Origin of the sequence: Intestinibacter sp. (assembly GCF_034113885.1) — a bacterium.
GTDB lineage: Bacteria > Bacillota > Clostridia > Peptostreptococcales > Peptostreptococcaceae > Intestinibacter.
The window spans coordinates 1-47,223 of the sequence record NZ_JAXEWM010000012.1 but is presented as its reverse complement, the minus strand read 5'-3'; the positions used below and the strand labels follow the sequence as shown (position 1 = coordinate 47,223).

The 47,223-nt window shown below is 29.7% G+C and carries 48 protein-coding genes and 1 other annotated feature; of the genes, 8 read left to right on the top strand and 40 right to left on the bottom strand.

Annotated elements, in window-relative coordinates:
• Window positions 1-677, bottom strand: a 677-nt coding sequence (gene tyrS, locus SPD90_RS00905; protein ID WP_320924032.1) for a tyrosine--tRNA ligase, incomplete at its 3' end; no start/stop codon positions are given.
• A gap of 41 nt (window positions 678-718) precedes the next feature.
• Window positions 719-1,004 (bottom strand) — a binding site (T-box leader).
• A gap of 215 nt (window positions 1,005-1,219) precedes the next feature.
• Here tyrS and SPD90_RS00900 point away from each other — a divergent pair.
• A complete protein-coding gene (locus SPD90_RS00900; protein WP_320924031.1) occupies window positions 1,220-2,122 on the top strand; it encodes a LysR family transcriptional regulator in 903 nt (300 codons plus the stop codon).
• A 57-nt stretch (window positions 2,123-2,179) separates the two neighbouring features.
• Here SPD90_RS00900 and SPD90_RS00895 read toward each other — a convergent pair whose 3' ends face one another.
• Together SPD90_RS00895 and SPD90_RS00890 are read right to left on the bottom strand one after the other, a co-directional pair.
• Window positions 2,180-3,634, bottom strand: coding sequence for a UDP-N-acetylmuramoyl-L-alanyl-D-glutamate--2,6-diaminopimelate ligase (locus tag SPD90_RS00895; RefSeq protein WP_320924030.1), 1,455 nt, complete (start codon window positions 3,632-3,634; stop codon window positions 2,180-2,182).
• Window positions 3,635-3,669: 35 nt separating this feature from the next.
• Entirely contained in the window at window positions 3,670-4,134 is a 465-nt protein-coding gene (locus SPD90_RS00890) for a metal-dependent transcriptional regulator (protein WP_320624394.1), read from the bottom strand.
• A gap of 133 nt (window positions 4,135-4,267) precedes the next feature.
• Between SPD90_RS00890 and SPD90_RS00885 the strand changes: the two genes are divergently transcribed.
• Both SPD90_RS00885 and feoB read left to right on the top strand, forming a co-directional pair.
• Window positions 4,268-4,489 (top strand): FeoA family protein, encoded by a 222-nt coding sequence (locus SPD90_RS00885; protein WP_320624393.1) that lies wholly within the window; start codon window positions 4,268-4,270, stop codon window positions 4,487-4,489.
• 12 nt (window positions 4,490-4,501) lie between these two features.
• On the top strand, window positions 4,502-6,628 hold the full coding sequence (feoB, locus tag SPD90_RS00880; protein ID WP_320624392.1) for a ferrous iron transport protein B: 2,127 nt from the start codon (window positions 4,502-4,504) through the stop codon (window positions 6,626-6,628).
• Window positions 6,629-6,685: 57 nt separating this feature from the next.
• On the opposite strand, the gene SPD90_RS00875 is transcribed toward feoB, so the two are convergent.
• On the bottom strand, window positions 6,686-7,570 hold the full coding sequence (locus tag SPD90_RS00875; protein ID WP_320624391.1) for a sigma-70 family RNA polymerase sigma factor: 885 nt from the start codon (window positions 7,568-7,570) through the stop codon (window positions 6,686-6,688).
• A gap of 86 nt (window positions 7,571-7,656) precedes the next feature.
• A complete protein-coding gene (locus tag SPD90_RS00870; protein ID WP_320624390.1) occupies window positions 7,657-8,178 on the bottom strand; it encodes a hypothetical protein in 522 nt (173 codons plus the stop codon).
• A 427-nt stretch (window positions 8,179-8,605) separates the two neighbouring features.
• On the opposite strand from SPD90_RS00870, the gene SPD90_RS00865 reads away from it, so the two are divergent.
• Window positions 8,606-9,748, top strand: coding sequence for a DUF1002 domain-containing protein (locus tag SPD90_RS00865; protein WP_320624389.1), 1,143 nt, complete (start codon window positions 8,606-8,608; stop codon window positions 9,746-9,748).
• Between the two features lie 51 nt (window positions 9,749-9,799).
• Here SPD90_RS00865 and SPD90_RS00860 read toward each other — a convergent pair whose 3' ends face one another.
• Genes SPD90_RS00860 through proC form a run of 3 tightly spaced genes read right to left on the bottom strand, consistent with a single transcriptional unit; the run spans window position 9,800 to window position 13,015 of the window.
• Window positions 9,800-11,410 (bottom strand): hypothetical protein, encoded by a 1,611-nt coding sequence (locus SPD90_RS00860; RefSeq protein WP_320924029.1) that lies wholly within the window; start codon window positions 11,408-11,410, stop codon window positions 9,800-9,802.
• A 2-nt stretch (window positions 11,411-11,412) separates the two neighbouring features.
• The gene (locus SPD90_RS00855; protein WP_320924028.1) at window positions 11,413-12,192 is read right to left on the bottom strand and encodes an ABC transporter ATP-binding protein; all 780 of its coding nucleotides are present in this window, start codon (window positions 12,190-12,192) and stop codon (window positions 11,413-11,415) included.
• A 19-nt stretch (window positions 12,193-12,211) separates the two neighbouring features.
• Window positions 12,212-13,015: a pyrroline-5-carboxylate reductase gene (proC, locus tag SPD90_RS00850; RefSeq protein WP_320924027.1), complete on the bottom strand. Its 804-nt coding sequence runs from the start codon at window positions 13,013-13,015 to the stop codon at window positions 12,212-12,214.
• Window positions 13,016-13,211: 196 nt separating this feature from the next.
• Between proC and SPD90_RS00845 the strand changes: the two genes are divergently transcribed.
• Window positions 13,212-14,138 carry a Ppx/GppA phosphatase family protein gene (locus SPD90_RS00845; protein WP_320625831.1) on the top strand — a complete coding sequence of 309 codons (927 nt, stop codon included), beginning with the start codon at window positions 13,212-13,214 and terminating at the stop codon, window positions 14,136-14,138.
• A 46-nt stretch (window positions 14,139-14,184) separates the two neighbouring features.
• Here SPD90_RS00845 and SPD90_RS00840 read toward each other — a convergent pair whose 3' ends face one another.
• The 6 genes from SPD90_RS00840 to SPD90_RS00815 all read right to left on the bottom strand — a co-directional run bounded on the left by SPD90_RS00840 (window position 14,185) and on the right by SPD90_RS00815 (window position 20,714).
• Window positions 14,185-14,838 carry a hypothetical protein gene (locus tag SPD90_RS00840; RefSeq protein ID WP_320625832.1) on the bottom strand — a complete coding sequence of 218 codons (654 nt, stop codon included), beginning with the start codon at window positions 14,836-14,838 and terminating at the stop codon, window positions 14,185-14,187.
• A 152-nt stretch (window positions 14,839-14,990) separates the two neighbouring features.
• Complete coding sequence (locus tag SPD90_RS00835) at window positions 14,991-16,001, bottom strand: NrtA/SsuA/CpmA family ABC transporter substrate-binding protein (protein ID WP_320924026.1); 1,011 nt, start codon at window positions 15,999-16,001, stop codon at window positions 14,991-14,993.
• Window position 16,002: 1 nt separating this feature from the next.
• Complete coding sequence (locus tag SPD90_RS00830; protein ID WP_320626361.1) at window positions 16,003-16,728, bottom strand: ABC transporter ATP-binding protein; 726 nt, start codon at window positions 16,726-16,728, stop codon at window positions 16,003-16,005.
• Complete coding sequence (locus tag SPD90_RS00825; RefSeq protein ID WP_320626360.1) at window positions 16,721-17,491, bottom strand: ABC transporter permease; 771 nt, start codon at window positions 17,489-17,491, stop codon at window positions 16,721-16,723. The genes SPD90_RS00830 and SPD90_RS00825 overlap by 8 nt, the downstream gene beginning before the upstream one ends.
• A 501-nt stretch (window positions 17,492-17,992) precedes the next feature.
• On the bottom strand, window positions 17,993-19,591 hold the full coding sequence (locus tag SPD90_RS00820; RefSeq protein ID WP_334309405.1) for an ABC transporter permease/substrate-binding protein: 1,599 nt from the start codon (window positions 19,589-19,591) through the stop codon (window positions 17,993-17,995).
• Window positions 19,578-20,714 carry an ABC transporter ATP-binding protein gene (locus SPD90_RS00815; protein ID WP_320624814.1) on the bottom strand — a complete coding sequence of 379 codons (1,137 nt, stop codon included), beginning with the start codon at window positions 20,712-20,714 and terminating at the stop codon, window positions 19,578-19,580. Before SPD90_RS00815 ends, SPD90_RS00820 begins: the two co-directional genes overlap by 14 nt.
• Window positions 20,715-20,986: 272 nt before the next feature.
• Here SPD90_RS00815 and SPD90_RS00810 point away from each other — a divergent pair, with 272 nt between their 5' ends.
• On the top strand, window positions 20,987-21,937 hold the full coding sequence (locus tag SPD90_RS00810) for a threonine ammonia-lyase (protein WP_320924024.1): 951 nt from the start codon (window positions 20,987-20,989) through the stop codon (window positions 21,935-21,937).
• Between the two features lie 54 nt (window positions 21,938-21,991).
• Here the strand turns inward: SPD90_RS00810 and SPD90_RS00805 are convergent, their stop codons facing one another.
• The 22 genes from SPD90_RS00805 to SPD90_RS00700 all read right to left on the bottom strand — a co-directional run bounded on the left by SPD90_RS00805 (window position 21,992) and on the right by SPD90_RS00700 (window position 42,362).
• Window positions 21,992-22,657 (bottom strand): AIM24 family protein, encoded by a 666-nt coding sequence (locus SPD90_RS00805; RefSeq protein WP_320626329.1) that lies wholly within the window; start codon window positions 22,655-22,657, stop codon window positions 21,992-21,994.
• Between the two features lie 30 nt (window positions 22,658-22,687).
• Entirely contained in the window at window positions 22,688-23,755 is a 1,068-nt protein-coding gene (ispG, locus tag SPD90_RS00800; protein WP_320626328.1) for a flavodoxin-dependent (E)-4-hydroxy-3-methylbut-2-enyl-diphosphate synthase, read from the bottom strand.
• Window positions 23,756-23,790: 35 nt separating this feature from the next.
• Window positions 23,791-24,915 carry an RIP metalloprotease RseP gene (gene rseP, locus SPD90_RS00795; protein ID WP_320626327.1) on the bottom strand — a complete coding sequence of 375 codons (1,125 nt, stop codon included), beginning with the start codon at window positions 24,913-24,915 and terminating at the stop codon, window positions 23,791-23,793.
• Window positions 24,916-24,927: 12 nt separating this feature from the next.
• Window positions 24,928-26,079 carry a 1-deoxy-D-xylulose-5-phosphate reductoisomerase gene (locus tag SPD90_RS00790; RefSeq protein ID WP_320626326.1) on the bottom strand — a complete coding sequence of 384 codons (1,152 nt, stop codon included), beginning with the start codon at window positions 26,077-26,079 and terminating at the stop codon, window positions 24,928-24,930.
• Window positions 26,080-26,246: 167 nt separating this feature from the next.
• Window positions 26,247-27,026, bottom strand: coding sequence for a phosphatidate cytidylyltransferase (locus tag SPD90_RS00785; protein WP_320626331.1), 780 nt, complete (start codon window positions 27,024-27,026; stop codon window positions 26,247-26,249).
• Between the two features lie 11 nt (window positions 27,027-27,037).
• Window positions 27,038-27,769: an isoprenyl transferase gene (locus SPD90_RS00780; RefSeq protein ID WP_320924023.1), complete on the bottom strand. Its 732-nt coding sequence runs from the start codon at window positions 27,767-27,769 to the stop codon at window positions 27,038-27,040.
• A gap of 28 nt (window positions 27,770-27,797) precedes the next feature.
• Window positions 27,798-28,001: a hypothetical protein gene (locus SPD90_RS00775; protein ID WP_320924022.1), complete on the bottom strand. Its 204-nt coding sequence runs from the start codon at window positions 27,999-28,001 to the stop codon at window positions 27,798-27,800.
• 2 nt (window positions 28,002-28,003) lie between these two features.
• A complete protein-coding gene (gene frr, locus SPD90_RS00770; protein ID WP_320626708.1) occupies window positions 28,004-28,558 on the bottom strand; it encodes a ribosome recycling factor in 555 nt (184 codons plus the stop codon).
• 27 nt (window positions 28,559-28,585) lie between these two features.
• Window positions 28,586-29,290 carry a UMP kinase gene (gene pyrH, locus SPD90_RS00765; RefSeq protein WP_320626707.1) on the bottom strand — a complete coding sequence of 235 codons (705 nt, stop codon included), beginning with the start codon at window positions 29,288-29,290 and terminating at the stop codon, window positions 28,586-28,588.
• Between the two features lie 188 nt (window positions 29,291-29,478).
• Window positions 29,479-30,390, bottom strand: coding sequence for a translation elongation factor Ts (gene tsf, locus SPD90_RS00760; protein WP_320626706.1), 912 nt, complete (start codon window positions 30,388-30,390; stop codon window positions 29,479-29,481).
• 134 nt (window positions 30,391-30,524) lie between these two features.
• Complete coding sequence (gene rpsB / locus SPD90_RS00755) at window positions 30,525-31,253, bottom strand: 30S ribosomal protein S2 (RefSeq protein WP_320924021.1); 729 nt, start codon at window positions 31,251-31,253, stop codon at window positions 30,525-30,527.
• A gap of 254 nt (window positions 31,254-31,507) precedes the next feature.
• A complete protein-coding gene (locus SPD90_RS00750; protein ID WP_320924020.1) occupies window positions 31,508-32,704 on the bottom strand; it encodes a D-alanyl-D-alanine carboxypeptidase family protein in 1,197 nt (398 codons plus the stop codon).
• Window positions 32,705-32,774: 70 nt separating this feature from the next.
• Window positions 32,775-33,827 (bottom strand): potassium channel family protein, encoded by a 1,053-nt coding sequence (locus SPD90_RS00745; RefSeq protein WP_320924019.1) that lies wholly within the window; start codon window positions 33,825-33,827, stop codon window positions 32,775-32,777.
• Window positions 33,828-33,947: 120 nt separating this feature from the next.
• Complete coding sequence (locus SPD90_RS00740) at window positions 33,948-34,292, bottom strand: hypothetical protein (protein WP_320627357.1); 345 nt, start codon at window positions 34,290-34,292, stop codon at window positions 33,948-33,950.
• A gap of 22 nt (window positions 34,293-34,314) precedes the next feature.
• A complete protein-coding gene (locus SPD90_RS00735) occupies window positions 34,315-34,995 on the bottom strand; it encodes a hypothetical protein (RefSeq protein WP_320627358.1) in 681 nt (226 codons plus the stop codon).
• A gap of 1 nt (window position 34,996) precedes the next feature.
• Window positions 34,997-35,887 (bottom strand): hypothetical protein, encoded by an 891-nt coding sequence (locus SPD90_RS00730; RefSeq protein WP_320924018.1) that lies wholly within the window; start codon window positions 35,885-35,887, stop codon window positions 34,997-34,999.
• Window positions 35,888-35,902: 15 nt separating this feature from the next.
• The gene (locus SPD90_RS00725) at window positions 35,903-36,994 is read right to left on the bottom strand and encodes an AAA family ATPase (RefSeq protein WP_320924017.1); all 1,092 of its coding nucleotides are present in this window, start codon (window positions 36,992-36,994) and stop codon (window positions 35,903-35,905) included.
• Between the two features lie 135 nt (window positions 36,995-37,129).
• A complete protein-coding gene (locus SPD90_RS00720) occupies window positions 37,130-38,350 on the bottom strand; it encodes a vWA domain-containing protein (RefSeq protein ID WP_320626231.1) in 1,221 nt (406 codons plus the stop codon).
• Window positions 38,351-38,489: 139 nt separating this feature from the next.
• On the bottom strand, window positions 38,490-39,656 hold the full coding sequence (locus SPD90_RS00715; protein WP_320626232.1) for an AI-2E family transporter: 1,167 nt from the start codon (window positions 39,654-39,656) through the stop codon (window positions 38,490-38,492).
• A gap of 52 nt (window positions 39,657-39,708) precedes the next feature.
• Window positions 39,709-40,641 carry a protein kinase domain-containing protein gene (locus SPD90_RS00710; RefSeq protein WP_320626233.1) on the bottom strand — a complete coding sequence of 311 codons (933 nt, stop codon included), beginning with the start codon at window positions 40,639-40,641 and terminating at the stop codon, window positions 39,709-39,711.
• A gap of 92 nt (window positions 40,642-40,733) precedes the next feature.
• Window positions 40,734-41,993: a VanW family protein gene (locus SPD90_RS00705; protein WP_320924016.1), complete on the bottom strand. Its 1,260-nt coding sequence runs from the start codon at window positions 41,991-41,993 to the stop codon at window positions 40,734-40,736.
• Window positions 41,994-42,197: 204 nt separating this feature from the next.
• A complete protein-coding gene (locus SPD90_RS00700) occupies window positions 42,198-42,362 on the bottom strand; it encodes a hypothetical protein (RefSeq protein WP_320626235.1) in 165 nt (54 codons plus the stop codon).
• A gap of 267 nt (window positions 42,363-42,629) precedes the next feature.
• On the opposite strand from SPD90_RS00700, the gene SPD90_RS00695 reads away from it, so the two are divergent.
• Both SPD90_RS00695 and SPD90_RS00690 read left to right on the top strand, forming a co-directional pair.
• Entirely contained in the window at window positions 42,630-42,884 is a 255-nt protein-coding gene (locus tag SPD90_RS00695; protein ID WP_320626236.1) for a TM1266 family iron-only hydrogenase system putative regulator, read from the top strand.
• A 113-nt stretch (window positions 42,885-42,997) separates the two neighbouring features.
• The gene (locus SPD90_RS00690) at window positions 42,998-43,558 is read left to right on the top strand and encodes a hypothetical protein (RefSeq protein WP_320924015.1); all 561 of its coding nucleotides are present in this window, start codon (window positions 42,998-43,000) and stop codon (window positions 43,556-43,558) included.
• A gap of 61 nt (window positions 43,559-43,619) precedes the next feature.
• Here SPD90_RS00690 and SPD90_RS00685 read toward each other — a convergent pair whose 3' ends face one another.
• The 4 genes from SPD90_RS00685 to SPD90_RS00670 all read right to left on the bottom strand — a co-directional run bounded on the left by SPD90_RS00685 (window position 43,620) and on the right by SPD90_RS00670 (window position 47,139).
• A complete protein-coding gene (locus SPD90_RS00685; protein ID WP_320626272.1) occupies window positions 43,620-43,817 on the bottom strand; it encodes a hypothetical protein in 198 nt (65 codons plus the stop codon).
• Window positions 43,818-43,910: 93 nt separating this feature from the next.
• Window positions 43,911-44,837, bottom strand: coding sequence for a hypothetical protein (locus tag SPD90_RS00680; protein ID WP_320626271.1), 927 nt, complete (start codon window positions 44,835-44,837; stop codon window positions 43,911-43,913).
• A 172-nt stretch (window positions 44,838-45,009) separates the two neighbouring features.
• Complete coding sequence (locus SPD90_RS00675; protein ID WP_320924014.1) at window positions 45,010-45,798, bottom strand: SH3 domain-containing protein; 789 nt, start codon at window positions 45,796-45,798, stop codon at window positions 45,010-45,012.
• Window positions 45,799-46,092: 294 nt separating this feature from the next.
• Window positions 46,093-47,139 (bottom strand): XdhC family protein, encoded by a 1,047-nt coding sequence (locus tag SPD90_RS00670; RefSeq protein WP_320626269.1) that lies wholly within the window; start codon window positions 47,137-47,139, stop codon window positions 46,093-46,095.
• Window positions 47,140-47,223 lie beyond the last annotated feature (84 nt).

Genomic DNA, 47,223 nt, shown 5'->3' with positions numbered 1-47,223 from the left:
TCTAGACCTTCTATAAGAGGCATCATAATTACTACTTGAGGTTCTTTTCCGATTTCTTTTTGAAGATTTCTACCAGATAATAAATTAAATCTTTGGTCTGTTCCTCCAAATTCGATATCAGCATCGATAGCAGTAGAGTCGAAAGCCTGCATTAGAGGATAGAAAAATTCATTTAAGTATATAGGTCTTTGGTTTTCATATCTAAGTCTAAAATCTTCTCTTTCTAACATTCTAGCTACAGTTGTAGATGCTGTTAGCTTTAGAACCTGTTCAAATGTCAATTTAGACAGCCATTCACTGTTGAACTTTATAGTTGTCTTTTCTTCGTCTAGAATTTTAAATACTTGCTCCTCATAAGTTTTTGCATTTTGAAGAACCTCTTCATCAGTTAAAGCCTTTCTCATTCTAGATTTTCCTGTAGGGTCGCCTATTTTGCCTGTAAAATCACCTATTATTATAATTATCTCATGTCCTAAATCCTGAAGCTGTTTTAGCTTTCTCAAAACTACAGTATGTCCTAAATGTATATCAGGCGCACTAGGATCTAGCCCAAGCTTTATCTTTAACGGTCTATTTTCCGCTATTGATTTTTCTAATTTCTTTACTAGCTCTTCTTCGTTAATTATATCTAGTGTTCCTCTTTTTATTATTTTTAATTGTTCTTCTAAAGATTTCATATTCTGCCTTCCTTCCCCATAATACTTAAAAAGCCCTCATCCAAAAGGACGAGAGCATCTCACGCGTTACCACCTTAATTCGTCAATAAATATAAAAAGCCTTAAAAATTGATGCAGACTTATAATCATCGACCTCAACAAGTACCAAATAGTACCTTGCACTATAACGTATGCAATCCCGATAAACTCCTACTTATTAAAATTTAATTTAAAGTTCAAAGCTATTGCTCCAGGATGAATTCGACACGACCTCATTTAATCCTTCACACCAACCAGGACTTCTCTGAAAACTAAATCGTATTTACTATTTCCCTTCATAGCATATATATTTATCTTTAATTTAAATATATTAGTATTCTTATATTTTGTCAATAATTTTATTAATTTATACATACTTATATATATTTATATATCTATTTTATATATTAATCACTAAAATTTTAACAAAGTTATATAGTAATTTCCTTATTTATAATTATATCTGTTATAATATTTTCAAAGGGATTTTTTATTTATTATTTATTTTGAGGTGGAAAGGAAAAATGACATTTGAACAATTAAAATCTTTTTTAGCTGTTGTAAAACATAACCACTTTACATTGGCCTCACAAGAATTGTTTATTTCTCAATCATCAATATCAAAGCACATCAAAGCTTTAGAGAAGGAAATTGGTATTGAGCTATTTAAAAGAGAACATCGAACTATCGCTTTAACTCCTGCTGGGGAGGAGTTTTTAATTTTTGCTCAAAAAAGCATAGAGAGCTACGATAAAATGCAAAGAGATTTATGTAAATACAAAAGTGAAGAAAGTGAAGTAATTACAATTGGGGTTATAGATACTATGATTGAATATGGACTTGCTGCCCTTATAGGAGATTTCCACAAGGAGTATCCAAATATCCATATAGAACTCATAGAAAGAGGTAACAATTCTATATTAGAATATTTAAATGTTTCCAAATTCAATTTGGCATTTGTAAACGATTTAGGATCAAACAATAAAGCAATGGATTCATATGAGCTTTTTAGCGACAACTTAGTCATGGTTACATCTGAAAACCATAGATTTTTAGAAGATAGAACTATTGCTCTTGATAAAACATCTAAAGAAAAATACATTTCTTTAAGTGGAGATCCTACTCTGCACAATATATTTTTAAATGTTTGGGGAAATCTAAACTTCTTTCCAAGTATTTCCTATATAGATAGTCAAACGAAAACATTGCTGGCTTTAGTTTCTGAAGATATGGGAGTTACACTGCTTCCCGATACTATCGCCACATCTTATAAAAATAATATAAATAGTCATATAAAGGTCATCAATTTATTTGATGATTTTAATGCAAAAACTTATCTAGTAAATATAAAAAATAAAAAGTTATCTAAAAACGAGACCCTTTTTAAAAATTTTGCATTAAAATGGTTTGATAATCAAAGTTCTTAGAATTTATGTAAACCTCAAATTGAAAAGGGAGATTTTCTTGCATCTCCCTCAATACATTTATTTTTCTTTTAAAAATTTCTCGGCCACCTGTTTATCATCGAAAAAGTATTTTTTATCTCCTTTTATCTGGTAGTTTTCGTGACCTTTTCCAGCTATAATTATCAAATCGCCTTTTTCGTAAATTTCAATAGATTTTTTGATAGCATCCATTCTATTTTCTATTATTAAGTAATTATTTAAATTTTCATCGACTCCCTTTAAAATATCATTTATTATATCCTTTTCGCTTTCAAATCTTGGGTTATCAGATGTTATGATTGCAATATCACAATTTTTTTGTGCAATTTTTCCCATAAGAGGTCTTTTTTCCTTATCTCTATTTCCTCCACATCCAAAAACTAAAATTATTCTACCGCTAGTAAGCATTTTTGCACTCTCGATTAAATTTAAGAGTGCATCAGGTGTATGCGCGTAATCGACTATTATATCTACACCATTTTCATTTTTTACATAATCAAGTCTGCCTGCTACAGGTTTTATTTTTTCCACTCTCTTTATTACATCCTCGCATTTTATTCCAAGCAAAATACAAGTGCTTATAGCTGCCAGCGAATTATATACGTTAAAATATCCCAAAATAGGTATTGAAACGTGATATTTTCTATCCTTCACTATTAGAGTATACTCCGTTTTATCTCTAAAAAGCTTTACATCTACCGCCCTAAAATCAGCCTCCTTATCTACTGCATAGCTGTAGTTTTTTACATTTTTATTCGAGTTATTTTTAAAAAATTCCTCTCCAACCTTGTCGTCTATATTAAATAAATTTATCGATTTTGTCTTATAGAATAATTTTTCCTTGGCTCTTTTGTAATTTTCGATATTTTTATGAAAATCAAGGTGATCCTGGGTTAAATTTGTAAATACGCCTATTTGATAATCTACTCCCTCGACTCTTTCTAGGACTAGTGCATGAGATGAAACCTCCATAACGCAGTATTTGCAGTTATTTTCTATCATATTATTTAAATTTTTCTGTATATCCAAGCTCTCTGGAGTCGTGTTTTTAGATTCTACAGCTTTATCTCCATCGTAAATCTCTATAGTTCCAATACTCCCTACTTTATCCTCATACTCAATTATCTGCCTAATAAAGCTGACTGTACTAGTCTTACCGTTAGTTCCCGTCACTCCTATTAAATTTATCCTTTTAGATGGATTTTCGAAAAAATTTTTTGCTATTTGAGCCATAGCTTTTTTCGTATCAGATACCTTTATATAGGTTACATCTCTCTTGTACTCTACCTTTTGATCTATTAAAATTGCCTTTGCCCCTTTTTTTATGCCCTCGTCTATATAATCGTGGCCGTCTACTGTATTTCCTCTTATACATATAAACATAGATCCTTTCTTTATATTCCTAGAGTCATACGATATATCCTCAATAGAAATATCAACTGGACCATTTATGCTCAAAACCTCAACCCCTCTTAAGACCTTTAAAAGCTCCATAAATTCCTCCTCACTTTTCAAATATCTAATGGTATTTATGTATCAGAATGTCTCTCCTCTTGAAATTTTTTTAGCGAAATATACATATCCTCGTATTCTAAAAAAAATCTTATCAATACCTCCATTTTTTCTAATGTATCGTAGCTTATAGTGTGCTCTATTTTTTCTGTTTCCTCGTGAATATTGTGCTCTAAACCTAAAATCTCCAAAAATTTATAAACTGTATTATGCCTTTTCAGTAATGTCTCTCCTATTTTATATCCTGCATCAGTCAGCTTTATATGATTGTATTTTTTATACTCCAATATATTTTTATCATTTAGCTTTTGAACCATTTTCGTGACAGATGCAGGCTTTATATTCAATTCATTTGCAATATCCTTTACCTTAATATCCTTATTCTCTAGATGTATTCTGTAGATCATCTCTAAATAGTCCTCTTCACTAGGTGTTAATCTATTGCTCTTCATATATTCATTAAATGTAAAATATTTGCTCAAAAAAACACCTCCTATATATTTATTATTTTTTTTTATAAAATTTATTACTATTTTGCACAATTTAGATGATTTATTCATAAGTTAAAATTAAGATTGTTAGCTTAGGCTAAATTTTTTTAAGGGGGATTTTAAATTGAAAAGATTAACAGACATAAATATAAAAAACACAGCTCAGGTAGAAGAATTATTATCAGAGGGTAATTTAAGAGAGAGAATGTTAGCTCTTGGATTTACGAAGGGAGCTTTGATAGATGTTTTGAGAAGAGGACCTAAAAACAACCTAACTGTATACAAGGTTAGAGGTTGTAAAATTGCACTTAGAGAGGAAGAGAGCAATTTAATTTTAGTGAAATAGGAGGATAAATATATGGGGTTGACATATAAAAATTGTAAAATCAAATCTCTAAAGGATTCCTTTAATATAGAACGAAAAGAGGACTCCTACATCGTAGCACTTGCAGGAAATCCAAATACAGGAAAAAGCACAGTTTTCAATTATTTAACTGGATTAAAACAGCACACAGGAAATTGGCCTGGAAAAACAGTATCAACTGCTAGGGGAGAATTTAATTACAACAATATAAATTACGACCTTATCGATTTACCTGGAACGTATTCTCTATTTGCATTATCTCAAGAGGAAATTGTAGCACGCGATTTTATATGCTTTGGCGATGTAGATGCAGTTATCGTAGTATGCGATGCAACTTGCCTTGAGAGAAACTTAAATTTAGTTTTTCAGGTTTTAGAATTGACAGATAAGGTCGTATTGTGCATCAATCTAATAGACGAGGCCGAAAAAAAATCAATTAAAATTGATAGACAAAAGCTCGAAGATTTACTAGGTATTCCAGTAGTTTTAACTAGCGCCAAAAATAAAATCGGCATGGAGGAGCTTCAGGATAAATTACAGCAAATCGTCTTAAAAGAAACCTCCTCATATAAAAATCTAATAAAATACGACGACGATATAGAAAATCTAGTAGATAGCTTTAAAGAAGAATTAGAAAGCACATTTCCTCAAATCAATCCGAGATGGCTAGGCCTTCGATTACTAGATGGAGATGAGAGTTTATTTTCTTCTTTAAAGAAATACATCGAAGGAGACTTTTCATCGACACTAGAAGATATAAAATCAAAAATACCTCAAAATATAGACAAGAAAAAAATTAGAGATGATTTTTCAAAAATAAATTACGACTACGCCTCAAAGCTATTTGAAGCTTCAGTCTCCACAAAAAACAATAAAGAAGACTTTGATGATAAAATAGATTCAATAGTTACTTCAAAGCATTTTGCTATACCTATTATGCTAATTATGCTTTCTGTTATTTTATGGATAACTATCTGCGGCGCAAACTACCCGTCTGAACTTTTATCAAAGGCTTTATTTAGCATAGAACCAGGTATGTACAATTTTTTAATGAACTTAAACCTACCTATATGGATTTGCAACATGATAGTATTTGGACTTTATAAGACATTTGCATGGGTTGTATCTGTAATGCTTCCACCTATGGCTATCTTTTTTCCTTTATTTACATTTTTAGAAGATCTAGGTTATCTACCTAGAATCGCATTTAATCTAGACCATCTATTTAAAAAATGTAAAACCCATGGAAAGCAATGTCTTACTATGTGCATGGGGTTTGGATGCAATGCATGTGGTGTAATCGGATGTAGAATTATCGACTCTCCAAGAGAGAGATTAATAGCAATACTTACAAATACTTTTATGCCTTGTAATGGTAGATTCCCTACGTTAATTGCAATATCTACTATATTTTTTACATCTGCTATAAGTAACTCTGTTTTGTCAAATATATCTACTGCTATTTGTGTAACTTTAATTGTACTTATAGGAGTCATGATAACTCTATTAGTATCTTATCTACTGTCTAGGACAATTCTAAAAGGAGAGAGCTCTACTTTTACCCTAGAACTTTGTCCATACAGAGTTCCAAATATAGGAAGAATTATATACACCTCTATAATCGATAGAACTCTATTTGTGCTAAGCAGGGCTGTAGTTGTAGCTATACCAGCTGGCGTTTTGACTTGGATTTTAGCGAACACTTATATTGGAGATGCTACTATTTTAAATCATATAGCCTTATTTCTAGATCCATTAGGCAGATTTATAGGACTCGATGGATTTATACTATTGGCGTTTATATTAGGTATGCCGGCAAATGAAATCGTAATTCCAATTCTAATAATGTCGTATATGGCAACTGGCTCTATGACTGATTACACGAGCTTACAGGAATTAGGAGATTTGTTAGTATCACATGGTTGGACTTATTTGACAGCACTTAATTTAATGCTTTTTAGCCTACTTCACTGGCCGTGTACTACAACTCTACTTACTATAAAAAAAGAGACAAAAAGCACTAAATGGACTGCGCTTGGATTTATAATACCGACATCTATAGCTTTTTTAGTGTGTAGTGCTACTAGAATACTATACGATATATTTATTTTTATCATTTAAAAAAAGTGGGATAAACTCCCACTTTTTTAGTTCAAATATTATATTTACTTATAACTCCTAATAAAAATTCTTTAGTTGATTTAGTCGACTTGGGTGTCTTAATTTTCTTATAGCCTTAGCTTCAATTTGTCTTATTCTTTCTCTTGTAACTCCGAATACTTTTCCTATTTCTTCAAGAGTTTTAGGGTCATCATCATCAAGACCAAATCTCATTCTAATAACTCTTTGTTCTTGCTCACTAAGTCCAGTTAATAGCTCATCAATTTTTTCTCTCAAATTATGTTGCTCTACTTCGTGCATAACTACATCTGAAAAATTAGCATCTGAAGGAATGAATTCTACTAAACTACTATCTTCGTCTTCTTTTATTGGTGTGTCTAATGATACAATGTTTTTATCCCTTTTTAAAATATCTATAACTTTATCAACTTCCATATCACAAATATCAGCTAATTCCTCTAATGAAGGCTCTCTCTGTAATACATTTGCAAGTTCTTGTTTTTTTCTTTTTACAAAATTAATTCTTTGATGAAGGTGTACAGGTATTCTAATAGTGTTTTCACAGTCATCTATATATCTTGTAATACTTTGTTTAATCCACCAAGTAGCGTATGTACTAAATTTGTAACCTTTAGTATAATCATACTTCTCAACAGCTTTAATAAGACCTATATTACCCGCTTGTATTAAATCGAGCATATCTACATTTTCTTTTCTATATTTTTTGGCTATACTTACAACTAATCTATAATTAGCATTTATAAAGTCTTCCTTTGCCTCTGGTACGTCTTCGTTGACTTTTTTAGCCAATTCAACTTCTTCACCTGCAGATAACATCTTGTATTCCTCAATCTCTTTTAAATACATTTTCATAGCGTTTGATGATCCTGAAGAATCTGCATGGACATAATTTTCGTAAGTATTTTCTTTTTTAGCCCCCATAATATAACCCCTTCTTTTACACATAGTTTATTTAAGTATATATTTATTATATGTTTCCAAATAAAAAAAATGTAATACCATTTTCATTATTCATGATCGTGGCATCCGCAATCACAATCGTGATTATGATCATGATGATCGTGGTCGTGGCATCCACAATCGCAGTCATGGGCATGTAACATTTCTTCTTCTTGTATTCTCTTTTCCATTTCGAAAAATTCTTTTTCCATTTGTTCGTATGTAGGAAGAGATGCTTCTGTATCGTATTCTTCTCCAGTCCAATCTGCATACATCATTTCATTTCCATTTGTCAATATCATTCTGCCTGCTGTAGTTATATTATCTACATCTTCAAGGAAATCTATTTCTTTTTGTAATGCTTCGCCCTCCATTACAAAGTCTTCATCTACACATGTTACTATTAAAACTGGTACATAGTAATCTTCACCATTTTCTTTTACTACAACATTTACAACTATGTCTAAAATACCTTCTGCACCTTCTTCAAATTCACTTAAAGGTACGTTTGTGTCGATCATATCTTGAGGCACATATAAATCCTCCATAAGATATTTTAATACTCTTTCTTTAACAAATTCTTTTGACATTCTTTTCTCCTTTCTTTCTAAAATATACAAAATTATTTGTCTTTTTGTTGTAAAATATATTATATTTCTTTTCTATAATATAATAAATTCAATATTTTTTCAATCATATTCGTACTTATTTTTATATGATGTACAAAATTTTATTATATTTGTAAAGTTAAAACAAATAATTTATATATTACTTGCAATTATGCCCAAATTAAATACAATAAATACTATAAAAATTCTCTTTAATTTTTATGTCTTTTTCTTAAAAATTCCTTAAAATAGAGATATTTTAAATTATTTATTATATAATCAATGTTACAAGATTGTAATCGTATTTATTTTAAAAAAATTATATATTATTAATGTGAACAAATTTATAATTTTTAAAATTATATATTAAAAATTTAATAATACGAATTATGTATTGGGAGGCAATAAAATGAAAATCAAAAATAAAATAATATCTATGTTGATGGCTACATGCCTAGTATTTTCTTCATTTGGTATGAGTAAATCTTTCGCTGATAGCTCAAAGGTAGTTACTATAGGTGTAAACAATTCACCTGAGCAAAGACAAACTATATTAAACTACTTTGGAGTAAAAGAAGATGAAGTTCAAATTATAACTGTAAATAATCAAGAAGAAAGAGCTTATCTAGGAAATATAGCTACAGAAGAACAACTTGGTACTAAAACTTATTCTTGTGCTTATGTTGAACCTACAACTGAGGGAAGTGGTATAAACGTAAAAACAGCAAATATAACTTGGGTTACTTCTTCTATGGTCGCAAGTACTTTATCAACTGCTGGACTTACTGGCGCTAACTGTGTTATAGCTGCAGTATTTCCTGTAAGTGGGACAGGTGCTTTAACAGGTGTCATGAAGGCATTTGAAAATGCGACAGGAGAAAAGCTTGACGAAGATAAAAAAGAGCTTGCTTCTGAAGAGCTAATAACTACAGGAGATCTAGGTGATGAAATAGGTCAAGACAAGGCAACTGGTATAATAAACGACGTCAAAGCAGACATAATAAAAAACAACACACAAGATACGACTCAAATTGCAGAAACAATAAACAACATAACAAACAACTACAATGTAAAATTGACAGATGCTCAAATTGACAAGATAATAGCTTTAATGGAAAAAATAGCTGCTCAAAATTACGATTACAACGAAATGAAATCAACTTTAAACAACGTATCTAATGTTGTAAGCGATAACTTAAAGGAAGCCGGCGAAAATATAGATACTGGTGGAATAATGGATTTCTTCTCTGGAATAGGCGATTGGTTTAGCGGTTTATTTTCAGGCTCTGAAGACCTGGGTATATTAGGTGAAACTAACGATTCAATGTTAGATAAGCAAGCTATAATAGATGCTACTAATAAAGCTGCTGAAAATCTACCTTCAAAAGAAGAAGCACAAGGTTTCTTCGATAAAATAATAAATTGGTTCAGTAATTTATTTAATTCATCAGATGATGCTGATGATAATCAAAATACTGATTCTAGTTCATCAGGTGAAAATACATTAGACCCAGAGGTAGAAACTGATACTGAACACTTTGACAGCAAGTAAATATAATTTTTATACATTAAAAAAAGAGGCTCAAATCGAGCCCCTTTTTTATTATACATCAAAAACCTTATTCCAGCTTATAGCCATAACAAGAATCAATAAAATCAAATACACTAAACTAAATATGCTTCCTAAACTCGTTGCCACTACATAATGAATCGCTGTAAAAATTCCTACAAATACAGCTGATTTTATGACATTGATAAAATTAGCAGAATTAGCTGAAACTGTATAATCCTGTGAAAAAGGAAGTGGCTTTTCATTTATTCTAAATGTTCCCATAGAAATAAATATAGTCGACACAAATGCAATAAGCAGATGCTTGATAAACCCTACCTTAAACACAAACAAATAAGGAATACCTATAACTAAAAATACCGGTATAAATAACTTAACTATTATTACCTTAAACTCTGCACTGTATACATTTTTTCTTTTTTCAATAGGTAAGACATCGTATATAAACGAAGCTTCGTATCCCTTTGAGTATTTTAGCAATAAGATACAGTTTTGTATTACGATTATACCTATATAAATATACAAAAAGTTATTTGTACTTCTCAAAGAATTTATATATTCCATTATACCCATATTTTTGTCATAAGATGCAAATAACAATACAAATGGCATTAAAACTGCTGTTCCCAAAGTAGGATAAGCCCTTGTTTTAAAATCCCTATCTCTACTCAAGTTATTGTATATAAAATTGAAAAATGCTCTTTCCTCGTTATTTTTACATAAAACCTCGCTTAGCTTTAATCCAAAGCCTTTTTTAGCTTTACTCTTGCTATACGAAACTTGATCTAACTTTTCTAGATTTTTTTCAAAGGCTGGAGTCAATTTAATATAAAGTAAAATCATCAAAATAGGTACGACTACAGCTAGTAAAGACATCACCATATATAAAGCTTCTCTGTTTCCTTCAAAAACTACACTAAATAAAGAAGCAAACCACATAAAAGGCACAAATAAGCTGTATGCATGCGGTTTAAAATCAACTCCTGCAAAATCGCCACTAGTCATCATATAACACATAAGGAAAAACAATATCATCATAAGTACTTGAAACAAAGTAAGTACATCCTTTAATCTCTCACCCTTAAATATTTTTATCAATACATAGTACAAAACAGATGTTAGCATAATAAGTAAAAAATCCGTTAAAATAATACATACAACAAATAGCAATAAAAAGCCTACACCATATGTAAATAAACTTGCAATCAGTGAAAATCCGCCTATAGCCAAGCTCAAAATCGAAATATATATTATTACATGAACCATTTTAGCCATATTCAAGGTCTTTTGCTTTACATCAGCTATTCCTATTATATCCTTATCAGATGTATCTAAAATTACAGATGAAAAATCAGATATAAAAGACGTCAAAAGCATAACTGATATAAATGCAAATATCATCGTCATCTTGACCATAATATCCATCTTGAAAAACAATACTATAGATGAGAAAAATCCCATTACAAAATATAAAATCAGAGATTGTAAAAATGTATTTTTCCCTCCATTAGACTCGCTTCCTCTTCGTCTATCTAATGTCAGCTTTGTCTTAACTATAAGCCTCATCTTATCGTATTCTACTTTAAATGCTTTAAATAGAGGCTTAAATAAATCTAAAATTTTTAAACTAAAAAAATCCTTCATATTTATACCTCATTTATTATTTCCACAAATTTTTCGGCAAGTGATAGATGATCATCAAATCCGGTCAACTCGTTAAATACTTCTTCTAAAGATGATTTGCGGTTTAATTTTTTGATTTCCTCAAAATCTCCATCTGCAATTATCTTGCCGTCTTTTAATAAAACTATTCTATCGCTTATCTTTTCTACTACCTCCATAATATGAGATGAGTAAAAAATAGTTTTTTTGTCGTCTCTTAATTTTGATATTATTTCCTTTATAACTAGCACGCTATTTGCATCTAAACCACTTAGAGGCTCATCTAAGAAAAGTATCTCTGGATTATGTATTAGTGCTGAAATTATAAGCACCTTTTGTTTCATCCCTTTTGAAAAAGACGACAATCTAGTGTCATAGGCCTGTCCTATTCCCAAAATTTCCATCAATGCCTGAGCCTTTTTATCACATTTATCGTAAGGCATATTGTAAAGCTGCCCAATAAAAGTCAAATACTCTCTAGCAGTTAAATTTTCGTACAATTTAGCAACCTCTGGTACATACCCTATCTTGCTTTTAAAGTCGTAATCATCGTCTCTTATGTCCTTGCCAAAAATCTTGACTTCGCCACTGTAATCGTCATTTAATCCTAAAAGTATTTTTATAGTAGTACTTTTTCCAGCACCATTTGGACCTATATATCCGATTATACTTCCCCTATATACATCTAAATTTATATTTTTTAAAACCTTTTTTTCTCCATAATTTACTTTTAGAGATTTTATCTCTATTATCTTCTCTTCCATCAAAACATCTCCAATATTTTTATTTGCTCATTTCCTTAGATTTTTCAACACAAGCACAAACTGCATTTATAACAGCAGATCTCATGCCTTCATTTTCTAATACTTTAACAGCATCTATTGTAGTTCCAGCTGGAGAACATACCATATCCTTTAACTCACCTGGATGTTTTCCACTTTCAAGCACCATTTTTGCTGAGCCTAGCACTGCTTGTGCTGCAAAATTATATGCTTGCTTTCTAGGCATACCAGCCATAACTGCTGCATCTGCCATAGCTTCTATAAACATAAACACATACGCTGGAGAGGAACCACTTACTCCTATTACTGCGTCTATTAAATACTCTCCTATTACCTCGCTCTTTCCAAAAGAGTCGAATATATCTTTTACTATTTTTAATTCATCATCCTCTATATTTTTATTTGGACATAAAGCTGACATACCTTCATTTACAAGGGCTGGTGTATTAGGCATAGTTCTAACTATTTTTTTGTCAGCGCCTATTATTTTTTCGATTCCATCGATGTTTTTACCCGCAGCTATTGAAACCACGATTTTTTTGTCGTCGATTAAATCCTTTACAGTTTCCAAAACGCCATCAAATATATTAGGCTTTACAGCCATAAATAATATATCTGAATTTTTAGCAACTTCTCTTGAATCTAAAGTTACATTTATTTTGTATTCTTCTTTTAATTTGTCTAGATTTGTCATTGTCTTTGCACTTGCAATTACATTTTCAGATTTTACTAATCCTGATTTTACAATTCCTCCTATTATGGCACCCGCCATATTTCCTGCTCCTATAAATCCTATTTTTTTCATTATTTTCTTCCTTTCTACATATAGCTAAAAATTTTTATGTATATTATCTTTTCATATAACAATTATAGTCGTAAAATTTAATATATACATATTTTTTTAATTATTTTTATCTCTTTTAATTAATTATATATTTAATTCTTCCTATTTTAAATATATTTGATATAATTAATCTATATGTAAAGGTGGGGATATAATTATGAAGTCAATTGGAATTATCGATTTAGGATCAAATTCATTGAAATTATTAATAGCAGAATTAAGGGAATCAAAAAAAATAAACGTACTTTTTGAGAGAAAACATCAAATAAGACTGAGTGATTATTATATTGATGACTTACCAAATCTGTCTGGAATGGGAATATATAAATTAATTTTAAGCATACAAAATTTCAAAGAAAAATGTGAAGCCTTTAATTGCACAGAAATTATAGCTGTAGCTACAGAAACGCTTAGAAAATGTGCAAACAGAGATATTGTCTTAAAGGAAATAAAGAAGGAAACAGGTTTAGATGTTAAAATACTGACTGGATATGAAGAATCCTATTTGGGATATGTATCTACTATCAATACTTTAAATTACAACAGTTATTTTTTAGTGGATATGGGTGGAGCTAGTGTCGAAATAGCTTTGATAAAAAATAGGAAATTTAAAAATTACGCTAGTTTGCCTCTTGGACCAATTCCTCTTTCTAGTAAGTTTAACATGTTTAATAAAATATCTCCTTTTACTAAAAATGAATTTAAAAATTATATTTACAACGAATTTAATAAATACCCTTGGCTAAAGCAAGGTAAAAATTTACCTATAATAACAATCGGAGGCTCTATGAAAAATATCGCCCAAATCCATATTTGCAATAGCGATAATTACACTGAAACCTCTCTGCATAATTTTCAGATGAGTTATTCTGAGCTATCTCATATAAATAATAAAATTTGCAGCTTAGATTATAGCGATAGAATAAGTATCAAAGGTGTATCTAAAAAAAGAGCAGATGTAATATGTGCTAGCTCTAATTTCATGAAGTATTTTATGCTTTATATCCACGGGAAAAAAATAATTATAAATAATTACGGTATTAGAGAAGGTATTTTTTATAGCTGCTTAGAAAAACAAACCTAGCCATATTTTTAAATATAGCTAGGTTCTAAATGTAGTTAACTACAATTTATTTATTTTTCATATTATTATTTTTATTATTTTGTCTATCTATACCTAATGTTCTTTCTATGTTTCTAAGTATATCTCTAAAATCGTTATCTCCATCATCGTCTAACATTATTCTTTCTCCGACTAGACGTCTAAATTCAGTTTCTGAGCTGTTTAAATCTTGATCTGTTATTCTATCTAGTCTTTGAATTCTTTCGTCTATATCTTCTATCAAGTCTCTACCATCGTCTATCATCTCTTTATTTAGTTTATTTACTTGATTATCGTTTGATTTTGCCTCTTTTTCCATGTTGTTTACAAATTTTTCGACATTATCTCTGCTGTCTTTAAGCGCTTTTTTGACTTCTTCTAGATATTTTTTGTTACCTGGATATTTATTTGTCTTGTAGTATTCTTCTACTGTGTTTAAATTTCCATACATAGTATAATTTTCTTCTAATGGCAATAAGCTCGCATTGTAGTTTCTAGTATATATATCGTAGTAGCCATTATCTGCGACATCATTCGCAGCATTATTTTGATTTGTATTGTCTCCAGGCGTCTCTTGAACTGCATTATTTTTAGTCGCTTGATCGTTGTTATTTCTAGCACATCCAACTACACCTAAAACCATTAATAATGCCAAGCATAAAATAAAAAATTTATTCTTCATATTCATACCTCCGAAAGTAATTAATTTTCTATTTTATTATTTGTGGAATTTCGATTATTATACTTTTTAGTACAAAAAAATAAGATGATTTTAATAATCAAAAACCATCTTATTGTATCAATAAGCTTTACAATTTTATTTATTATGTAAATCTATTCTACATCTAGTATATAATCTTCTATTTTTATTTCTTTATCTTGCATTTTATTTTCAATTAAGAAATCTTGTGTATCGTATAATGCCTTTATTTCTTCATCGTCTATATCGTCGTCAAAATCATACCATTCGTATAGTGATTTAACATCATCTTCACTTATATCTAATTCCTTAGCTACTTTACTTATCATTTCATCGTAATTTTTTTCCATATAATCAAGTGTGTCTTCATGAACCTTCATAAATCTCTTAACTAAGTCAGGATATTTGTCTGCAAATTCAGAATTTACAGCTATAACTGTTATACCACTTACTAATCCTTCACCATCACAAACCTTTGTACTTCCTGAATTTAAGCATTGAAGTGCAGCAGGTCCTGCAACTAAAGCACAATCTATATCTCCACTTCCTAGAGAAGTAACTGCATCAGGTATTTGCATATCCATGTATTCAACATCATCGATGCTCAAGTCTTTATCCTTTAATGCTGCTACTAATAATTGATGTAAAATAGTTCCTTTAGGTCCACCGATTTTTTTACCTTTTAAATCTTCAGGTCCTTTTATGTTCTTATCATTAGTAACTAACATAAATCCCTTTGGTGCTTGAGAATAAGCTCCTATTATCTTTAAGTCTACTCCATTTGATGCAGCTATTAAAGCTGATGTTCCACCTAAACAATGTGCAAAGTCTATATCCCCAGATGCTAAAGCTTCTGTTTGATCTGGTCCTGCTGTTATTTCAGACCAATTTACCTTTATGCCTTCAGATTTGAATTCTTCATCAAATAGTGAATCGTTCTTTTCTAATATACTTGGTACATTTAGTGGAGCTTTTACATATGTGATGTTGATTTGTTTTGGAAGCTCTGTAGTTTGTTCACTTGATGATGACTCACTTGTGCTACTAGAAGATGCGCTGTTATTTGAAGAGCATCCTGTCAACATACATAATGATAAAATCATCGATGTAGTTACTCCTATTATTTTTTTCAAATTTTTGTTCATGTTATTTTTCCCCCAATTCATTTAAAATAATTTTTTTTAAATCTATATAATAAGAATCACTTAAATCCCTATTATAGTCCTCCTCAATAAAAAATTCCTTTATAGTCTTATCCCTTTTTATAACTAAAATCTTATCTGCAATAGTAAGAGCCTCGTCTATATTGTGAGTTACAAATATAACTCCCTTTTTTGTACTCTGATGTATATTTACGACCTCTCTTTGCATTTTTCTTCTCGTAAAATAATCGAGCGGCGCAAAAGGCTCGTCCATCAAAAGTATATCTGGATTATAAGATAATGCCCTAGCAATGCTGACTCTATTTGCCATGCCACCAGATAATTCATTTGGATAGCTATTTTTAAATTTTTCAAGCTTCATCATAGATAAATATTTGTTTAAAATCTCTTTATCCATATTTTTTGAGTGAAATGATATATTTTCGCTGACTGTAAGCCAAGGCATCAATCTACTTTCCTGAAATACAACTCCGACCTTTGGAGTTATTTTTTTACCATCCTTTATATACACGACTTCTCCACTATCTGCAGTATCTAGGTTAGATAAAATTCTAAGCAAAGTAGTCTTTCCACATCCACTTTCTCCTAATATAACTGTTATTTTATCTCCATGTATCTCCAAGGATATATCAGAAAAAACGATATGCTCTTCATCTTCAATAAAAAATTTTTTATATAAATTTTTAATCACAAATCCCGTCTTAATCATCGAAATTTACCTGCTTTCCTCTACTTACTTTTTTTATTATTTTTCTAAATATAAATTCACTTATTATACCTAAAAATCCTATTATCAATATCCCAACTAATACAACGTCTGTTCTAGACATAGATCTACCATCTGATATCAAATACCCTAGTCCACTAGATGCTGCAACTAATTCAGCTCCTATAATAGCTCTAAAGCTGTATCCAAGGCCTAAATTAAGTCCTACAAATATATCGACTAAAGCATTTGGAATTATTATTTTTATAAATATCTCTAATTTTGTAAAATCAAACGCTTTCCCCACCTCAATTAACTTTATATCGCAGTTTTTTATACCACTTAGAGTATTTAAAAATATCGGGAAAAAAGATGCTAATACGATAATTATAATCTTTGATTTTTCACCTATTCCAAACCACAATATAAGCATAGGAATTAAGGCTAGAGGTGGAGTACTTCTCATAAATTCTAATAGAGGTTTAAAAAATTTATAAAGCTTTTGCTTACATCCAAATAGCATGCCAAGAGGTATAGCAAGTACAGAACTTATAAAAAATCCTATAAAAATTCTCTTCAAGCTTACTAAAACATTTTTGAAAATAGACCCATTTAAAATCATATTCTTAAATGTATCGAATACCTTTTGTGGCGTAGGTAATATGTATTCATTCCAAACACCTATTTTACATACTACAACCCATAATATAAAAATCAACAAAAAAATATAATATCCTTTTAATTTATCGTGAATTTTTTTAATCATATATCCCCCTATATTATTTGTCGTATTTTGTTTTATAGATATATTATACATCATTTTGTAAATTTTTGGAAAATATTTTGATGATAATGTAGATTTTTGTATATAATTATACTACAATAATAATATAGAATTTTCTATGCTAGAGATTTCTTTAGCTAGAATCGTTTTAAAATCAAGCTATTTATGCCTACCAGAAAAGATCATTCTAATCTGAAAGGAAATTAGTTCTATAATATGATTTCACGCTATTTTTGTGAAATATAGCAACTTTTCTTTTAGATGGACTTATCTTTTGAAAAGTTTTTTTATTGTAATAATAGTTATAAATATATAATTGTTTTATAATTATTATTATATAAATTGCATATTTAGTTTTAATTTTTTTGTCGAATAAATATACTAAAATATAAAATAATACACATATAAAAGCGTCCTTTCAAAAATCAACTAAAAAAAGTTGCTAATTAAATTTCTTTAATTAACAACTTATTTTTTTATTTATTATTTAATTAAATTCTTTTCCACTAAAAAATCATGTGCAACCTTTTCTGGGGATTGTCCCAATTCATCGACCTTATAGTTTAACTTAATCATAGTTTCTTCGTCTATTTGGCCTGATAATTTATTTAATATTTCTTCTAACTCTGGGTATTTTTCTAAAATATCCTTATTTACTACTGGAGCTGCATAATATGGTGGAAAATAATTCTTATCATCCTCTAATACTTTTAAGTCAAATTTTTCTAAAAGTCCATCTGTAGAAAAGGCATCGATTACTTGAGCCTTTCCACTTGTAAGAGCTTGATATCTCAAAGATCCATCCATAGATTTTACATCTTTAAAATTCATATTATAAGCTTCTTCTAACCCAGGAAGACCATCATCTCTATTTTCAAAAGCTAGTGTAGGTGATAATACAAACTCATCTGAGTATTTCGCCAAGTCAGAATAAGTATTTATATTGTACTTTTTGGCTACATCTTGTTCCATAGCTAATGTATATGTATTATTAAATCCAAGTGGGTCTAGTAATTGTAGATCGTAATTTTTAGATATACATTCCTTTACATGATTGTACACGTCATCTGAAGTTCCATTGGGCTGCTCCTTCATTATGTTTACTAAAATTGTACCTGTATAATCTACACATACGTCTACTTCCTTTTCTACCATTGAGTTCCAAAGTACAGTAGTCCCCAAGTTTAATTTTCTCTCTACATTGTAATCTGTGTATTCTTCTAATAAATCAGCATACATATTCCCAAGAATTAATTGTTCTGTGTAATCCTTAGAGCCTACAACTATAGTTTCTTTCTCGGCAAAGCTAGAATAGAAATATCTTCCACATCCTATAAATAAAAGCACTAATGCTGTTGCAACTCCTATTACCTTGTTTCTTCTAGCTTTATATTTAGGATCTCTGTATTCTTTTTCTTTTCTAGCTTTTTTACTCTTATTTTGAGTTATTCCAGTTGGTGTAGCTACTATTTCAATTTTTGAGAATATAAAATCTACACATAACGCCAATATACAAGCTGGTATTGCACCCGCTAAAATCATAGTGTTATTTACAGTTTGTACACCTGAAAATACTAGATATCCAAGTCCTCCAGCTCCGACAAATGCAGATAAAGTCATAAGACCCACTGCAGATACTGCTGATATTCTAACACCAGCCATAATTACAGGTAATGCAAGTGGCAATTGTATTTTAAAAAGTATCTGTCTTGGTGTTAGTCCTATTCCTGTCGCCGATTCAATAATTCCCTTGTCGATTCCAGTTATTCCAGTACACGTATTTTTAACAATAGGAAGCAATGAATATAAAATTACCATAAATATAGCTGGTGTACTACCTATTCCTAAAACAGGAACTAATAGCCCTAAAAATGCCATCGATGGTACTGCTTGAACTACATTTATAACTCCTAATACATATTTTCTAACTGATTTAAAGTGTGATATAAATATTCCCAAAGGAACACCTATAAGTATTGCTAAAATTATAGCAACAACTGTCAATTCAACATGCTGAGCTAATAAGCTCAATATTTTTGCCTTTTCAGTCACTAGGTAATTTACGAAATTATCCAAGGACATTCACCTCCATTTCTAAGAATTGTTCACTTAAAACAGAAAGTAAACTACTTCTCGTTATCAAACCTACTAGTCTTTTGTCTTTAGACACTACAGGAATATGCCCTACCTTTTCTCTATTCATAATGTCTAATATCTCTATTAAATTGCTGTCTTCATCTATATATAGAGGGTTTTTATTCATAACCTTGTATATGTAATAATCTTGAATTCCATTTTTTCTCAGTTCTTTTACTGTTAATATTCCTACTAGTAAATTATTTTTATCTACCACTAGTAAACTATCTACTTTATTTGTTCTCATTATTTCCATAGCCTGTATTACAGTTCTCGTCTCTATAGCCTTTACAGGATTTTGTATCATTATATCTTTTGCCTTTATATATTCTGGAGCACTCCACAATCTGTCACTACCTATAAAGTTTTTTACAAATTCATTTGCTGGGTGTTTTAGTAAATTTTCTGCCGTATCATATTGCTGTATCTTTCCATCCTTCATAATACATATTTTATCTGCTAGCTTTAAAGCTTCATCCATATCGTGTGTTACAAATATTATGGTCTTTTTGAGATCCTGTTGAAGCTGGTATAGAGATTCCTGTAATTGAGTTCTTGTAATAGGATCTAGTGCACTAAATGGCTCATCCATAAGTATTATTTCTGCATCTGTAGCAAGAGCTCTTATAACACCTATTCTCTGTTGCTGACCACCACTTAATTCAGTAGGATATTTGTATAAAAAATCATCTGGATCAAGTCCAACCATTTTTATAAGTCTTTCTGTATTTTCGCTTATTTCCTCTTCGCTCTTTTCACCCTTTAATTTTGGAATTAATTCGATGTTTTCCTTTATTGTTAAGTGAGGAAATAGCCCTATATTTTGTATTACATATCCTATATTTCTTCTTAATTTAATAGGATCTTCTTTTGATATAGGCTTTCCGTCTATATATATTTCTCCACTCGAAGGCTCTATAAGCTTATTTAAAAGCTTCAATGTAGTAGTCTTACCACATCCTGATGGTCCAATTAAAACTACAAAGCTGCCACTTTCAATAGTCAGAGAAATATCATCTAGTATAACCTTTTCCCCTACAGTTTTTGTAATATTCTTGATTTCAATCATATTCCAAGCCTCCTTTTTACAACTTAATATAAGGTTGTAAGTTGTTTATTGTTATAATAACATATAATTAGTTTTCTAACAATTTACACTTTTGTAACATTTATGTATCTAAAATAAATGCCATATCCTTTATATTATATATAATAATTTATAAATATTACGTGAATATTAACTTTTTCAAAAATTTTCCTTTAAATATTATTTAATATATAAATAAAACATTCTTTTGCTATAATATAATAAATATCTAAATAAAAAAAGGAGACGATATAGTGAAAAGTAGATTAAGCATTGAAAACATAAAAAATGCATTTGATAATATTGACCCTGTATTTTTAAATACGCCACAATTCATATGCGACCCTTTAAGTGAAATCCTAGGGTGCAAAACTATTTTAAAAGTGGAAACTCTAAATCCTATACGTTGCTTCAAAGGTAGAAGCGCATTTAATTATGTATCTAAATTAAAGGAGGGCTCTACTTTAGTCTGCGCTAGTGCCGGAAATCTAGGTCAAGCCGTCGCATATGCCTGCACCAAAAAAAATATAAAATCCATAATATTTGCAAGCAAAAATGCAAACCCTTTAAAAATCGAACGTATGAAATCTCTAGGTGCCGAGGTTATATTAAAAGGCGATGACTTTGATGATGCTAGAATTTTTGCAAAAGAATATGCATTAAAAAATAAATTCGATTTAATTGAAGATAGCTTAGACGTAGAAACATGTGAAGGCGCAGGTACTATAGGTATGGAGCTTCTAAAGCTAGATACTACTCTAGATGCTGTCCTAGTTGCTCTTGGAAATGGAGGCCTTCTCACTGGAGTCGCTAGATGTATAAAAGAATACTCACCTAGCACAGAAGTTATCGGTGTCGTTGCAAAGGGTGCTCCAGCTATGTCCGAATCCTTTAAAAAAAACTGTTTAATAAATTCAGAATCAATCGATACTATAGCCGATGGAATAGCCATCAGAAATCCAATTCCCGAAGTTTTAGAAGAGATGAAAATAACTGTAGATAAGGTTATCAAAGTTGGAGAAGAAGAAATCGTAGATGCTATGAAGCTTTTACATACAAACGCTTCAATAGTTGTAGAGCCTTCTAGCTCTGTAGGAATTGCTGCTATTTTAGGAAATAAAGATTATTTCAAAGGAAAAACAGTCGCTGTAGTAATTTGCGGTGCAAATATTACAGAAGAGCAAATAAAAGAATACTTATTCTAATCAAAAAAGGGACAGTTTAAAGTTATTAAACTAGTCCCTTTTTATAATTTCAACTTAATCAATCGATATATTCAATCCTGAAAGTCTCTCTGATGGCTGGATTATCACAAGCTGTCCAGGTTCACTAAACTGAAGATGATATGATTCTCCAGATGTCTGTCCTATAAAAGTTTTCCACGACAATTGAGCAACTCTGGCTTCTGGCTTTCTGCCTGTCCAAGCTACTACTGCATCTGGATCCACACAGCAAGGTGCTTCTATTATAAGTGGGTTTCCATCTGTTATTATAGCCACATCTTGGACTGAATTTGTATTGTTTTTTAAATATGTAGAAAATAAACCTCTCTGAGATAATACACCAGAACCTACAAAAGTAGTTGAATATGTAAGCTCCTCTGTAAATGCAAGCAAATTTTCACTTTCTACATTTATCGCATCACCTGGCTCTAAATGTACAACGTCTACATGGTATGCGTTTTCAGCTAAATAGACTTCTCCTCTTCCCTCTACAGACATTATAGGCACATTTTCACCTGTCAAACGTCTTTGAAGATGTCCAATAAGAGCTCCTCCTAGACCTCCACCGTTATTTGGTCCTAATAATAGCTTTTCAAATCTAAAATCACCTTTGTAAGCCACCATAGAACCTTTTTTAGCATAAAATCTTCCGCTACCTTTTACTATACACATCAATTCATTAGTTACATCAAATTTAAGCATATATCCCCCTATTTTACTAAAACATCTGAATTATTTCTCTACTTCAAATTTATTTATTTCATCTAGTAGCTCTTCTACTAATTTATCAGCTGGGATTTTTCTTATAGTTTCTCCCTTTTTAAATAAAATTCCCTGACCTTTACCTCCAGCTATACCTATGTCTGCTTCTCTAGCCTCTCCAGGACCATTTACGACACATCCCATTATAGCGACAGTCATATTTTTGTCTATGTCTTGTATTTTTTCTTCAACTTCATTTGCGATTTTTATCAAGTCGATATTGCATCTACCGCAAGTTGGACAAGATACTATTTTTATTTTGTCGTTTAATAAATTCAAGCTTCTAAGAATATCCTTACCTACCTTTACTTCTTCTACTGGATCTCCTGTAAGAGAAATTCTCATAGTGTCTCCTATTCCCTTTAGAAGTAAAGATCCTATACCTATTGAAGATTTTATAGTACCTGCTCTAACTCCACCTGCTTCTGTTATACCTATATGAAGCGGATAGTCTACCTTTTGGCTCATAAGCTCGTATGCTTCTACTGCTGTATAAATATTTGATGATTTTAAAGATATAACTATATTGTGAAAATCTAAATCCTCAAGTATTTTTACATGTCCCATAGCACTTTCAACTAGTGCTTCTGCTGTAGGTGAGCCGTATTTTTTAAGTAGTTCCTTTTCAAGAGAACCTCCATTTACACCTATTCTTATTTTTAGATCTCTTTCCTTACATTTTTCTACAACTGCTCTTACTCTATCTATGCTACCTATATTTCCTGGGTTTATTCTTATACCGTCTACACCTTGATTTATAGCTTCTAGAGCTAATTTATAATCAAAATGTATATCTGCTATTATAGGTATATTTATTTGTTCTTTTATTTTTGATATACTCTTAGCTGCGTCCATATCTACAACTGCAACTCTGACTATATCGCATCCTGCTTTTTCAAGCCTTTTTATTTGTTCTACAGTTTTTTCAACGTCTCTTGTATCTGTATTAGTCATAGATTGTACTGAAATTGGATTGTTTCCTCCAATTTTTACATTTCCAACCCTAACTTCTCTTGTTAATTTTCTTTCGTAACTCATACTTCACCTTCTACTTTTTATATAATTGTATTTAATTAAAATAATCTCAAAATATCCTTATATGTTATAAACAACATAAACGCCATTAAAATACTCATTCCAACTATATTTATCATAGACTCTTTACTTGGATCTAATTTCTTTCCACCTCTTAACCCTTCTATTAATAGTAAAAGAAGTCTTCCTCCATCTAGTGCAGGAAATGGAACTAGATTCATAATTCCAAGGTTCAAGCTTATAACTGCTCCTAAGTAAAGTAAATTAGTTATACCTGTCTTAGCAGCATCTGAAACCATTCCTATTACTCCAACAGGTCCCGCTACAGAATTTGAAATTCCACCTTCAACTCTGCCTGTCACTAATTGACCTAGAAATTCTACCATTTGAACAGTTATATCCCATGTAGTTGTAACTGCATTTGTAAATGATTTTACTATATTTTTTGTTCTATCAAATGTTATACCTATTATATAAGTCTGCGTATCTTTGTTAAATACTGGATTTATATTGAATTCCACGTCCTTATCGTCTCTATTAACTACAACTTTTACTTCTTTTCCTTTAGATGTTGAAATTATATCTGTTATATCTGTAGACGAGCTGACCTCTTGTCCATTTACAGATTTAATTTCATCGCCAACCATTATTCCAGCTACTTTTGCTGGGGCATCGTCGATTAAAGTTCCGACTTTAGTTGTAGGAACTCCTATTATTAAAAATAAAGCTACTAAAAATCCAATGCATCCTAAAAAGTTAAAAAACGGACCTGCAAATATTATACTAGCTCTTTGAAGTATAGTCTTTTCTGCAAAAGATCCTTCATTTATAGCGACTTCACCGTCTATTTCATCTGATATTTTACTTTTATCTTCTTGAATTTCTAGACTTTCATAGATTGAGTCATTTTCTTCTGATAAATCATCTTCCTCCTCTGATCTATCAAATCCGTCTTCTTCACCCTCCATGCTTACATATCCGCCTATTGGAAGTATTCTTATTGAATATTCAGTGCCGTTTTTTTCCTTGCTGTATATTTTAGGTCCCATACCTATTGAAAATTCATGGATAGTTACCCCATTTTTCTTAGCCAATAAGAAATGTCCAAATTCATGGATAAGGATAATTATACCAAATAATAATAATGCAATTACTATTGTCATATATTCACCTTCCTATTTTAGTAAATTTTTCACATAATTTCTCGTCCATATATCTACTTCTAAAATATCATCTAAAGTCGGATTACTTATGCTATTATGTGCATCTAGAGACTTTTCTATATAATATGGTATATCGTAAAATCCTATTTTATCTCTTAGAAAATTCTCTACAAGTACCTCATTAGAAGCATTTAGTACAGTTAAATATGTCTTTCCTTCTTTAAGAGCATCGTATGCAAGCTTTAAACAAGGAAATGTATTTTTATCAGGCTCTTCAAAAGTTAGCTTGCTTATTTTTGAAAAATCTATTCTCTCAAAATCACTCGCTATCCTATTTGGATATGTAAGGGCATATTCAATTGCAAGTCTCATATCCGGCATAGATAACTGTGCTATAACAGAAGTATCTATATATTCTACCATCGAGTGTATAATACTTTGAGGATGTACTACAACATCTATATTTTTGTAGTCCACGTCAAATAACCATTTCGCCTCTATCACCTCAAGACCCTTGTTCATCAAGGTAGAAGAATCTATAGTTATTTTTTGCCCCATGCTCCAGTTTGGATGCTTAAGTGCTTCTCTTTTCGTAACATTTATCAATTCTTCTCTTGTTTTACCTCTAAAAGGTCCTCCTGATGCAGTTAATATAAGCCTATTTACTTGTTTTTTATTTTCTCCATTTAAGCATTGAAATATAGCTGAATGCTCGCTGTCTACAGGCAGTATGTTTACGCCGTTTTCTTTAGCAGCCTTCATAACGATTTCTCCTGCAGTCACAAGCGTCTCTTTATTTGCAAGAGCTATGTCTTTTTTGTGTTCGATTGCCTTTACAGTAGGAATAAGACCTATCATCCCAACTACTGCAGTTAAAACTATATCTACTTCATCTAATGTAGATATCCTTACAAGACCCTCCATCGAATCTAAGACCTCTATATCTATGTATTTCGGTATTAAATTTTTTAGCTTCTCTGCGCTCTCTCTGTCGTATACTGCGACGTATTTTGGTTTAAATTCGATAATTTGCTCTAAAAGTAAATCTACACTTCTATTTGCCGATATAGCTACTACTTCAAATTTATCTCTATTTTTTCTAACTACATCTAGAGTCTGTGTACCTATTGACCCTGTTGATCCTAATATTGTAAGTTTTTTCATGTCTAATCTCCTCATCTTAATAGGTTGTACAAATGTATTATATCACTATTTTATTTTAAATATATTAATTTTTTCTTACTATAGTTTTAATATATTCAATATAAAAAAAATTATAATATAATTTCCTATGCATTATAAAAGCTGCCTCAAAAATTTTGAGCCAGCTTTTATTTAATAAAAAGTATTATTGCACTGTAAACAAAAGGTGTAACAAGTATTACACTATCGAATCTATCTAATATACCTCCATGTCCAGGTATTAGATTACCGTAATCTTTTATTCCAACATATCTTTTAATTGAAGATGCAAATAAATCTCCTATCTGTGCGATTATACTTCCTATACTTCCTAATACCAACATCCAAACAATATTTAAATTAAATATATATCCAAATATCAAGCAGCATATTGTACTTCCAAGTATACCGCCTATACTTCCTTCTATTGTCTTTTTCGGACTTACATTTGGTATCAATTTATGTTTTCCAAATAAATAACCTGAAAAATACGCAAAGGTATCAGTCATAAATGCTATTATAAATACTAGCCATACTAATTTATGACCATCAGCAAAATTATTTATTATAAGAACTATAAAATCTAGCAATATCTCCACATAAAAAATTCCAAAAAATGTAACTATTATATCCATAATATTTTTCTTACATTGTAGCATAGGTATAATAGAACATATGAATAAAATGAATATCACTATATAAGTATAGTTCATCTCTAAGCTAAAACAATTTTTTATAAATAAATAAAAAGCAAATATATATCCTAAGCTAAATATAGGATTTATTTCTTTTTCTTTAAAGGCCTTGTAAAATTCATTGATAGCTATTGCAACAATTACAAATTCACCTATATAAAGAGGTATCCCTCCTAAAATAACTAATAGCAACAATGGAACTAAAGCTAATCCCGCTATAATTCTTGTTTTCATAAATGCACTCCTTACTTAAGTCCACCAAATCTTCTATCTCTATTTTGATATGCATATATAGCCTTTTGAAGCTCTTTTTCATCAAAGTCTGGCCAATATACATCGGTAAAATACAATTCAGCATAAGCTAGCTCCCAAAGTAAGAAATTGCTCAATCTTTGTTCTCCACTCGTTCTTATAACTAAATCTGGATCTGGAATTGACTTAGTACTTAGATAATTTTTTATAGTTTCTTCTGTAATATCTTCAGAATTTAACTTTTTATTTTCAATATCCTTAGAAATTTGTTTAACTGCAGCTGTGATATCATATCGACCTCCGTAATTTAAAGCTAAATTTAAATTAGGACCATCGTTATTTTTAGTTAATTCCATAGCTCTTTTTAGTTCGTCTAAGCAAGCCTTTGGCAACTTTTCTATATCTCCAATAGCTGTTAATTTTACATTATTTCTATTTAATTCTTCTACTTCATTTTTTAAATAAGTTTGCAGTAAAGTCATTAAAGTCTCTACTTCTAAAGCCGGTCTTTTCCAGTTTTCTGTAGAAAAAGTATATAGAGTAACATATTTAATACCTAATCTTTTACACTCTCTAATAACAGTTCTGACAGTTTCTACACCAGCCTTGTGACCAGCTGTTCTAGGTAAAAATCTTTTCTTTGCCCATCTTCCATTTCCATCCATAATAATGGCGATATGTTCAGGCATTTTGTCCATATCTATATCAAAAAACATATTGTTCATATTTTCTCTCCAATACAATTTCTGACTCCTATGATAAGGAGTCAGAAAAATAAGTTACAATTAATTCTATACTATTTATATTTTGAGATATTTTTATAACTCTTGGAATTATAAGCTTATCTTTGTCTTTTCTTCCTCGAATTTCTGTAATAGTATATTCAATATTTCTATCATCAAAAAATTTTTTTACATCATCTAAATGAAGACCTAAAAGTCTATTGTACTCTTTCAAAATTATACCGCCATTATGTCTTTTTCTTTTACTTCTAATAAAGCATCTATTTCTTTTACATATTTGTCAGTTAATTTTTGTACGTCATTTTGACCCTTCTTTAATTCGTCTTCAGTTATTTCTCCGTCTTTTTGCATTTTTTTAAGCTTGTCGTTAGCGTCTCTTCTTTCATTTCTTATTCTAACTTTGAATTCTTCAGCAGCTTTTTTAGCTTTTTTAGTTAATTCTTTTCTTCTTTCTTCAGTTAATGCAGGTACATTTAATCTTATAACGTCTCCATCATTTGTAGGGTTAAGTCCTAAGTCTGAATTTCTTATTGCTTTTTCTATTTCTTTCATAGCACTTTTATCCCAAGGATTAATAAGAAGAGTTCTTGGTTCAGGAACAGATATAGATCCTACTTGATTTATTGGTGTTGGAGTCCCATAGTAATCTACTCTTATTTTGTCTAGCATTTGTGCATTTGCTCTACCTGCTCTTATTGTTGAAAATTCAAATTTAAGAGCTTCTATTGTCTTATCCATTTTTGTTTGTAATTTGTTTTGTAATTCTTTCATGTTCGTTCCTCCTAATTAATCTAATAATTATTCTACAGTTGTACCTATGTTTTCACCATATACTGCTCTTAATATATTCTCCGTTGTAAGCTCAAATACCTTTATTGGAATTTTATTATCCATACATAAAGATGTAGCTGTTGAATCCATAACTTTAAGTTCTCTTTGTATAACATCAAGATAAGTTAATTTTTCAAACATTTTTGCGTCTTCGTATACCTTTGGATCTTTATCGTATACACCGTCTACGTTTTTAGCTAATAATATAACTTCTGCTTCCATTTCTGCTGCTCTTAGTGCTGCTGCTGTATCTGTTGAGAAGTATGGATTTCCAGTTCCAGACCCAAATATTACAACTCTTTCTTTTTCTAAATGTCTAACTGCTCTTCTTCTGATATAAGGTTCTGCTATTTGTCTCATTTCAATACCTGTTTGAACTCTAGTAGGTACATCTATATTTTCTAAAGCAGCTTGTAATGCTAATGCATTCATCACTGTTGCTAACATTCCTATGTAGTCTGCTGTAGTTCTGTCCATTCCTTCTGAAGTTCTACCTCTCCAGAAGTTTCCACCCCCGACAACTACTGCGACTTCAACGCCTATTTCTTGAACCTTTTTAATAGCTACTGCAATTTCATTTACAACATCGTTATTTATTCCAGTACCTTTATCTCCAGCTAAAGCTTCCCCACTTAGTTTTAATAATACTCTCTTGTATTTTGGCTTATCCATAGAAATCCTCCTAACGTATATTATTCTTATTATTTGTTATTATAACAAAATCTTTATCTTAAAGATATATAATGTAGATTTTCTTGAAATGCATAACGGAAATTATATTTATATACTTTTTTAAAGGAATATAATTTCCTATGCATTATAAAAAAGAGAACACGTAAGTGTTCTCTTGTGGTCGTCGATTATTTAAGTTGCTTAGCAACTTCTTCTGCAAAGTTTTCTTCTCTCTTTTGTATACCTTCGCCAACTTCGAATCTTACTACTTTACCAACTTTTATATCACTACCAAGGTTTTTAGCTACTTCAGCAACTAATTTTTTTATTGTATAATCAGAATCTTTAACAAAAGTTTGTTCTAATAAGCAAACTTCTTTTAATTCTTTTTCTAATCTACCTTTTATCATTTTTTCTACTATGTTAGCAGGTTTTCCTTCGTTTAATGCTTGTGCAGTTAAAACTTCTGTTTCATGAGCTAAGTATTCAGCATCAACATCGTCTCTTGATACATATTTAGGATTCATAGCAGCAACTTGCATTGCTATATCTTTTCCTAATGTTAATACTTTTTCATCTCTAGCTTCAGTTACTAATTCAACTAAAACACCTATTTTACCAGCACCATGTATGTATCCAGCTATTTGTCCTTCTGAAGCTATAGTTTCAAATCTTCTGAAGTCTAATTTTTCTCCTATTGTAGCTATTCTATCGTTTAATACTTCTTTTAATGCTTTTCCTTCTGGATGTTTTTCTTCTAATAAAGCTTCTATAGTTGTAGCAGTAGTATTTAATGCCATATCAGCAGCATCACTTACGAAAGCTTTGAAATCTTCGTTTTTAGCAACGAAGTCAGTTTCTGAGTTTACTTCTACTACTGTAGCTTTTGTATTATCGTCACTTATTTTTATTGCTACTAAACCTTCAGCAGCTATTCTATCAGCTTTCTTAGCAGCTTTAGATAAACCTTTTTCTCTTAATATATCGATAGCTTTATCCATATCTCCATCAGCTTCTACTAAAGCTTTTTTACAATCAAGCATTCCTGCTCCAGTACTATCTCTTAATTCTTTAACCATCTTAGCAGTTACGTTAGCCATAATTATAATTCCTCCTATTATTTTAAAAATGGCAAGGAGAAACCTTACCATTCAGTTTTATCATAGTTGAGAAATTGTATTTATAAATACAATTTCTCTTAATTTCAAAGTTTAAATAAAATTACTTAAAAAGATTATTCTTGTACTTCTTCTACTTCTTCTTCAGCAACTTCTTCTTCTGCACCTTGTCTTCCTTCGATTATTGCAGTAGCCATTGCTCCAGTTATTAATTTTACAGCTCTTATAGCGTCGTCATTACCTGGGATTGGGTAATCTAATTCATCTGGGTCACAGTTAGTATCAACTATACCAACAACTGGTATACCTAATCTAGCAGCTTCTTGTATAGCTATATTTTCTTTTCTTGGGTCAACTATAAATATAGCACCTGGTAATTCAGGCATATCTTTTATACCGTTTAAGTTCTTTTGTAATTTTTCTTTTAAAGCATTTAATTTTATAACTTCTTTTTTAGGAAGAACATCAAAAGTTCCATCTTCTTCCATTTTTTCTAATTCTCTTAATTTTTTGATTCTAGTTTGGATAGTTTTGTAGTTTGTTAACATACCACCTAACCATCTTTCATTTACGTAGAACATTCCGCATCTTTCAGCTTCTTCTTTTATAGCTTCTTGAGCTTGTTTTTTAGTTCCTACGAATAAAACTGGTTTTCCAGTTTCAGCGACTTCTTTCATGAAGTTGTAAGCTTCTTCAACTTTTTTAACTGTTTTTTGTAAATCTATTATATAGATTCCGTTTCTTTCTGTGAAGATGTATTTAGCCATTTTAGGATTCCATCTTCTTGTTTGATGTCCGAAGTGAACACCAGCTTCTAATAATTGTTTCATTGATATTACTGCCATTTTTACCTCCTGGTTTTATACCTCCGAAATGTTCAACTCCCTAATCGACCATCTCTGGCACCTTTTAAGGATCCCATTTTCGTGTGTATTTTTTTATTTTTATTTTTTCACCTTTTGTAGTATATCATAGGAAAAAACAAATTTCAATAATTTTAATTCAATATATTTTTTATTATTTGTATTTCGACTTTAAGCTCAATAAAAAGCACTTATTTTTTACTTATCGCCATAATATTATAATATTAGTTTTACAATTACTGTTTATTTAAAAGTATTTTCAACTTTGTCTTAAAAGAAACATTATCTATGCTATTTCCACTCACTATATTTAGTCTACCTAATTCATTTCCAGCAGAATCATAATATTTTATAATTCCCAAAATCTCGCCTTTTTTTACAGGATATGTTATTTCTTTTATAGTTACTTCGCTTTTTATGTCTTCATCTTCTCTAGATATCATATATAAGTCCTGACCAGATTTTAAGCATACCTCTAGCTCTTCTATTCCATATATATATTTTTTACCTATTAACTCGTCTTTTTTAACTACATTTTTTGTGTAAAAATTTTCTTTTCCATATTTCAGTATAGATAATGAAGATTTCGTCCTTTTGTCCTTGTGATTGGCTCCTAATACAACTCCTATTAATCTATTATTCACATCGTTTTTTTCTTGATCTTTATGAACCTTCATAGAAAAGCATAGACAATAACCTGCATTTCCCGTATAACCAGTTTTAACACCATCTACATCTGGTAATAATTGGAGCAATACATTCGTATTATTTTTACAAAATCCTCTTTTTGGATAAGAATAAACCTCCTTGTCTGTTATAGATATCACTTGCTTTTCGTAATTATCAAACATATACTTGGCCAATATAGCTATATCTCTTGCTGTAGATATATTTTCCATAGGTGGCCTCTTTGGATCCTTTAAGCTATAAATTGGAAGTCCATTCGGATTTACAAAGGTCGTATTTTTCATGCCTAGCTCTTTGGTCCTCTTATTCATAATGTCTACAAAATTATCTACACTACCTCCTATATATTTTGCAATTGCTACAGCTGCATCGTTTCCAGATACAATCATAAGACCATTCATAAGCTCTATTAAGGGTACTTTCTCTCCCTCCTTCAACTTATAAGAAGAACCTCTCACCTTTGCAATTTCTTTATCTATTTCTACTAAATCGTCTTCTTTTACTTTGCCCTCCTCGATTGATTCTATAGCTATTAAAAAAGTCATCATCTTACTTAAGCTAGCTAAGGGCATCTTTTTATCAGGATTTTTCTCATATAGTGTCCTATTTGTCAGTTGGTCTATCAATATAGATCCCTTTGAATATTTATCTACATCGTCATAAGCTAGACAATAATTAAATGTAAAAACATTCAAAATTATAGATATCAATAATATTTTTGAAATAAAACTTTTCAAAGCTGTCACCTTCCCAGTAATAATGAATACTCTCTTATTTTTTCACAAGAGAATATTTTTAAAACTAGTAATTATTAACTTATCTGAACATTCTCCTCATTATAAGAGCTACCCATGTACTCTGCACAGTAATTCCAATAAAAACCTCTATACAAACTAATATCTTACCTATAACTCCATTTATTGCCATATCACCAAATCCAACAGTAGAAAAGGTTACAAGAGAAAAATACCAAAACTCTATATAGAGCTTGAACACCTCGAATGCTGAATAATTTTTTATATTTTCGAATTCAAATCTTACAATATCTCCTGATGAATTAGTAACGCCTATAATCATATATAAAATTGCAAATACACTTATTATAGATATAATATAAAAAAACAACTTACTCAAATGCTCTCCATATCCCATGAATTCTCTAGCTATATAGTTTAATATTTTAGATAGTAAATATTCAGAATAGCTTCTAAAATCATTTCTATTGATATTATTATTGCTGTACTTTCTCTCGTAATAGGTGTAATATCCTATATTTTTAGTATCGTGAATTCTTTCAGCTTGTATCTGAGCTATTGTATAATTGACCTTGCCTATATAGCTGTAATCGCTATCGTATTGACAATCTCTCAAAATAAATTTACTTTCTTTAGAAAATACTATACCATCTAGCCTAGGAAAATTTATATTTCCAATTAATTCAAAGTTTTGGCTGTTTATGCTCGCGTGTTTAAATATTTTCTCATCTATTATATTTTGATTGAAATAATTTTTTTTAATAATTAAATCACCATTAAACTCTGAACTAGAAAATAATACTTGATCTAAAAACCTGCAGTTTAAAATTTCGACTTTTTCTCTAAATATAAAATTTGAAAAATCTACTTTTTTATAAAAAATACACTCCTCAAACCTCAAATAATTGTAATCGTAGTCTACTAAATCCTTAATCACGAAATCATCCTCAAATAAAAATCCTGTAAACTCCTCAATCCTTTCCTTCTTCAAATAGTGTTTAAAAAGTATATTTTCTCTTTTAGTTTTATTTTTCTTATGAAAAACGCAAAAACATCCAGACCTCGCATATCTATTGCAGACTTTACCATTCTTAGATTTCCAGTTACAATTCATAAAATTAGACCCTCATTCGATTTTAGCAACAAAAAAAGAATATCTTTATAAAGACAATAGCCTTCACGCTATACATCTTATAAAAATATTCTCTCCCATTTATCGCATTTTTATTCATCATTAGAAATTTATAACACATAAATATTTCATAAAAAGATCTTTATACTCTTCATAATAAGTGTTTCTATCATTAAATATTATAGCCAAATTAAAAATAATATTTCTATCCTTTAAATCCTTTAAATGCTCTCCATCTGCCTTTATATCGTAGATAGCTCTTCCAAAATTGTCTTTTCCCTTTTCATAAACTACTGCATTGTAAATTCTATTTCCCTGTTTTTTTATAAAATCAATAGCTTCATCTACATGTAACAAAATTCTAAAGTCCTTATTTTCGTTATCTAATATCTCAAATCCAGCGATATTTTTTTTAGAGTACAAAAAAGTTTTATTTATATAGTACATAACATTCCTCCCTATCTTAATTTTAAAGGCTGTTTATCAAAGATAATTTTTTAAGTATTTTTGCATATCTATCATCGAATATGTCGATGTAGTTGTTGTCTTCATCTAATATGTACATTATTTTTTCTTGTGCATTAGATGTTGTAAATACTGCGTATTTTTTACCCTTTACCTTTACATTAAAAATAGTAGAATTAAAAAATCTCATCTTTCCTTTTCTCATAAGATCGTTGAACTCATTTGTAAGAGAATTTTTTACAACATTTCTTATAAAAGTTCTCGGATCTTTATTGTATATATTTATAAGATTTTTAAATTTTTCTGTAGACTCAGAAAAAGTATCTATATTTATTATCACCTTATCCTTAGTAAAATGAAAATAACTATTGTAGTCTACCATTCCCAAGCTCACATATGTATCCTCTGTTATATTTTCTAAAAGATAATTTATCTTATCGCTTTTTGTATTTAAGTTTATTAAATAGTTTAAAAAAAAGTTTATATAATACTCGTCTTCATATAAAACTATATTTTTAGGAGCATAAATGACTTTATAATAAACAGAACTCAACTCATGAGTACTATATGTAGAAAATTTGTCCTTTTCATCTATAGGCATTTTTACTTCAACTAATATATTTTTCTCTTTTAATTGTTCGATTTTTTCGTATATTCTCTTAATTAAACTCTCTGTATTGACCATTTTAAATTCCTACTTCCAAATTATCCTGTAATTTTAATAACTTATTAATTATCTTCGATTTCTCCAAGTCGAAAAGTCTATTGTCTTTGATATATATATAGCAATAAGGTCTGTTTGTTTTATTGTTCATATATTCGTAAGCACTGAAATAATATAGAGTTTCAAATTTTCCATCTATTATAATTTCAACTGTCTTTGCTTTAAATAGGCTTATAATTTCTAAGTCCTCTAACGCCTTCTTAAAGCATTCTGGGAAATAGTAATTTTCATATTTTCCTGGAACGTAGATGTCGTTGTCACTTTCTCTTAAAATTACTACACAAGATAAAGCCTCCATTTTGTAATCTCCAAAGGCGTTTTTTATAAGCTCTACAGTTTCGTCTATATTTTCTACATCAAATGGATATCTCAAAGTCATACTAGCCCCATCTATAGTCAATTTAGGCTCTCCTAATTCTAAAATAAGCCCCTCGATGTCGACTAAATACTGTATGTATTTAACAGGAGATAGCTCTTCTAAAAACTCCTTTAGTCTATATAAATAAGTAGTCTTAAAAGTATATAAATTATCTATCTCACCATTTAATCTATAATCATCTACTAAAGAAGATGTAACCTTTATATCATTATTTTTGTAATAATAAATCTTTGGAGCCCCCAGTCTATTTACTTTTTTTAATGTATAAAACAATTCCTTTATTCGTCTATGATAAATACTATCTAACTGATTAAAAATTGTATCCTCCTGTGTAGGCACAATATCTTTAATACTCACAGTTGAAATACATTTTTCAATAGGCAAAGTTATATCTAATTCATATTCATCGAACAAGGTATTTAATGTAGTACTAAAATCCAAAATTACACTTTCAATATGTTCTTTTTTATCCATAATCCACCTTCTAAATTATTCAAATATATAATCGTTTTCTGTAATAAAATCTATTATATCGTCGTTATCTAATTCCTCTATAAACAATCCCTTAACTAGCTTCTTATTCAATGAAACTAAATCTTTGAGCGCTAAAACAGTAAATTCTGGCTTTAACTTTAAGAAGAAATTAATTGCATTTGAAAATTTATCTAGTAGCTCTTCATCTACATCGTCAACGTCATCTATTTGTCTTAAAGCCTCTAATCTAGATATTACACTACCTATTAGTAGATATATCTTATCGTGTTCTGATGGAACCTCAACCTCAACACCGCTTAGTATATCGTCTACACTTACTAGCTCATCCTTTAACTTGCAGAATTGCAAGAAGCTATTGCATTCTATTTCGCCTACATTACCTTCGATTTTGTATCTCAATATATCATCATCAAAATCAAACACATTTGCGTTTAATATATCGCTTACTGCATGCCATGTTCTAGGGGAAGCGAATATCATAGATGTGCTGTCTGGCACAAAGTTGTGTAGAGCACCTGGTTTGAAGTTTAAGTAGCTTATTACAAAAGGATTTATACCAGTTTTATAAGCGAAATTCTTCTTCCATATATCTAGATCGTATCCTATATCGTGAATTTCGAATCTATTCGCAAGAGGTGATGGCATTTGAACGAATACCCCGTTGTCGTCCTCTCTATTACCTAGAGCCACGATAAACCATCCATCTGGAAGCACATATTCTCCCAATCTTCTATCTTGAATTAATTGATACGCTGCAGCTTGAACTCTCTTAGGAGCTGATGTAAGCTCTTCAATTAAAAGAATTCCCTTTTCTCCGTCCTTTTGGACATTTGGTAAGATATCATTTGGCAGCCATTTTGTTCTAGTTTTATCTTCATTAGGGAATGGAATCCCCTTTAAATCTGTTTCTGTATATAGTAAAAGTCTTAAATCTATTAAACCCATACCTTTTCTATCTGCTATTTGTTTTATTACAGCAGATTTTCCTATACCTGAAGACCCAAGTCCTAGAATAGCTCTCTTTATATTATTATCGATATTAAATTCAACTATTTTTTCAAATTGTTCTATATTTATAGTAGACATATTATAATAACCCCTTTATTTAAATTTTTATAACACATAGAAAATTATATTCCTTTAAAAATTATGAGTAAATATAATTTTCGTAAATGTGTTTCAAGAAAATCTACATTATAGATCTTTAAAATAAAGATTTTCTTACATTTTTATTATTTTAGATCCCTTATAACCTTCTATATTTTCAGTAGTGCCGTCTTCTGTAAGACACCAAATCACATTTCTTATTAAAATGTTTGGTCTCGGAAAATATCCATCGGTAAGAACTATAGCACATATATATTTTAATTTTTCATCTCTTATATAGCCGAGTGCACTATCGACATTTGTGCCTTCTCCTCCAACAGGTCTTGCCTTTTTAAAATTGTCCTTATCTATTTCAAATACATCTTGTACTATGCTATCAAAAAATATTACCTTCCCTGTGGCATTAAAGTCGTTGCACACATCGTATGCTTGAGCCATGAAATTTTTTAAATCATCGTCAGAAATAGAACCAGATGTATCTATTACAAACAGTATATCCTCTAGCTTTTCCTCATCCTCGTAAACTCCTGGAAGTATCAAATCTCTGTATATATGATTTTTATCTGGAGTATCAAAAGATAAGTCGTCAGAAGCTATATTGCTTAAATATCTTCTCAAATATTTATGCCATGGAAGTCTAGAGCCTATCAATTCCTCTATCCTTCTAAGTAGGTTTCCGGGCATATCTCCCATCGACTTATTTCCCTGCATTTTATTTGTGATTATACTCTCTTGTATTATTCTTCTCATATTTGACGATGTCTTTTGAACATTTTTAGGTCTCATTATATCTTCTTTTACATTTTTAAAATCTATATTTCTGCCAAATCCACCGCCATTTTGACCGCTGCTGTTATCGTCAATTTTGGTATCGTCCTTTTGCTTTTTACTCTGCTTATATATTATTTCGTATAGCTGCTCAAAGGATAATTTTTCTAACATCTCTTTATCCTCTCTACTCTCTACCATCAAGGCGTCCTTTGGAGGTGAAATCATGATCTGATTTCTTCTAAACTCTTCCTTTTCCATACTTATATAGTAGTTTACTAAATAATCTGCAGCTATATTTGCTATTTTACTGTCTTTGTTTACCATTCTTGTCGGATGCATAAAAATACAGTGATAAAGTTGATGTAGTAGATAAAAATTTCTTTCACTCTCTGTTAAACTTTCCATATATTCTCTATTATAAAAAATTGTACTGCCATCTGTACAGACAATATCTGTCGAATCACTCTCTCTAAGCTCGTTCAATTTCATTAAAATTACACCGTAAAAAGGTCTTTTTCTTATTAAATTAATTTTTAATTTACTTATACTTTCCTCTATCGTCAAATTTATCACCTCCAATATTACATTCATATTATTTAATTATACCTTTTTTACAGATTTTAACAATAATATTGACCATTTTTATATGAAAAAAAGAACTCGCATAGGGAAAATTTCCTCTATATACGAGTTCTTTTACAATCTACATATAATCCTTCGTCTCTGTCGGTAGATTCTTTTCTTTTAATCTATGCTCTACATTTTCCTTTATTATAGAGTATATAACTGCGAATAATGGTACACCTACTACCATGCCCATAAATCCAAATATTTCTCCTGCTACTAATATTGAGAATAATATCCAGAATGCTGAAATACCTATAGAATCTCCTAAAATTTTAGGACCTATTATATTTCCGTCAATTTGTTGTATCAAGAATATAAGCGCCAAAAATATCAAAGCCTTCATAGGTGATTCGAAAAGTATAAGAACGAAGCATGGAACCGCCCCTATAAATGGTCCAAAAAATGGTATTATATTTGTAATACCTATTATTACAGATATCAACACTACATAAGGCATCTTAGCTATTGTAAACAGAATAAAACTAAGAACTCCTATTATAGCAGAATCTATAATTTTACCACTTAAAAATCTGCCAAAAGTATTATTACTTCTGTATGTCAATTCAAAAATTCTGTCGGCAGTTTTTTTGCTAAACATTGCACATACTATTTTTTTAGATATAGCGTAGAATTTTTCCTTATCTAATAATAGATATACAGACACTATAAGCCCTAATACTATATTCCAAATACTAGATAATAGCTTCATTATTATATCTGCTATTAAAGGCATTATTTCGCTTATAAAGGTTATTGCCTTTGTAGCTATTTCATTTAATTTATTTTCCATAAATTTAGCCATTTGGTCGTTTACATGTAAATCCTTGATTATATCCTGAGTAAGATTTCTAGCGTCGTCCATATATGCAGGAATTTGATTTATTATACCTACTATACTTTCAGTAAGCTGTGGCAATACAAAGTGTATGCATAAGTAAAATAGTACACCAAATGTCAAATATGTAAGTGCTATACTTATAAATCTCTTTCTCTTTTGTTTAATTTTGTTAAATGATCCTATATTTGTCAAAAGTCTTTCTTCGTAAAATTTTAGTATAAAGTTCAATAGGTACGCCAATACAAATCCAATAATAAATGGATTCATTATAGAAATCAGGTAACCTATTTTAGCACTAAATGAGCCCATCTGTGATGCAAAAAAGTAAAATATAGTACTCAAGCATATTACAATTAAGGTATATGCCGCTATAGTATTGTACTTACTGTTCCAATTTATTTTCATTTCTCCGTTCCTTTCTAGTCAAATATTTATAAGACTGTAAAATGCTTATACATTATAAGATTATCATTATTAAAATAATAATGCACATAATTATAGATATAAATTTTATAAAAAAAGAATTATTCTTTTTAGTATTTTTATAAGCAATATCTTTATTTAAATCTATATCATTATTTTTAGCAATATCTGCTTTTACATACATCAATTCTGTTAAATCTATCAAAATCTCATTGTAGCTTTGATATTTGTCTTTTCTATCCAACAATTTTTTTATAATATGTACTATCCCCTCATTTAAAACTGTGATTTTATCCTTATCTAAATCAATGCCTCTATCTATATTTTTAAGCATTTGTAAATCTGTATTCCCTATTTTAAATGGCATTTCTTTAAATACACAGTAATATAGTATAATCCCTATAGAAAAAAAGTCGCTCTCTCTATCTGTATAATTTATATTTAATTGATGTGGACATAAAAACGAAATATTGTCATTCATCCTTATATTCACCCCGCCATTTGATTTAGTTATACCTAAATCATAGATTTTTATATTAAATTCATCATCTACTAAAATATTATCTAATCTAAGACCTCCATGGTACATTTTTTTTTCATCACAATTTTTCATTGCTCCTATGATTTGTTTACTTATAAAAAGTATATCCTTTATTCTTAAACTAGAATTATTTATAAAATCATATAGCTCTATACCTTCAAAATACTCACTGACTATATAATATCCAGATTTGTAATCTCCAATATCTAAAATTTTAGCTATATGCTTTGAATCAATCGATAAAATCATAGTAGATTCATCTATTAAATCTGGTATAAAATCATCCTTTATATTTCTATTATTTTCAAGTATTTTTATATATACAAATGAGTCTAGCTGCAAATCCTTCGCTTTGTAGAGCTTATCTATCTCTAATCCTTTCTCTTCACAATCTAAAATTTCATATCTATCATCTATAATCAACACTTTATCTACCGCCTTCAAAATTAACTTCAACATATTATATCACAAAAAAGACAAACCCAAAATGAGTTTGCCTTTTTATTTAAGTTAAAAATCTATTCTTGATAAACAGCTGTATATATATGAGTTGTCTTTGATTTTCCGTTTTTAGTTATTGTTCTGTAAGTTTTAGCACCTGGAAGACCATTATATGTAAAATGAGTAGTTTTTATACTTACTCCTACTCTATCTTCAGAGCATCCATATATACTAGCACTAGCAGTTCCTCCACCTGCATAACAAGATACGTAAACTGGATGATCGAAATTATTAGTAAATTGGAAATCACTACCTCCATCGTTTACCATAGCATCTCTACCTCTAGATACATACGACGATGTTTTACTATGGTTATGAACTTCTTTTATTTCAAGCCCTGATAATAATACTGCATTAAATAAAGTAGTAGAACCTTGGCAAACTCCTCCACCTGGAGCATCTTGATATTCACCTCTTAGTATAACTGAAGCACTTTTAAATCCATTGCTAAGTACTCTTGCTCCTGTAGAATCATTATAAGAGAAAGTTTCTCCTGGCATTACTATAGTACCGTTGCATCTTGCTAGAGCTAAAGCTATATTATAAGATCTTTCATATTGATAAGCATTAAAAGTAGTCGAATAAGATGCAAGCATAGAGTCTATACAATCTATATCCTCAGTTTTTATCTTAGGCTGTGTAACATCTACCTTTAAATCTATTTTTTCATAAGATTTATCAGCATATGCCTTTTCAATAGATTTTTTATTAGCTTCATTATCGAATTTAAGACCTGTTTTTGATTCATGTACAACTATTCCAGATGAAACTGTAATTGAAGCATTTACATATTTTTTATTTATTTGTTTAGCTACATTTTTAATTTTTTTGTCTAATTTTTTATCATCATAAGATGCTTTTATAGTGTAATCCTTACCACTAAATTTTGCATTTATGTAGCTCATTACATTTGAAAAATATGAATTCTCTCTAGTTAGATTATAAGCGTTATCTACAACTTCTTTTGTATTGTATGATAAATCTACATCCTCAGGTGTTATTGTATAATTTTTATTATCATAAGATAAAGTTAAATCCTTCATAGGATATTTAGCATTTACAATATCTAAAGCTTCCTTTTTTGTAAGATTAGACACCTCTACATCTTCTATATAAATATTTTGTCCTATTTTACCATTATACAAATACTTTGATGTAAAATAGTTTAAACCACATACAAAAACAATTATTATTGCCGCCGCTATTAAAAATACATTCCTTTTATTTTTGAAAAAACCTTTATCATTTTTTTCTTCTACAGTTGTATTTTCACTCATTTTTTTAATTCACCCCATTTCTATATACTATTAGATTATATTTTAATTGCTAAATTAAAACAATAAAATAAATTAAATGTAACTATTTTGTTACTAAAATTTTGCTAAAAAAACAAATTTTTATATAAATTCCCAAAAATAAACCCTATTTACAATGCTTTTCATCTATTATAAATAGGGTTTTATTTTAATAATATACGATTTTTAGTGTTTCTTTTCCTTCTTTATTCCTTTAAATTTACCAGCGCTACCTATAAATATAAATCCAAATTTATTGTATAATTCATTTAATTGCATCAATGTAACTTCACCCTTTTGTAAATTTAAATAAGTTATTTCTTCTAATTTTCTTTCGTATGCTACAGTCATTTTAATCACTCCTCAATTAAAATTTATTACATTATATTAATTATATTTGAAAATATTACTATTATTTATCCTACAATCCAAACACGTGTTCTATAATTAGATTATACATCAAACATTAGTTCGATTTCAATAGTTTTTTGTTTTTTTTCTATAAGTATAAAATTTTGTGTTATTTTACTTATAGACTTTTTATAATTTTAATACTACAATTTACATATATCAGTCAAAAGACACTCTAATCTGAAAGGAGTTAGGAGGGGACGTTAAATGAAAAGAGTAGCAGTTATCAGTGCGATACTTGAAGAACCAGACATAAGTCAACAACAATTTAATTCTATCTTATCAAAATATAAGCACATCATAAGAGGTAGAATGGGTATACCTTGCGAGGTTGAAAATATATCAGTTATAAGTATCGTCGTGGTAGGAGAACTGGATGAAATAAACACTTTAACTGGCAAGCTCGGTAAAATACCTTCAGTTCTTGTGAAAACAAGTATTTCCAAAAAAGAAGTCAAATAATTTTAAAAAAGTCTGCATTTATTTAACAAGATTTAAAAATGGAGACTTTTTTATTGTGTATTTAATATAAAATATAGTATCATATAAAAAAGGGGATATAAGGGGGCAACAGGATGAGAAACTCTAATGCAAATAAAACAATACTCTTCATAGAAAAGAAAAAAGAGTTCGAAAATAATAAAGACAGTAATTGTTTCCATGCTAACAACAAAAAAATTAGAGAAAAAAACGATAAGATTATTTCATTTTCAAGCTATAAACGACTAAAATTCAAGAAAAATCACACTAAAAAAGAAAATAATCTAAATATTGATAAAATCAAGAAAAAGGTTTTTTTAATAGTAATTGTGACTTTGTTTTTACTTATGTTTGCTACAACAGCTATGAAGCAAAAAACATTTAGTCAAACTCCTTCTAATACATTTATAGCTGAAAGCTCTCAAATAAGAGCTACTGAAAGCTCAACTTATAAATCAATAGTAAAAAGAGTAGTCGGTAAATACACATCTAGCGGTTACAGTGTGACTGTATCTGAGCTACATAGAAACGGGAATCTAGTATACGCTAGAGGATATTTCAATGTTCCAAATGAAGGAAAAGTCAATTATGATTTGATTTTGAAAAACGACTCTCCAACTTCTTTGATAATAAACGGAAATGAATATATAAAATAAATTAATTAAAAAAGAGAAGTGAATTGATTTTCATTTCTCTTTTTTGATTATAATAAAATATTTATTTTTTTATATTATTCTTTACTGCTTTTCCTACATTTTTTCCTGTTTCTATAGTTTCCTTGGCAACAGAGCCAACTCCATTTAATACGTCCTTGCCTATTGTTCCAACGCCATTTATGACCTCTTTACCTATAGAACCGACGCCGTTTATAAGCTCCTTACCTACATCTGTTATAGGATCTGTAATCTTTTTCATAATATATACTCAACTCCTATGATTTGAATAATCAAAATCATTTTATATATATTATGACTTAGCTGTAAATTTTGTTACTAATATAAATCTAAATTACAATAATTCAATAGCCTTATCGATATCGATCATATTCTTTTCGTATAGACCGTATCCCATAAAAGATGATGTCGCTATTTTTATGCTAGCTATATCAGATATTTTTTTGTATTCTTCAGAATTCTTTATCTTTAGCAATGTGTCCTTTAGCTTGCCGTCTACATTACTTTGATTTCCAAATATGTATACAATTTCTATCTTATCTGAAAAATCAATTTTTAATTCTTCATATGGATATAAAAGACCTAGTAATGTTTTAACCTTGTATATTTCTTTTAAATCGTCTTTTAAGTGGTTTAGATACTCTTCATTATATAAGAAGTCTATTATGTCTTTTAAATTGCTTAAAATTGCTTCTGGTGTCTTTAAATGGTTATCTCCATAGTACATCTTAAACAATGCCAAATCTAAATTATTAGTATTTGTATTGTCTATGCCCCATTTAACACCTATCATATCGAATAAGTAATTATTGAGACATCCTCTGTATTCTATGTCACCTATAAAATAATCGCTTTCCTTGCCTATAAGACCGTAATTATTTTCTTTAGCGACTATATGCTTGTATTCTCTCTCACCACCATCAGGCATTTCTATCTTCATCCATAGATCCATTTGTTGTTTGATTTTAGGTATATAGTCTATTAATTTATTTGCCTTAGATACGCTGTCGATTCCAGTGATACATTCAACTACTACACCTTGGCTATTTTCTGATTTTATATAATTCTTATCGAAATAACCATTATATAAATTTTCGCCTGCTTCTTTTATTTTTAGGAGGCTTCCACCTCTATAGTAAATATTTATACAATCCTTTCTAATCTCCATAGCCAATGTAGTATCCGATTTTACGTATTTTAAGATATTTCTTAAAACTCCGTCTTCCAAATCTCTAACAAAATTATTTGATATTATTCCCATAAAATCACCCCTTCATTATAATGCATAGGAAAAATTAGCTTTTTATTATATAAGCTATATATATATTTTATCACAATTTCATAATTTTATTTTAATTTTATAAAATTTTCATTAAAATTAAATTTTTTATTTTAAAACGAAAAAGGTGTGCTTAAAAGCACACCTAACTTGGCTATTTTAATATTTGTATTGTTATATTTCTAGAACCCCAATTTCTACATTGTGATTCGCTATTCATATATATATCTATTATATTTCCTTTTATTCCTCCGCCACAATCTTCTGCTACGAAGACTTTGTCAAGCTCTTTTATGTAAACTTTTGTTCTGTATGGTATTACCTTTGGATCTACTGCTATAACTCCATATCTAGCTTTTGTTCCAAGTGCTGTATATCCACCACCTGTATAAGCAACGGCTCTTACTTTAAGAGATTTCTTAACTGTATATCCTTTTACAGTTTCTTGACTTGAAGATGTTGTTGCTGTAGATACGTATTTTTTGCTTACCCATCCGTAGCTTCCATTATATCTTATTTTATACCATCCGTTTTTTGTTTGATATATAGTAACTTTTGTTCCTTTTTTAATTGAGCCTATTTTTTTGTAGCTTGTAGAAGCTCCACTTCTCACATTTAGTGAATTGGCTGTAACTGTTCCTTTTTTAGTTGTAGTAGATGGAGCTTGTGAAGTTTTAGATATGTATTTTTGACTTACCCATCCATTTGCTCCATCGTATTTTATTTTGTACCAGCCGTCTTTTACATCGTATATATTAATTGTATTTCCTTTTTTTAATGAGCCTATTTTTTTATAACTTGTAGAAGCACCGCTTCTTACATTTAAGGAACTTGCTGTAACTGTACCCTTTTCGCAACTTGCAGCATCAATTGGAGTTGTTACTCCTAACATAACTATAAGTGCACCTATCATAGCCGTAGTTTTCGCAAATTTTTTAATCATAAATTTTCCCCCTAAATTTAAATTATATTTATATAATATTACATTTTAGTAACTTTGTAAAACCCCTTTTTTGAAAAAAGTTACATTGTTGTTACTTTTTTGTAAATTTTCATTTGCATTAAAAATTGACTAAAGTTAGCATTTTCAATAGGTGTAGCTTTTTTCATTTTTGTAATTTTTTTGTAACAATTTTTTTAATTTTTTTTGATGTTTTTTCTTTTTTGACCATTTTAAAATCAAAATCTAACTAAAAAATCCATAGTAGCATCTATTAAAACTACTATGGATAATAAATTAAATTCCTTCTAATAACACAGTCATTATTCCTCCACAGACCATACCTTCCTCTTCAGCGGCTTCTCCTCTCATATCTATAAGCTCTACCTTAAAGTCGTCGCTTCCTGCCATATTGGCTGCATCTACTATTATTTTAGCCTCTGAACAGCCTCCGCCGATTGTACCGATTATGTAACCACTATCATATACTATCATCTTGCTTCCAGCCTTTCTAGGAGTAGATCCCTTTGTAGATATTACAGTTACAAGCGTCATCTTTTGGTTTTCAATTGTAGCTAAGGCTTCTATGACCTCTTTATTTATTTCTGAAGAATTATTTGGTTTTGATGATTTATTTTCATCTCTAACGCCTCCAAGTCTCTTTACTTTTATGAGCTCAGCTAATATAGAAATCGCTATTTCTTCAGGAGTTACAGCTCCTATCTCTAAGCCTATTGGAGTGTAAATATTTGCTAGCTTTTCCTTTGAATATCCTTCTTCTATTAATTCCTGTTTCATCATTTTTACTCTTCTTCTTGATCCTATCATGCCTAGATATTTTAATTCATCTAGAGGTAAAATATGTTGTAGACAGAATTTATCGTATCTATGACCTCTTGTTACTATTACAACGAAATCGTCTTCATTTATATTTAAAATCTTAAATATATTTTCAAATGTATCGCATACTACATTTATATTTTCGCCAAATCTTTCTTTATTAGCAAAATAAGGTCTGTCGTCTGCAACAGTCACATTAAAACCGATTTTAGATGCAAACTGACAAAGATGATAACCTACGTGTCCTGCACCTAGTACAATTAGCCTACTTTCTCTTTTAAAAACCTCAATAAGCATATTTTGATCTTCATCGATTTGAACGTTTTTAATCAGGCTTTTTTTCTTAGCTTCATTTGCATATTCCAGAATTTCTCCATCTAATTCATCGAATCTATATGCATTTTTTTCAATTTTCTTACTTTTTAAATTGTATTTTGTTACAATGGCTACTTCCTCACCTTTGTTCAAATCTTCTAATACTTTTTTATATATTTCAGCGCTCATCTCAACACCTTCTTTACTAAAATTTTTAAATTTATCAGGATTTTAGACAAATTAAATCCTTCTATAATAAATAGTATATTAGAC

Coding starts and splice junctions, on each gene's coding strand:
- SPD90_RS00860 (WP_320924029.1), bottom strand. CDS start 11,410: ATGAAGGATTTTTTTAGTTTAAAAATTTTAGATTTATTTAAGCCTCTA.
- SPD90_RS00855 (WP_320924028.1), bottom strand. CDS start 12,192: ATGGAAGAGAAGATAATAGAGATAAAATCTCTAAAAGTAAATTATGGA.
- SPD90_RS00820 (WP_334309405.1), bottom strand. CDS start 19,591: ATGTCCTTGGATAATTTCGTAAATTACCTAGTGACTGAAAAGGCAAAA.
- SPD90_RS00865 (WP_320624389.1), top strand. CDS start 8,606: ATGAAAATCAAAAATAAAATAATATCTATGTTGATGGCTACATGCCTA.
- SPD90_RS00745 (WP_320924019.1), bottom strand. CDS start 33,827: ATGAATTGTAACTGGAAATCTAAGAATGGTAAAGTCTGCAATAGATAT.
- SPD90_RS00695 (WP_320626236.1), top strand. CDS start 42,630: ATGAAAAGAGTAGCAGTTATCAGTGCGATACTTGAAGAACCAGACATA.
- feoB (WP_320624392.1), top strand. CDS start 4,502: ATGGGGTTGACATATAAAAATTGTAAAATCAAATCTCTAAAGGATTCC.
- SPD90_RS00845 (WP_320625831.1), top strand. CDS start 13,212: ATGAAGTCAATTGGAATTATCGATTTAGGATCAAATTCATTGAAATTA.
- tsf (WP_320626706.1), bottom strand. CDS start 30,390: ATGGCTAACGTAACTGCTAAGATGGTTAAAGAATTAAGAGATAGTACT.
- SPD90_RS00730 (WP_320924018.1), bottom strand. CDS start 35,887: ATGGATAAAAAAGAACATATTGAAAGTGTAATTTTGGATTTTAGTACT.
- SPD90_RS00705 (WP_320924016.1), bottom strand. CDS start 41,993: ATGAGTGAAAATACAACTGTAGAAGAAAAAAATGATAAAGGTTTTTTC.
- ispG (WP_320626328.1), bottom strand. CDS start 23,755: ATGAGTTACGAAAGAAAATTAACAAGAGAAGTTAGGGTTGGAAATGTA.
- SPD90_RS00685 (WP_320626272.1), bottom strand. CDS start 43,817: ATGAAAAAGATTACAGATCCTATAACAGATGTAGGTAAGGAGCTTATA.
- SPD90_RS00840 (WP_320625832.1), bottom strand. CDS start 14,838: ATGAAGAATAAATTTTTTATTTTATGCTTGGCATTATTAATGGTTTTA.
- SPD90_RS00875 (WP_320624391.1), bottom strand. CDS start 7,570: ATGGGGGCTAAAAAAGAAAATACTTACGAAAATTATGTCCATGCAGAT.
- SPD90_RS00725 (WP_320924017.1), bottom strand. CDS start 36,994: ATGTCTACTATAAATATAGAACAATTTGAAAAAATAGTTGAATTTAAT.
- SPD90_RS00790 (WP_320626326.1), bottom strand. CDS start 26,079: ATGAAAAAACTTACAATATTAGGATCAACAGGGTCAATAGGTACACAG.
- SPD90_RS00780 (WP_320924023.1), bottom strand. CDS start 27,769: ATGAACAATATGTTTTTTGATATAGATATGGACAAAATGCCTGAACAT.
- SPD90_RS00830 (WP_320626361.1), bottom strand. CDS start 16,728: ATGATTAAGACGGGATTTGTGATTAAAAATTTATATAAAAAATTTTTT.
- SPD90_RS00700 (WP_320626235.1), bottom strand. CDS start 42,362: ATGACTGTAGCATACGAAAGAAAATTAGAAGAAATAACTTATTTAAAT.
- SPD90_RS00680 (WP_320626271.1), bottom strand. CDS start 44,837: ATGGGAATAATATCAAATAATTTTGTTAGAGATTTGGAAGACGGAGTT.
- SPD90_RS00715 (WP_320626232.1), bottom strand. CDS start 39,656: ATGAAAATAAATTGGAACAGTAAGTACAATACTATAGCGGCATATACC.
- SPD90_RS00825 (WP_320626360.1), bottom strand. CDS start 17,491: ATGATTAAAAAAATTCACGATAAATTAAAAGGATATTATATTTTTTTG.
- rseP (WP_320626327.1), bottom strand. CDS start 24,915: ATGACAATAGTAATTGCATTATTATTATTTGGTATAATTATCCTTATC.
- SPD90_RS00835 (WP_320924026.1), bottom strand. CDS start 16,001: ATGAACAAAAATTTGAAAAAAATAATAGGAGTAACTACATCGATGATT.
- SPD90_RS00895 (WP_320924030.1), bottom strand. CDS start 3,634: ATGGAGCTTTTAAAGGTCTTAAGAGGGGTTGAGGTTTTGAGCATAAAT.
- SPD90_RS00870 (WP_320624390.1), bottom strand. CDS start 8,178: ATGTCAAAAGAATTTGTTAAAGAAAGAGTATTAAAATATCTTATGGAG.
- SPD90_RS00740 (WP_320627357.1), bottom strand. CDS start 34,292: ATGTACTATATAAATAAAACTTTTTTGTACTCTAAAAAAAATATCGCT.
- SPD90_RS00670 (WP_320626269.1), bottom strand. CDS start 47,139: ATGAGCGCTGAAATATATAAAAAAGTATTAGAAGATTTGAACAAAGGT.
- SPD90_RS00805 (WP_320626329.1), bottom strand. CDS start 22,657: ATGCTTAAATTTGATGTAACTAATGAATTGATGTGTATAGTAAAAGGT.
- frr (WP_320626708.1), bottom strand. CDS start 28,558: ATGAAAGAATTACAAAACAAATTACAAACAAAAATGGATAAGACAATA.
- SPD90_RS00785 (WP_320626331.1), bottom strand. CDS start 27,026: ATGAAAACAAGAATTATAGCGGGATTAGCTTTAGTTCCATTGTTGCTA.
- rpsB (WP_320924021.1), bottom strand. CDS start 31,253: ATGGCAGTAATATCAATGAAACAATTATTAGAAGCTGGTGTTCACTTC.
- SPD90_RS00735 (WP_320627358.1), bottom strand. CDS start 34,995: ATGGTCAATACAGAGAGTTTAATTAAGAGAATATACGAAAAAATCGAA.
- SPD90_RS00815 (WP_320624814.1), bottom strand. CDS start 20,714: ATGATTGAAATCAAGAATATTACAAAAACTGTAGGGGAAAAGGTTATA.
- pyrH (WP_320626707.1), bottom strand. CDS start 29,290: ATGGATAAGCCAAAATACAAGAGAGTATTATTAAAACTAAGTGGGGAA.
- SPD90_RS00690 (WP_320924015.1), top strand. CDS start 42,998: ATGAGAAACTCTAATGCAAATAAAACAATACTCTTCATAGAAAAGAAA.
- SPD90_RS00900 (WP_320924031.1), top strand. CDS start 1,220: ATGACATTTGAACAATTAAAATCTTTTTTAGCTGTTGTAAAACATAAC.
- SPD90_RS00675 (WP_320924014.1), bottom strand. CDS start 45,798: ATGATTAAAAAATTTGCGAAAACTACGGCTATGATAGGTGCACTTATA.
- proC (WP_320924027.1), bottom strand. CDS start 13,015: ATGAAAAAAATAGGATTTATAGGAGCAGGAAATATGGCGGGTGCCATA.